The sequence below is a fragment of the Mycobacterium sp. ACS4331 genome (assembly GCF_001667265.1).
In the GTDB taxonomy this organism is placed as follows: Bacteria; Actinomycetota; Actinomycetes; order Mycobacteriales; family Mycobacteriaceae; genus Mycobacterium.
Window position 1 is genome coordinate 1 of sequence record NZ_LZHW01000015.1, and the last position, 57,671, is coordinate 57,671.

Annotated in this window: 50 protein-coding genes and 1 pseudogene (1 of these 51 running past the window's edge); 24 read left to right on the forward strand and 27 right to left on the reverse strand. The window is 68.5% G+C overall.

The genetic code is table 11. The features are described from left to right. Positions 1 to 133 precede the first annotated feature (133 nt). Entirely contained in the window at positions 134 to 625 is a 492-nt protein-coding gene (locus A5727_RS05105) for a beta-class carbonic anhydrase (protein WP_068245584.1), read from the reverse strand. Between the two features lie 153 nt (positions 626 to 778). On the opposite strand from A5727_RS05105, the gene A5727_RS05110 reads away from it, so the two are divergent. The 4 genes from A5727_RS05110 (at position 779) to A5727_RS05125 (ending at position 6,227) form a co-directional block, all read left to right on the forward strand. Beyond that, positions 779 to 1,756: an ABC transporter permease gene (locus tag A5727_RS05110; RefSeq protein WP_068245595.1), complete on the forward strand. Its 978-nt coding sequence runs from the start codon at positions 779 to 781 to the stop codon at positions 1,754 to 1,756. A 26-nt stretch (positions 1,757 to 1,782) separates the two neighbouring features. Beyond that, a complete protein-coding gene (locus tag A5727_RS05115) occupies positions 1,783 to 2,670 on the forward strand; it encodes an ABC transporter permease (protein ID WP_197507594.1) in 888 nt (295 codons plus the stop codon). After that, positions 2,667 to 4,502, forward strand: coding sequence for a dipeptide ABC transporter ATP-binding protein (locus tag A5727_RS05120; RefSeq protein ID WP_068245598.1), 1,836 nt, complete (start codon positions 2,667 to 2,669; stop codon positions 4,500 to 4,502). The genes A5727_RS05115 and A5727_RS05120 overlap by 4 nt, the downstream gene beginning before the upstream one ends. Before the next feature lie 63 nt (positions 4,503 to 4,565). Continuing rightward, positions 4,566 to 6,227 carry an ABC transporter family substrate-binding protein gene (locus A5727_RS05125; RefSeq protein WP_068245601.1) on the forward strand — a complete coding sequence of 554 codons (1,662 nt, stop codon included), beginning with the start codon at positions 4,566 to 4,568 and terminating at the stop codon, positions 6,225 to 6,227. On the opposite strand, the gene A5727_RS05130 is transcribed toward A5727_RS05125, so the two are convergent. Further along, positions 6,217 to 7,461, reverse strand: coding sequence for an alpha/beta hydrolase (locus A5727_RS05130; protein ID WP_068245605.1), 1,245 nt, complete (start codon positions 7,459 to 7,461; stop codon positions 6,217 to 6,219). The genes A5727_RS05125 and A5727_RS05130 overlap by 11 nt on opposite strands. A gap of 107 nt (positions 7,462 to 7,568) precedes the next feature. Here A5727_RS05130 and A5727_RS05135 point away from each other — a divergent pair, with 107 nt between their 5' ends. Next, complete coding sequence (locus A5727_RS05135; RefSeq protein WP_068245606.1) at positions 7,569 to 8,795, forward strand: acyl-CoA dehydrogenase family protein; 1,227 nt, start codon at positions 7,569 to 7,571, stop codon at positions 8,793 to 8,795. Positions 8,796 to 9,163: 368 nt separating this feature from the next. Here the strand turns inward: A5727_RS05135 and A5727_RS05140 are convergent, their stop codons facing one another. From A5727_RS05140 to A5727_RS05150, 3 genes are all read right to left on the reverse strand, one after another. Further along, the gene (locus tag A5727_RS05140; RefSeq protein WP_068245611.1) at positions 9,164 to 9,790 is read right to left on the reverse strand and encodes an LLM class flavin-dependent oxidoreductase; all 627 of its coding nucleotides are present in this window, start codon (positions 9,788 to 9,790) and stop codon (positions 9,164 to 9,166) included. A gap of 118 nt (positions 9,791 to 9,908) precedes the next feature. Further along, the gene (locus A5727_RS05145; protein WP_068245615.1) at positions 9,909 to 12,527 is read right to left on the reverse strand and encodes an AAA family ATPase; all 2,619 of its coding nucleotides are present in this window, start codon (positions 12,525 to 12,527) and stop codon (positions 9,909 to 9,911) included. Continuing rightward, positions 12,524 to 13,684: a metallophosphoesterase family protein gene (locus A5727_RS05150; RefSeq protein ID WP_068245629.1), complete on the reverse strand. Its 1,161-nt coding sequence runs from the start codon at positions 13,682 to 13,684 to the stop codon at positions 12,524 to 12,526. The genes A5727_RS05145 and A5727_RS05150 overlap by 4 nt, the downstream gene beginning before the upstream one ends. Before the next feature lie 95 nt (positions 13,685 to 13,779). Between A5727_RS05150 and A5727_RS05155 the strand changes: the two genes are divergently transcribed. After that, positions 13,780 to 14,307, forward strand: coding sequence for a SixA phosphatase family protein (locus A5727_RS05155; RefSeq protein WP_157521230.1), 528 nt, complete (start codon positions 13,780 to 13,782; stop codon positions 14,305 to 14,307). Positions 14,308 to 14,336: 29 nt separating this feature from the next. Here the strand turns inward: A5727_RS05155 and A5727_RS05160 are convergent, their stop codons facing one another. Next, entirely contained in the window at positions 14,337 to 14,879 is a 543-nt protein-coding gene (locus A5727_RS05160) for a DUF3558 domain-containing protein (protein WP_068245830.1), read from the reverse strand. A gap of 8 nt (positions 14,880 to 14,887) precedes the next feature. After that, positions 14,888 to 15,439, reverse strand: a complete 552-nt coding sequence (locus A5727_RS05165) for a DUF3558 domain-containing protein (protein ID WP_068245632.1) — start codon at positions 15,437 to 15,439, stop codon at positions 14,888 to 14,890. A 127-nt stretch (positions 15,440 to 15,566) separates the two neighbouring features. Between A5727_RS05165 and A5727_RS05170 the strand changes: the two genes are divergently transcribed. Beyond that, positions 15,567 to 17,312 carry an ABC transporter ATP-binding protein gene (locus A5727_RS05170; RefSeq protein ID WP_068245833.1) on the forward strand — a complete coding sequence of 582 codons (1,746 nt, stop codon included), beginning with the start codon at positions 15,567 to 15,569 and terminating at the stop codon, positions 17,310 to 17,312. 29 nt (positions 17,313 to 17,341) lie between these two features. Then, the gene (locus A5727_RS05175) at positions 17,342 to 19,210 is read left to right on the forward strand and encodes an ABC transporter ATP-binding protein (protein WP_197507595.1); all 1,869 of its coding nucleotides are present in this window, start codon (positions 17,342 to 17,344) and stop codon (positions 19,208 to 19,210) included. Between the two features lie 76 nt (positions 19,211 to 19,286). On the opposite strand, the gene abmR is transcribed toward A5727_RS05175, so the two are convergent. Both abmR and A5727_RS05185 read right to left on the reverse strand, forming a co-directional pair. Further along, positions 19,287 to 19,820: an ATP-binding transcription factor AbmR gene (gene abmR / locus A5727_RS05180; protein WP_068245637.1), complete on the reverse strand. Its 534-nt coding sequence runs from the start codon at positions 19,818 to 19,820 to the stop codon at positions 19,287 to 19,289. A gap of 70 nt (positions 19,821 to 19,890) precedes the next feature. Further along, positions 19,891 to 20,094, reverse strand: a complete 204-nt coding sequence (locus A5727_RS05185; RefSeq protein ID WP_068245640.1) for a hypothetical protein — start codon at positions 20,092 to 20,094, stop codon at positions 19,891 to 19,893. A 97-nt stretch (positions 20,095 to 20,191) separates the two neighbouring features. Between A5727_RS05185 and A5727_RS05190 the strand changes: the two genes are divergently transcribed. Continuing rightward, complete coding sequence (locus tag A5727_RS05190) at positions 20,192 to 21,037, forward strand: AIM24 family protein (protein ID WP_068245643.1); 846 nt, start codon at positions 20,192 to 20,194, stop codon at positions 21,035 to 21,037. 5 nt (positions 21,038 to 21,042) lie between these two features. On the opposite strand, the gene A5727_RS05195 is transcribed toward A5727_RS05190, so the two are convergent. Then, positions 21,043 to 22,116: an adenylate/guanylate cyclase domain-containing protein gene (locus tag A5727_RS05195; protein WP_231991959.1), complete on the reverse strand. Its 1,074-nt coding sequence runs from the start codon at positions 22,114 to 22,116 to the stop codon at positions 21,043 to 21,045. A 61-nt stretch (positions 22,117 to 22,177) separates the two neighbouring features. On the opposite strand from A5727_RS05195, the gene A5727_RS05200 reads away from it, so the two are divergent. Continuing rightward, a complete protein-coding gene (locus A5727_RS05200; protein WP_068245655.1) occupies positions 22,178 to 22,678 on the forward strand; it encodes a DNA-deoxyinosine glycosylase in 501 nt (166 codons plus the stop codon). Here A5727_RS05200 and A5727_RS28050 read toward each other — a convergent pair. The 4 genes from A5727_RS28050 to A5727_RS05220 all read right to left on the reverse strand — a co-directional run bounded on the left by A5727_RS28050 (position 22,675) and on the right by A5727_RS05220 (position 25,946). Continuing rightward, entirely contained in the window at positions 22,675 to 22,929 is a 255-nt protein-coding gene (locus A5727_RS28050) for a ribosomal protein L7/L12 (protein ID WP_231991960.1), read from the reverse strand. The genes A5727_RS05200 and A5727_RS28050 overlap by 4 nt on opposite strands. A gap of 106 nt (positions 22,930 to 23,035) precedes the next feature. Beyond that, on the reverse strand, positions 23,036 to 24,433 hold the full coding sequence (locus A5727_RS05210) for an amidase (protein WP_068245659.1): 1,398 nt from the start codon (positions 24,431 to 24,433) through the stop codon (positions 23,036 to 23,038). A gap of 34 nt (positions 24,434 to 24,467) precedes the next feature. Next, positions 24,468 to 25,070 (reverse strand): TetR family transcriptional regulator, encoded by a 603-nt coding sequence (locus A5727_RS05215; protein WP_068245662.1) that lies wholly within the window; start codon positions 25,068 to 25,070, stop codon positions 24,468 to 24,470. A 6-nt stretch (positions 25,071 to 25,076) separates the two neighbouring features. Beyond that, positions 25,077 to 25,946, reverse strand: a complete 870-nt coding sequence (locus A5727_RS05220) for a lysophospholipid acyltransferase family protein (RefSeq protein WP_068245838.1) — start codon at positions 25,944 to 25,946, stop codon at positions 25,077 to 25,079. A 129-nt stretch (positions 25,947 to 26,075) separates the two neighbouring features. Between A5727_RS05220 and A5727_RS05225 the strand changes: the two genes are divergently transcribed. Beyond that, positions 26,076 to 26,495 (forward strand): HIT family protein, encoded by a 420-nt coding sequence (locus A5727_RS05225; RefSeq protein ID WP_068245841.1) that lies wholly within the window; start codon positions 26,076 to 26,078, stop codon positions 26,493 to 26,495. Between the two features lie 27 nt (positions 26,496 to 26,522). Then, on the forward strand, positions 26,523 to 26,963 hold the full coding sequence (locus tag A5727_RS05230; RefSeq protein ID WP_068245668.1) for a nitroreductase family deazaflavin-dependent oxidoreductase: 441 nt from the start codon (positions 26,523 to 26,525) through the stop codon (positions 26,961 to 26,963). 10 nt (positions 26,964 to 26,973) lie between these two features. On the opposite strand, the gene A5727_RS05235 is transcribed toward A5727_RS05230, so the two are convergent. The 3 genes from A5727_RS05235 to A5727_RS05245 form a co-directional block, all read right to left on the reverse strand. Further along, on the reverse strand, positions 26,974 to 27,243 hold the full coding sequence (locus A5727_RS05235; RefSeq protein ID WP_068245671.1) for a metal-sensitive transcriptional regulator: 270 nt from the start codon (positions 27,241 to 27,243) through the stop codon (positions 26,974 to 26,976). 62 nt (positions 27,244 to 27,305) lie between these two features. Beyond that, positions 27,306 to 28,181, reverse strand: coding sequence for a sulfite exporter TauE/SafE family protein (locus A5727_RS05240; protein WP_068245674.1), 876 nt, complete (start codon positions 28,179 to 28,181; stop codon positions 27,306 to 27,308). After that, complete coding sequence (locus A5727_RS05245; protein WP_068245677.1) at positions 28,169 to 28,777, reverse strand: rhodanese-like domain-containing protein; 609 nt, start codon at positions 28,775 to 28,777, stop codon at positions 28,169 to 28,171. The genes A5727_RS05240 and A5727_RS05245 overlap by 13 nt, the downstream gene beginning before the upstream one ends. A gap of 185 nt (positions 28,778 to 28,962) precedes the next feature. On the opposite strand from A5727_RS05245, the gene A5727_RS05250 reads away from it, so the two are divergent. Next, positions 28,963 to 30,342, forward strand: a complete 1,380-nt coding sequence (locus tag A5727_RS05250) for an MBL fold metallo-hydrolase (protein WP_068245681.1) — start codon at positions 28,963 to 28,965, stop codon at positions 30,340 to 30,342. A 15-nt stretch (positions 30,343 to 30,357) separates the two neighbouring features. Next, positions 30,358 to 31,551: an NAD(P)/FAD-dependent oxidoreductase gene (locus A5727_RS05255; protein ID WP_068245682.1), complete on the forward strand. Its 1,194-nt coding sequence runs from the start codon at positions 30,358 to 30,360 to the stop codon at positions 31,549 to 31,551. Positions 31,552 to 31,577: 26 nt separating this feature from the next. On the opposite strand, the gene A5727_RS05260 is transcribed toward A5727_RS05255, so the two are convergent. Then, positions 31,578 to 32,627, reverse strand: coding sequence for an LLM class flavin-dependent oxidoreductase (locus A5727_RS05260; RefSeq protein WP_068245683.1), 1,050 nt, complete (start codon positions 32,625 to 32,627; stop codon positions 31,578 to 31,580). A gap of 88 nt (positions 32,628 to 32,715) precedes the next feature. Continuing rightward, entirely contained in the window at positions 32,716 to 33,528 is an 813-nt protein-coding gene (locus A5727_RS05265) for a uracil-DNA glycosylase (protein WP_068245685.1), read from the reverse strand. Between the two features lie 80 nt (positions 33,529 to 33,608). On the opposite strand from A5727_RS05265, the gene tap reads away from it, so the two are divergent. Then, positions 33,609 to 34,835, forward strand: coding sequence for a multidrug efflux MFS transporter Tap (gene tap, locus A5727_RS05270; RefSeq protein WP_068245688.1), 1,227 nt, complete (start codon positions 33,609 to 33,611; stop codon positions 34,833 to 34,835). Here tap and A5727_RS05275 read toward each other — a convergent pair. After that, positions 34,798 to 35,445, reverse strand: a complete 648-nt coding sequence (locus tag A5727_RS05275; protein WP_068245691.1) for a winged helix-turn-helix transcriptional regulator — start codon at positions 35,443 to 35,445, stop codon at positions 34,798 to 34,800. The genes tap and A5727_RS05275 overlap by 38 nt on opposite strands. Positions 35,446 to 35,520: 75 nt before the next feature. Between A5727_RS05275 and A5727_RS05280 the strand changes: the two genes are divergently transcribed. From A5727_RS05280 to A5727_RS05300, 5 genes are read left to right on the forward strand one after another with little or no spacing between them, the layout of a single operon-like run. Then, positions 35,521 to 36,282, forward strand: a complete 762-nt coding sequence (locus A5727_RS05280) for a maleylpyruvate isomerase family mycothiol-dependent enzyme (RefSeq protein ID WP_068245694.1) — start codon at positions 35,521 to 35,523, stop codon at positions 36,280 to 36,282. Positions 36,283 to 36,291: 9 nt separating this feature from the next. Continuing rightward, positions 36,292 to 36,753, forward strand: a complete 462-nt coding sequence (locus tag A5727_RS05285) for a DUF3237 domain-containing protein (protein WP_068245704.1) — start codon at positions 36,292 to 36,294, stop codon at positions 36,751 to 36,753. Between the two features lie 26 nt (positions 36,754 to 36,779). Next, positions 36,780 to 38,147, forward strand: a complete 1,368-nt coding sequence (locus A5727_RS05290) for an FAD-binding oxidoreductase (RefSeq protein WP_068245709.1) — start codon at positions 36,780 to 36,782, stop codon at positions 38,145 to 38,147. Between the two features lie 44 nt (positions 38,148 to 38,191). Next, complete coding sequence (locus A5727_RS05295) at positions 38,192 to 39,430, forward strand: cytochrome P450 (RefSeq protein ID WP_068245712.1); 1,239 nt, start codon at positions 38,192 to 38,194, stop codon at positions 39,428 to 39,430. Next, the gene (locus A5727_RS05300) at positions 39,430 to 40,038 is read left to right on the forward strand and encodes a TetR/AcrR family transcriptional regulator (RefSeq protein WP_068245715.1); all 609 of its coding nucleotides are present in this window, start codon (positions 39,430 to 39,432) and stop codon (positions 40,036 to 40,038) included. Before A5727_RS05295 ends, A5727_RS05300 begins: the two co-directional genes overlap by 1 nt. Before the next feature lie 10 nt (positions 40,039 to 40,048). On the opposite strand, the gene A5727_RS05305 is transcribed toward A5727_RS05300, so the two are convergent. The 3 genes from A5727_RS05305 to A5727_RS05315 all read right to left on the reverse strand — a co-directional run bounded on the left by A5727_RS05305 (position 40,049) and on the right by A5727_RS05315 (position 43,919). After that, positions 40,049 to 40,774: a siderophore-interacting protein gene (locus tag A5727_RS05305; protein WP_068245718.1), complete on the reverse strand. Its 726-nt coding sequence runs from the start codon at positions 40,772 to 40,774 to the stop codon at positions 40,049 to 40,051. 149 nt (positions 40,775 to 40,923) lie between these two features. Then, entirely contained in the window at positions 40,924 to 42,072 is a 1,149-nt protein-coding gene (locus A5727_RS05310; protein WP_068245723.1) for an acyltransferase family protein, read from the reverse strand. Further along, positions 42,069 to 43,919, reverse strand: coding sequence for a DEAD/DEAH box helicase (locus A5727_RS05315; protein ID WP_068245727.1), 1,851 nt, complete (start codon positions 43,917 to 43,919; stop codon positions 42,069 to 42,071). Before A5727_RS05315 ends, A5727_RS05310 begins: the two co-directional genes overlap by 4 nt. Positions 43,920 to 43,991: 72 nt before the next feature. Here A5727_RS05315 and A5727_RS05320 point away from each other — a divergent pair, with 72 nt between their 5' ends. Together A5727_RS05320 and A5727_RS05325 are read left to right on the forward strand one after the other, a co-directional pair. Then, the gene (locus A5727_RS05320; RefSeq protein WP_068245730.1) at positions 43,992 to 44,558 is read left to right on the forward strand and encodes an LppP/LprE family lipoprotein; all 567 of its coding nucleotides are present in this window, start codon (positions 43,992 to 43,994) and stop codon (positions 44,556 to 44,558) included. A gap of 30 nt (positions 44,559 to 44,588) precedes the next feature. After that, complete coding sequence (locus tag A5727_RS05325) at positions 44,589 to 48,086, forward strand: TM0106 family RecB-like putative nuclease (protein WP_068245733.1); 3,498 nt, start codon at positions 44,589 to 44,591, stop codon at positions 48,084 to 48,086. Positions 48,087 to 49,067: 981 nt separating this feature from the next. Here the strand turns inward: A5727_RS05325 and A5727_RS05330 are convergent. From A5727_RS05330 to A5727_RS05340, 3 genes and pseudogenes are all read right to left on the reverse strand, one after another. Then, a pseudogene (locus tag A5727_RS05330) lies at positions 49,068 to 50,480 on the reverse strand (DHA2 family efflux MFS transporter permease subunit); the annotation flags it as partial. 59 nt (positions 50,481 to 50,539) lie between these two features. Continuing rightward, positions 50,540 to 51,124 carry a PadR family transcriptional regulator gene (locus A5727_RS05335; protein ID WP_068245736.1) on the reverse strand — a complete coding sequence of 195 codons (585 nt, stop codon included), beginning with the start codon at positions 51,122 to 51,124 and terminating at the stop codon, positions 50,540 to 50,542. Between the two features lie 113 nt (positions 51,125 to 51,237). After that, positions 51,238 to 52,467 (reverse strand): multidrug effflux MFS transporter, encoded by a 1,230-nt coding sequence (locus A5727_RS05340; protein WP_231991961.1) that lies wholly within the window; start codon positions 52,465 to 52,467, stop codon positions 51,238 to 51,240. A 145-nt stretch (positions 52,468 to 52,612) separates the two neighbouring features. On the opposite strand from A5727_RS05340, the gene A5727_RS05345 reads away from it, so the two are divergent. Both A5727_RS05345 and A5727_RS05350 read left to right on the forward strand, forming a co-directional pair. Continuing rightward, complete coding sequence (locus A5727_RS05345; RefSeq protein ID WP_068245743.1) at positions 52,613 to 53,389, forward strand: hypothetical protein; 777 nt, start codon at positions 52,613 to 52,615, stop codon at positions 53,387 to 53,389. Between the two features lie 230 nt (positions 53,390 to 53,619). After that, on the forward strand, positions 53,620 to 57,387 hold the full coding sequence (locus tag A5727_RS05350; RefSeq protein ID WP_068245746.1) for a multifunctional oxoglutarate decarboxylase/oxoglutarate dehydrogenase thiamine pyrophosphate-binding subunit/dihydrolipoyllysine-residue succinyltransferase subunit: 3,768 nt from the start codon (positions 53,620 to 53,622) through the stop codon (positions 57,385 to 57,387). Between the two features lie 89 nt (positions 57,388 to 57,476). On the opposite strand, the gene A5727_RS05355 is transcribed toward A5727_RS05350, so the two are convergent. Further along, positions 57,477 to 57,671: the 3' portion of a DUF732 domain-containing protein gene (locus tag A5727_RS05355; protein WP_068245844.1), read on the reverse strand. Its footprint extends 174 nt past the window's final position; only the last 195 of its 369 coding nucleotides appear in the window; its start codon lies beyond the right edge, outside the window; it ends in the stop codon at positions 57,477 to 57,479.

Sequence of the window (57,671 nt, forward strand, 5' to 3'; positions counted from 1 at the left end):
CCCCCCCCCCCCCCCCCCCCCCCCCCCCCCCCCCCCCCCCCCCCCCCCCCCCCCCCCCCCCCCCCCCCCCCCCCCGGGGGGGGGGGGCCCCCCCCCCCCCCCCCCCCCCCCCCCCCGCCGAAGTCGCAGAAGGCTAGAGGGTGACCTCGTTGAGCTTGCCGGTGGCGACGTCGAAGACGAACCCGCGCAGCGACTCGTGCTTGGTGACGAACGGGCTGGCCTCGATCCGGCGCAGCGACTGCCGCACATCCTCCTCGACATCGGGGAAGGCCTCGGCGGCCCACTCGGGCTTCAGGCCGGTCTCGTCCTGGATCGCCCGTTTGAACTCGTCGTCGGTGAACGTGAGCATGCCGCAGTCGGTGTGGTGGATCAGGATGATCTCCCTGGTCCCCAGCAGTCGCTGGCTGATGGCCAGCGAGCGGATCTCGTCATCGGTGACCACGCCACCCGCATTGCGGATGACGTGCGCCTCACCGTCGGCGAGTCCGAGGATCCGGTACACGTCCAGACGCGCGTCCATGCACGCCACCACGGCGACGTGCCTGCTCGGCGGCAGCGGCAACGGGCCGGAGAACGTTTCGGCGTACTTCGCGTTGTTGGCCAGGTATTCATCGGTGACAGACATTGAGCCTCCTTAATCCGGGCGAAGGCTAGGCAAGTGCGAGGCGGAACACAAGATCTTCGATCACGCTGATCCAAGACCCGCCCACGCGGCGCAGGCGTGCAACCCGGGCCCGATCTCCTACGCTGTGCGAATGCAGCGAGGGCGGACCCACGGATGACGCGGTTCCTCCTGCGTCGCCTGCTCAAGTACGCGGTGCTGCTGGCCATCGCGTCGTTCCTGACGTACTGCCTGGCCTCGGTGTCGTTCAACCCCCTCGACAGCCTCATGCAGCGCAATCCCCGGCCGTCGGACGCCGTCATCGCGGCGAAGGCCGCTGAACTGGGCCTCGATCAGCCCATCCCCGTCCGCTACCTCAACTGGGTGACCGGCGCGGTGCAGGGCGACTTCGGTGTCACGGTCGGTGGTCAACCGGTGTCCGACGAACTGTGGCGGCGGATCGGGGTGAGCCTGCGCCTGGTGTTCATCGGCGTGGTGTTCGGCGCGGTGCTCGGTGTGGTGGCGGGCGCCTGGAGCGCGGTGCGGCAGTACCGGGTGTCGGACCGGGTCATCACGGTGCTGGCCCTGTTGGTGCTCAGCATGCCGACGTTCGTGATCGCGAGCCTGCTGATCCTGGTCGGGCTGTACGGAAACTCGGTCCTGGGCGCGCAGGTCTTCGAGTACACCGGTGAGACCTCGCCCGACGCCGTCGGCGGGGCGTGGAACCAGTTCGTCGACCGCCTGCAGCACCTGGTGCTGCCGACCGCGACGCTGGCGTTGGGGGCCTTCGCCGGCTACAGCCGCTACCAGCGCAACGCCATGCTCGACGTGCTGGGTCAGGACTTCATCCGCACCGCGCGGGCCAAGGGGTTGACCCGTCGCCAGGCGTTGTTCAAGCACGGCCTGCGCACCGCACTGATTCCGATGGCCACCCTGTTCGCCTACGGCGTCAGCGGCCTGGTCACCGGCGCGGTGTTCGTCGAGAAGATCTTCGGCTGGCACGGCATGGGCGAATGGGTCGTGCAGGGAATCTCCAACCAGGACACCAATGTGATCGCGGCGGTGACGGTCTTCTCCGGTGCGGTGGTGCTGCTGGCCGGGCTGCTCTCCGACGTCATCTACGCCGTCCTCGACCCCAGGGTGCGTGTGCAGTGACCGAACCCGTCAATGTCAAGGGCGAAATCTCGGCGGCCGCGTTCAGTTCTCGGCGCACACTGGTGCTGCGCCGGTTCCTGCGCAATCGCCCGGCCGTGATCTCACTGGTTGTGCTGATCCTGATGTTCGTCGCCTGCTGGGTCCTGCCGCCACTGCTCCCCTGGTCCTACACCGACCTGGACTACTACGCGCTGCAGCATCCACCGAGCCCGAGCCACTGGTTCGGCACCAACGCGCTGGGTCAGGACCTGTTCGCGATGACGCTGCGCGGCATGCAGAAGTCGATGCTGATCGGCGTGTGCGTGGCGCTGATCTCGACTGTGATCGCGGCCGCGGCGGGCGCGGTGGCGGGTTACTTCGGGGGCTGGCGCGACGGCGTCCTGATGTGGATCGTCGACCTGCTGCTCGTGGTGCCGAGCTTCATCCTGATCGCGATCATGACGCCCCGGGTCAAAGAGGCCGGCAGTGTCGTGGCCCTGATCGTGCTGCTGTCGGTGTTCAGCTGGATGATCAGTTCACGCATGGTGCGCGGCATGACCATGAGCCTGCGAGAACGCGAATTCGTCCGGGCGGCACGGTATATGGGCGTGCCCAGCAGGCGGATCATCACGCGGCACATCCTGCCCAACGTGGCCTCGATCCTGATCATCGACGCCACGCTCAACGTCGGCCTGGCGATCCTGGCCGAGACCGGACTGAGCTTCCTGGGCTTCGGCGTGCAGCCACCCGACGTCTCGCTGGGCACGCTCATCGCCGACGGCACCGCCTCGGTGCTGACCTTCCCGTGGGTGTTCCTGTTCCCCGCCGGTGTCCTGGTCACGATCGTGTTCTGCGCCAACCTGATCGGCGACGGGATGCGTGATGCCGTCGATCCCGGGTCCGGCGCCCTGCGGCGGGGACGAGGACGCCGATGACCGCACTGCTGGAGGTGAACGGCCTTTCGGTCACCTTCCCCACCGACGGCCCCGACGTCCATGCGGTGCGCGGCGTCGACCTGACCGTCGCACCCCGCGAGGTGGTGGCCGTCGTGGGCGAATCCGGATCGGGCAAATCCGCCACCGCGATGTCGATCATCGGTCTGCTGCCCGAGTACGCCGACGTCACCGGTTCGGTCCGGCTGCAGGGCCAGGAACTGCTGGGCCGCAGCGACGCCGCGCTGTCACAGGTGCGCGGGAAGGCCATCGGCACGGTGTTTCAGGACCCGATGTCGGCGTTGACGCCGGTCTTCCCCGTCTGCGATCAGATCGCTGAGGCCATCACCGTCCACAACCCCGGCACCACCAAGGCCGCCGCGCGCCGTCGCGCAGTCGAACTGCTGGACCTGGTCGGCATCGCCCAACCCGAACGCCGGGCCCGAGCGTTCCCCCACGAACTTTCCGGCGGTGAACGCCAACGCGTGGTCATCGCGATCGCGATCGCCAACGACCCGGACCTGCTGATCTGCGATGAACCCACCACCGCACTCGACGTCACGGTGCAGGCGCAGATCCTCGAGGTGCTCAAGACCGCACGCGACGTCACCGGCGCCGGGGTGCTGATCATCACCCATGACCTGGGTGTGGTCGCCGAGTTCGCCGACCGCGCGGTGGTGATGTACGCCGGGCGGGCGGTCGAGACCGCCCCGGTCGGTCCGCTGTATCAGGATCGCCGAATGCCCTACACCGCAGGCCTGTTGGGTTCAGTACCGCGTCTGGACGCCCCGCAGGGCACACGACTGGTGCCGATCCCCGGGACGCCGCCGTCGTTGGCCAATCTGCCCGGTGGCTGCCCTTTCGCGCCGCGCTGCCCACTGGTGATCGACGCCTGCCGCGACGCCGAACCACCGCTCGTCGAGGTCGGACCCGACCACCGCGCGGCCTGCATCCGCCCGGACGACGTCGCCGGCCGCAGTGCGGCCGAGATCTACGGCGTGGCCACCGCACCGGAGGCCGTGCGCGCGCCGTCGAGCGAGGACACCCCGGCCGTTCGGGTGCGCGATCTGGTGAAGACCTTCGCGCTGACCAAGGGGGTGGTGTTCCGCAGGCACATCGGTGAGGTCCGCGCCGTGGACGGCATCAGCTTCGAGGTGCCCCGCGGCCGGACGCTGGCGATCGTCGGCGAGTCGGGATCGGGTAAATCCACGACGCTGCACGAGATCCTCGAGCTGCGCGCGCCGCAGTCGGGCACGATCGAGGTGCTCGGGACCGATGTCGCCACGCTCGACAGGACCGGGCGGCGCGCGCTGCGACGTGACCTTCAGGTCGTCTTCCAGGATCCGGTCGCCTCACTGGACCCCCGGCTGCCGGTCTCGGAGGTGCTGGCAGAACCGCTGCAGGCCAACGGTTTCAACAGATCGGACACCCAGGACCGGGTCGCTGAACTGTTGACGCTGGTCGGGTTGAGCCGCTCCGACGCCAGCCGCTACCCCGCCGAGTTCTCGGGCGGGCAGAAGCAGAGGATCGGCATCGCCCGTGCGCTGGCCACCCAACCCAAGATCCTGGCGCTCGACGAACCGGTGTCGGCGCTCGACGTGTCGATTCAGGCCGGCATCCTCAACCTGCTGCTGGACCTGCAGGACCGGTTCGGGCTGTCCTACCTGTTCGTCTCGCATGACCTGTCGGTGGTCAAGCATCTGGCGCACGAGGTCGCGGTCATGTTCAAGGGCGGCATCGTCGAGGAGGGACCCGCCGACGCGGTGTTCGGCAACCCGCAGCACGACTACACCCGCAGGCTGCTGGCCGCCGTACCCCGGGCTGAAATGGCCTGAGAACCGCGCTGGCCTGGCGAGGGTCCCCACCGGTGACCGTCGCTGGCTATAGCATCGGTCGGCATGACGTTGCGACGCATCACCGCGGCCCTGCTGTGCGCTGGCCTGCTGCTTTCGGGCTGCTCCACCCCCGATGAGGACGTTCCCGCGGCCGGGGGCGACGCCGAGGTGGGCGCGACCGCCGACATCAACCCGCAGGACCCGGCGACCCTGCGCCAGGGCGGCAACCTGCGACTGGCGCTGTCGGGGTTCCCGTCGAACTTCAACAACCTGCACATCGACGGCAACCTCGGCGAGGTCAACTCGATGTACAAGCCGACCCTTCCGCGCGCGTTCTTCATCGCCCCCGACGGGGAGACGACGGTCAACACCGACTACTTCACCAACGTCGAATTGACCAAGACCGACCCGCAGGTGGTCACCTACACGATCAACCCGAAAGCGGTCTGGACCGATGGCACGCCCATCACCTGGGAGGACATCGCGGCGCAGATCCACGCCACCAGCGGCAAGGACCCGGCCTACCAGTTCGCCGCCCCCAACGGCAGCGAGCGTGTCGAGTCCGTGACCAAGGGCGTCGACGACCGGCAGGCCGTGGTGACCTTCGCCAAGCACTACGCCGACTGGAAGGGCATGTTCGCCGGCAACAGCATGCTCTACCCGAAGTCGATGACGAGCACCCCCGAGGCGTTCAACAAGGGCTTCCTCAACGGCCCGGGCCCCTCGGCGGGACCGTTCATGGTCACCAATGTGGACCGGACCCAGCAGCGGATCACGTTGAGCCGCAACCCGAAGTGGTGGGGCGAACAACCGGTGCTGGACTCCATCACCTACACCGTGCTCGACGACGCCGCCGTCGTCCCGGCTCTGCAGAACAACTCGCTCGACGCCGCCGGTATGGCGTCGCTGGACGAACTGACGATCGCACGCCGCACCCCCGATCTGTCCATCCGCCGTGCGCCCGCCAACAGCTGGTACCACATGACGTTCAACGGCGCGCCCGGGTCGCTGCTCAGTGATCCCAAGCTGCGGGCCGCGATCGCCAAGGGCATTGACCGCCAGGCCATCACGACGGTGTCGCAGCGCGGCCTGGTCAACAACCCGGTGCCACTCAACAACCACATCTTCGTGGCTGGGCAGGAGGGCTACCAGGACAACAGCACGCCGTTCGACGCCGAAGCGGCCAAGCGGGAACTCGACGAACTGGGCTGGCGGCAGAACGGTCAGTTCCGCGAGAAGGACGGTAAGCAGCTGAAGATCCGCGATGTGTTCTACGACGGAAAGAGCACGCGCCAGATCGCCCAGATCGCGCAGAACAACCTGGCCCAGATCGGCGTCAACCTGGAGTTGGTTCCCGCCGCGGGCGGCTCCCTGTTCAAGGACTTCGTCACGCCGGGCAACTTCGACATCGTCCAGTTCGCCTGGGGCGGCGACGCTTTCCCGCTCTCCGGACTGACCCAGATCTACGCCGCCGAAGGCGAGAGCAACTACGGCAGGATCGGCAGTCCGGAGATCGACGCGAAGATCGAACAGACACTGTCCGAACTGGACCCGGCCAAGGCGCGCGACCTGGCCAACGAGCTGGACAAGGCGATCTGGGACGTGACGTTCAGCCTGCCGCTGTTCCAGTCGGCCGGGAACGTCGCGGTCCGCAAGAACCTGGCGAACTACGGCCCGGCGGGCATCGGCGACCTGAAGTACACCGCGATCGGCTTCATGAAGTAGGGGCGCGCCCCGGCAGCCTGGACTCAAGGGCCGCCGCGATGCCGACGGCCCAGACCAGCAGGCGCACCGACTGATTGCCGGGCAGCGCGTCCAGTTCGTCGGCCAGCGCTCGCAGGCCTTCGGCCCGGCCGTGCACAAGGTCCTTGACGATCCGCAGGGCTGCGGCCTCCCGGCTGTCCAGGGCGCTGTGGGCGGCGGTTGCCAGCGGCACCAGCACCGCGCCGGGGATCAGGGTTGCCACGCGTTCGGCCACCGGTGGCGGGGTGGTGAGATCGCGCTGACCGGAGATCACGACCGTCGGCCAGTCGAACCTCGGCATCTCGGAGACCAGGTCGTACGGTTCACCCTCGAACTCCGGTGTGGGCCCGGGTATCTGGTCGGCCATCTCCAGCAGTGCGTCGGAGGGGTCGAGCGGGAGTCCGTCGGGCACGCCGGCGTAGTCGAGTTCGCGGAACGCGATGCGGCCCACCAGGTCGATCTCATTGTGGTACGGCACCTTCACCAACGAGAGCCTGCCGATCTGGGTCATCGCCCGCCACAGCAGCGTGTGCCCGGACAGCAGCAGGTCCAGCAGACGGCTGAGCAGCGGGGCCCCGCCGTGGGCGTAGACGGTGGCCGCGACCTCCCCGGACAGGGCGTCCATCGTGCCGTCGTCGACGAGGCGGCGCACCTTGGCCGCCAGCTCCTCGGCGCCCTCCACCTCACCTTCGAGCAGCAGGCCGCGGATCGCCTCGCGGATCGCCTCGATGTCCCGCGCGGAGAGCACGGGCGAGTCGAGGATCATCGCCTTGACCCGCTGTGGATGCCGCACCCCGACGCCGGCGGCGATGTAGCTGCCGTACGACGTCCCGTAGATCACGGCCTGCTCGACACCGAGGTCGTCGAGCACCGCGGCGACGTCGTCGACCACCTGCGTCACGGTGATCGCCTCGGGCGGCAGATCCTGGCCGGCGTCGTCGTGCCGGGACAGCCCGACTCCGCGGTGCTCGACCATGACGACATCGAGTCCCGCCGCAGCGGCGCGCCGCCGGGTGGCCTGGTACAGCTGAATCGAGGCGACACCGGGCCCACCGGGAATGATCACGATCGGATTCGCCGACAGCGGACCGGACCGCACGTAGTGCAGATCGAACTGCTCAGCGCCCTCCGGCGTGACCGGCCGACGCACTGCGCGCACCCCCGGCGCCGAGGCCAGTTTCTCGTGGACGCGTTTGCGAAGCGGATTCAAACTCATCGTCTGACATTGTGCCCGGCGTTGCTGAGCATCCCCCACAGGGACGGTTCAGTTCGCCCTGATCCAAAGCAGTGTCGTCGGTGACCGTGCTCGGTAGAACTCAAGACATGACCCAAGCACCCATCCGGCAGACCGTTCTGCCCGGCACCGAGGAATTCACCGCCCTGCTGGCCGACATCGCGGCAGGAGCCAAGGACCGCGACCTCAACGACGAGAACCCCTTCGACCAGGTCGCCGCGCTCAAGCGCGCCGGCTTCGGCACGCTTCGCCTGCCCGCCGAATACGGGGGGCCCGGATACTCTGTGCGCCAACTGTTCTCAACTCTGATCGATGTCGCCCAGGCGGACCCCATTGTGGCGCACATCTTCCGTACCCACTTCTGGTTCGTCGAGGAGCGACTGCGGGCGCTGCGGGCCGACCCCGGCGACGCGGTGTCGAAGCGCTGGCTGCAGGAGGTGGTCGACGGCAAGCTGTTCGCCAACGCGTTCAGCGAGAAGGGCAGCCTGGCCGTCGGCAGCCTGGTGTTCAACACCCGACTGCTGCCCGACGGCGACGGATTCCGGCTCAACGGGGAGAAGTTCTACAGCACCGGGACGCTGTTCTCGGACTACCTCACCGTGACCACCACCACCGACCACGATTCGGTGGCCTCGGTGATCGTTCCCGCCGACCGCGAGGGCGTGCGCCTGATCGACGACTGGGACGGCTTCGGCCAGCGCCGTACGGGCACCGGCACCACGGTGTTCGACAACGTCGCTGTGGCGGCCGACGAGGTCCTGGTCGACACCCCGTATGACGCCGAACCACAGCCGTCGGTGCAGTACGCATCGCTGCAGTTGTTCATCCATGCCGTGGTCGCGGGCGTGCTGGCGTCGGTGGTCGATGACGGTGCGGCGCTGCTGCGGTCCCGGACCCGCAGTTTCAGCCATGCGTTGACCGAGCGCCCGGTCGACGACCCGCTCTACCAGAAGCTGCTCGGTGAGCTGGCCGCCACGGCGTATGTGGCGCGGGCGGCCGTACTCGATGCCGCCGATGCGATCGGCGCGGCGACGGACTCCTACGACGACAACGGCCTGCCCGACGCCGACCTCGCGCAGGAGGCGCAGCTGAAGGTGGCCAAGGTCAAGGTGCACCTCGACGACGTCGCGCCCGAGGCTGCGACGCGCCTGCTCGAACTCGGCGGGGCGAGCGCGGCGAGTCGGCAGCGCAACCTCGATCGGCACTGGCGCAACATCCGCACCATCACGCTGCACAACCCGGTCGCCTACAAGGCTCGGGTGATCGGCGAGAACCTGCTGCACGGCGCGCCGATCCCGGCCAACGCCTACTTCTGACAACGGTGGGGTGTGGGCGGGGCCGGGGCCCCCCCCCACGGACCGCGGGGGGGCCCCCCGCGGGGGGGGGCGGGGGGCAAAAACCCCCCCCCCCCCCCCCCGGCGGGCCCCCCCGGGGGCGCCCCCCCCCCCCCCCCCCCCCCCCCCGCGGGCGGCCCCCCGCCCCCCCGGCCCCCCCGCCCCCCCCCCCCCCCCCCCCCCCCCCCCCCCCCCGGGGGGGGCGCCCCGGCCCCCGCCCCCCCCCCACAGGTCACGGCTGGGCTCGCCCAGGAGTCGCTCGCAGGTGGACAATCAGACGCCCACCCCGACCTGGGCGGCCAGCCAGTGGATTTCGCTGCGAACCAGCAGCTTCGGCGGGGCGCTGCGGGCTAGGCGACCGCGGGCAGGACGTCGGCGGCCAGCCGGCGCAGGAAGTCCAGGTACGCCTCGCAGTCGGGCAGTGGAGGCGGCAGCACAGAGGTCACGGTGACGCCCAACTCCTTGAGGTGGGAGCAGTTGTCGATGATCTGCTGAGCATCGCGTCCCGGCTTGGCCCGAGGGTCGTTGGTCGTGAACATGGCGGCCAGGTACTCGTCGGCCATCCGGCCGCGTATGTCGAACGGCACTCTGAGCAGGTCGAACTCGTCTTTGAGCCATCCCACTCCGACACCGACGATGGAGCGGCCGTTGCTGAACCAGTCCAGGGTGGCGATGGCCTTGGCGATCACCACCGGGTGATGCAGCGGCAGGATGGTCACCGAGGACAGCAGCTTGATCCGCGTGGTCGCACCCGCGAGAAAGGCCTGTGCGGTGGTCGCGTCGAAATAATGGTCGCCCGTACTCTCGATGTGGGCGGTGGGGACGAGGAAATGCTCCGGCACCACCCCGCAGTCGAAGCCGAGTCCCTCGGCCAGCCTCAGCACCCGGACGACGTCGGCCGCGGTGAGGTTCCATTCCCATGGCTGAGTCAGCACCGGGATGTGCATCATGTTTGGCAGATAGGCCCCGTACCGCATGGCATGTCCCCCCGAACTCGCCACATTCGCGCGTGGAGAAAACGCTAGGCCTGCCGTCGACAGGGTGTCAAACAGCCGAAAGCGCGCGAGGCACCTGCCACCGCAAATTCCCGGGGGCTCAGGCTGTGAGCTGCACGCGGTGGGCGCCAGCCACGCCGAAGTACCGCTCCGGTGAGCAGGTCAAGACGATGACCTGACCGTCCGCGCCCACCTGGTCGAACACCGCCCCCATCTTCGCCAGCCGATCCGGATCCGAGAAACCCAGCGCATCGTCGATGACCACGGGCACGGTGTCCTCATCGGAGACCAGGCCCGCGACCGCCAGACGCGCCACGATGCCCAGCTGTTCCTTGGCTCCGCCGGACAGCGATTCGAACGGCACGGTCCGCCCGTTGAGGGTGCGGTTGCGGATGGTCAGATCGCTGTCGACCTCGACCTCAAAGGTCTCACCGAACACCGTGCGGCCCAACCGCTCCACTTCCGCGCGGAACGGTTCGACGTACCGCAGCCTGGTGTCGTCACGGTGGCGCAGCATCACCGACCGCAGCAGCTGGACGGCCCGCGCTCGCTGGTGAACGCGCGTGTACGCCGCGACCGCGTGTTCGCGCTTGATCTGGGCGGCGTCGAGCTTGCCGGTGCGGCCCTCGGTGCCGAACACCGCAAGCTCGACCTCGATGTCACGCAGCGCCCGTGCGGCGTCATCACGCCTGCGGCACAACGCATCCGCCTCACCCCGGACCCGGGTGAACTCGGCCCGCACCTGCTCAGGACCCAGCGCGGCCAGTCGGGCTGAGACCTGCGCGACCGTCTGCTCCGCGGCCTCGGCGGACTGCGCGGCTTCGGCGGCCCGCGCCGCGGCCTCCTCGTCGGACATCTCCGCGCGCGCGGTGGCCAACCGGCCGGCGGTCGCGGCCAGCTCCTCGCGGGCCACGGCCAGCCGGTCACCGCACACCGCGGCCTGCTTGGTGCGTTCGGCCAGCTGCTTGGCCGCTGCCGTGGCCAGCCGACGCTGCAGTTCACACTCCGTGGTGGCCTCCCGCAGAGCCTCGTCGGCCGCGGTCAGTTCGGCCCGTGCAGCATCCGCATCGACATCGAGGTCCTCGGTGTCCTGCAGCGCAACACACCGGGACCGGAGGTCCTCGACGTCGTCGTGGCCGACGATTCCCGTCAGCGTCGCGGTCAACTGGTCACGGCGCGCGGTCAACTCACGGCGGCGCCGCAGCGTGCTGCGAGCCGACTCGACGTCGTCGACCGCGGCGGCCCGCAGCAGGTCGGACAGATGCCCCTGGGCCGCGGCCAGCGTCGCGTGCGTGTCGACCGCCGACGCTGCCGGGTTGACCCGCACGCGCAGGACGCCGGGCAGCGCGACCTCGGCCGCCTCGGCGGCGCTCAGCGACCACGACTGGCCGGCCGTCAGCGTGATGATTTCGGACCCCACGGCCAACTCGAGGTCCGAGTCGGCGGTGAACTCGATGGCGGCCGCGGTGTGCTCAGCGCGGACCTGGGCCCGCTCAACCGCCGCAGCAGCGGTCTCGATGTCCCGAAACATACTGTCGGTCAACATGATCTGTGCCAAACCAGCGCTGACCTGCTCACGCTCGGCGCGCACCGCGTCGTAACGGGTGAGCAGTTCCGCGAGCCGATCGGCCTCGGCGCGCTGCGCCAAGCGATCGACAACCAGCCGCGCCGCCTGCGCCCGCGACTGCACGGCCTGGACATGTTGCTCGGCAGCGGCGGCGGCCTGCTCGACCTCCTCGACCACCTCCCGACTGGTGGCCTCGGCCTCGGCGGCCTGCTCGGCCGCGGCCTCTGCGGTGTCGACTGCCTCCTGCCGTGCGATCAGCGCGGCGCACAACCGGTTCCGCTCCTCCAGGAGAGCGGAGGCGGCGGCCCGGGTGGCGCTCACAGCCGTGGCCTCGCTCTGCGCGGCCCGCAGTTCCGCGGTCAGCGCGTCGACCGCCTCGGCTGCCTCCTGGGCCTCGGCGACGCGCCGTGCGGCGTCCTGGGCCTGCTCGGTCAGGACGGCGAGATCCTCAGACAGTGTCGCGTGGGCGCGGACGCGTTCCTCGACCTCAGCAACCTCGGCGGTGCGCTGGGCCACCTCGGTCTCGGCCTCCTCCAACGCGGCGATCGCGGCGGCCCACTCCCCCTTCGGTCGTCCGGTGGGGGTGAAGTACCGCCCGTACTCACCGTCGATCTTGTCCAACAACAGGGGCTCGCCCCCGGACAACCCGGCCGATGTCGCGGACGCGTCGCTGGCGGCGACGTCGAGCGCACGCGACAGCGCGTCACACCCGGACAGGTCCACGGCCGAGGTCGATGAGGCCTGCAGCACCCGTTGCGCCTGCCACAGTCCGGTGTCGACGGTCTCGGCAAGCATGGTCCGCACCCGCTCGTGGGCCTCGTCGCCGGTCAACTGCTCGCGCACCGGGGCCAGGACGGTCAGCTCGGTCTCACACTTCTTGTGGAAGCGTTTGCGGTAGACGAACCGATACGGTCCGGTGCTCAGTTCGGCCGTGACCTCCGACCCCACATCGGCGTGGGTGGGCTTGACCTGCTTGACGTCCTTCTTGGTGGAGCGGTCCTTGGACTCCAGCAGCAGGTCGAGCGCCTCGATCATCGACGACTTGCCGATCTCGTTGGCACCGCACACCACAGTCACTCCGCGGTCGGCGAATTCGATGTCGCGGTGGGCGATCCCGCGATAGTTCGTCAGGGTGAGCCGGTGCAGTCTCATGCGGCACCGCTCTCCGCGGTCAGGCCTCCCGACAACCGAAGGAGCAGGCCCAGTGCGGCCTGCGCGTCCTGAGCGCTCACCGGGTCACCCGAGCGTGCGGTGGCCACCAACTCCTCGACGGCCGACGCCGCGAATCCGCCGATGCCGATGTCGGAGAACTCCGTGTCGGCGGGCACCACCACGAGATCGCTGTGCCGCTCCCACAGTCCGAGCCAGCCGAACAGCATGGAGTACCTGTCCAAGCAGTCGTCCAGTGCCGCACGGTCGGTCACCGACAGAGCGCCGGTCAGGATCAACCGCACCACGGTGCGGTCCTTGTCGGTCATCAGATCGAGGTTCATGTCGAGATCGGCGATGTCCCTGCGATTGTCGACCTGGAACTGCAGCGTGACGAACCGCCAGCGGCCCACGCGTCGCGCCTCGACCGTGACCGGACGGGCTGGGTCGGTCTCATCGATGTCGACCAGCAGGACATGACCCGGGTCCGGCTCGATGTCGTCATAATTGGTCACCTCAGGTGACCCCGAGTACCACACCCTCTCGGCGACCTCCGTCCGAGAGTGCTTGTCCCCCAGGGCCACATAGTGGACGGCGCCACGGGCGATCGCGTCCTGGACGCCGGCCAGCCGGATCAACGACGGGCGGGTGGGGTCCGGGTCGAGCACATCGACGCCGCCATGGGCGACCACGATGCGGGTCACGTCGTCGCACGGCAGGCCGGACAGCACTTCGGCGACCAGATCGGTGGTGGGGCGCTTGGACCGCCACGGCGCGGCCACGATCTCCACCCCCGGGCGCACCTGATGGACACCCGCGCGATCCAGCACCGTGACATTGTCCGGGCACTGCGTGGTGAACAGTGCGCTGGTGTACACCGACGAGGCGTCGAGCGGGTCGTGGTTGCCGGGAAGCAGGTAGACCGGAATGCCGATGGCCCGCATGGCTTCCAGCGATTGCGTGATCACGCGGGGATCGAGGTGATTGTCCTCGAAGACGTCACCCGCGACGACGACGAACTCCGCACCGGTGGACTGCGCGAGGTCTCGAAGGCCCGCGACGGCATCCCGGCGCGCCGCCGAGTACCGGGGCTGCGCCTCACCCTCCAGAAAGTGACGGGTCATGCCCAGCTGCCAGTCCGCCGTGTGTACGAACCGCATGACATGCCCCTTCCCGACCTGGCCGTTCAGACCTGCTCTGAACGGTCGTGGCGAGTGTAGGACCGCGGACCGACAAGTTGTCCTAACGTGGCCGTGTGAGCGACCCACGACGCACCCTGGTGCTGCTGCGACATGCGAAATCCGACTATCCGGACGGGGTCGCCGACCACGACCGTCCACTGGCGTCGCGCGGCGAGCGCGAGGCCGCCCTCGCCGGGGACTGGCTGCGCTCCGGCGCCGGCCTGGAGTCCGCAGTGGAGGCCGTGTTGTGCTCGTCGGCCACCCGCACGCAGCAGACGCTGGCCCGCACGCGGATCGAGGCGCCCACCCACGTCACCGAGCGCCTGTACGGCGCGACCCCCGGCGCGGTGATCGCCGAGATCAACGCCGCAACCACGACGTTCGGTTTCGACCCGCACACCCTGCTGGTCGTCGGCCACGAACCGACGATGTCACAGCTTGCGCTCGGGTTGTCCGACCCGCAGGAGTCGAACATCTCTGCGGTCGAGCACATCTCGATGAAGTACCCGACATCGGCGCTGGCCGTGCTGAGGTTCGGCGCACCCTGGGCCGAGCTTGAGCTGGGCACGGCCGCGCTGACGACGTTTTATGTGCCGCGCTGACGCGCGACAGGTTCGTCTGCGTGCCGCCGCTAGGAGTTGGTCGCGAGCGTGAGTTCCATGAGCTTGACGGCCTGCCCGCACGCGTCGATCCCCGGCGCCTGCGGATTGACCCACCAGCCCACGACGCCCGCGGCATCACTGGCCACACCACACGCGCCGTTGGGGTCGTTGGTGCGCATCACGATCGAGGGCACACCGGCGATGGCCCGGTTCTCCACCTTGTAATTCAGTTCGCCCGCGACCTTCTTCTCGTTGTCGAGGCTGCCCTGCTCGAACCAGAAGCGGGTGATGTCGATCAGACCCGCCGGATTGGCGGCCTGCCAGCGGCACACCGCGCCGACGAACGTGCTCTGAATGTCGGCGGGATCCGCGCCCACCGTCTTGGCCAGCACGTCGGTGGTCAAGACGTCGCATTCCTTGAGCAGGTTCGGGTAGGTCTCCTGCGAGTCGTTGTTGCGGGGGCCGGCGCCCGACCCCGACTTGACCGCGGTGCCGTCCACGGTGGACGCGCAGCCCGCCAGTACCGCGATCGCCACCCCACCGGCAAGGCCACCGGCCATCAGTCGCCGCATCGCGCTGCTCATTTCGCGTTCACAATCGATTGCCGGGTCAGTTCCTTGGCCACTTCGCACGGATCCGGGAAGGGTTGGGACGCAAAGCTCACCGACCACTCGATGAAGTCGTCGTCGAACTGGATGCCGATCTCGCACAGATTGTCGCCCATCATCGGATCCGTGCCGATGGCGATGAAGCCGTCGTGGCCCTCGATGTTGATGTCCTCGACACTCGTCCGCGACAGTTCCTCGGTCTTGCGCTCCCGGCCGATCGGGCTGCCCCGGAACGACGTGAAGGAGAAGTGCGGTCCGCTGATGCCACCGTTGGCCAGCCACTGGCAACCCACCGATGTCTTGGCGGTGTTGACCAGTCCGGGCACCTGAGTCAACTGGCCCACGGTCTCGTCGCTCACGCCGCCGCATTCGGGAAAGGTGGGGCCGTGCCGGACATCCGCGGCCGGCGCGGGCCCACCGGGCCCGGACTGCGGCTGACTCGGCTCGTCGCTCGAGCAGCCCGCCAACGCAGAGATCAACGCCGTGCCCAACGCCAGGGCTGTCGCCCATGCTCTCCTGCTCACAGGTTGCACTGTAGCGGCAGCATTCCGGACCAACCACCGACACGCCCGATGACCTGCTGTTTTGCGCTCCCGCGCGCCAACCGGGTCGGTGCGTGAGCCCGATGGCCCGGTGTGCAACAGTTACGAGATGCTCCGGGCGCTGCTGCGACAGTACGTGCAGCCCTACCGGCACCTGGTGGCCGCCGTGATGGCACTTCAGGTGGTCAGCAGTCTTGCCTCGTTGTATCTGCCGACGATCAACGCCGCGATCATCGATGACGGCGTCGCCGTCGGCGACACCGACAGAATCGTCCATCTCGGCGCGGTGATGCTGGCCGTCACGGCGGTGCAGGTGGTGTGCGCCGTCGGGGCGGTGTACTTCGGATCGCGGGCGGGCATGAGTTTCGGCCGTGACCTTCGGGCGGCGATGTTCACGCACGTGACCACGTTCTCCGAACATGAGCGGGCCCGGTTCGGTGCGCCGTCGCTGTTGACGCGCACCACCAACGACGTCCAGCAGATTCAACTGCTGGTGCAGATGACGTTCACGGTGCTGGTGAGCGCACCCATCATGTGCGTCGGCGGCGTGGCGATGGCGTTGCATCAGGATGCCGGGCTGGCGTGGCTGCTGGGCGTCAGCGTGCCGGTGCTGGCGCTCGGCAACTACTGGATCATCAGGCACCTGCTGCCGATCTTCCGCACCATGCAGCAGCGCATCGACGGCATCAACCGGGTCATGCGTGAGCAGCTGACCGGCATTCGGGTCATCCGGGCGTTCTCCCGCGAAACCGTCGAGATCCGCCGATTCGACACCGCCAATCAGGACCTGTCGCAGGCCGCCCTGGAGGCCGGCCAGTGGCAGGCGCTCATGCTTCCCGTCACCACGCTGACGATCAACATCTCGAGCGTGGCCCTCATCTGGTTCGGCGGCCTGCGCATCGACGCCGGACATGTGCAGGTCGGGTCGCTGATCGCGTTCCTGTCCTACTTCATGCAGATCCTGATGGCCGTGTTGATGGCCACCATCTTCCTGGCCATGCTGCCGCGCGCGACCGTGTGCGCGGAGCGGATCAGTGAGGTGCTCTCAACCCACCCCGCGGTCAGCGACCCCGATCACCCGGTGAGCCCGGTCGGCGACGCCCGCGGAACCGTCACGGTCGACCAGGTGACCTTCGCCTACCCCGGAGCCGAACAACCTGTCCTGCACGATGTCTCGTTCACCGCGACACCCGGGACCACGACCGCCGTCGTCGGCAGCACGGGATCGGGCAAGTCGACGCTGATCGCGCTGATCGCCCGGTTGTACGACGTGACGTCGGGAGCGGTCCGCCTCGACGACGTCGACGTGCGGGACTACCGCACCGAACACCTGTGGGCGCGCATCGGCCTGGTGCCGCAGCGCGGCCACCTGTTCACCGGAACCGTCGCCGACAACCTTCGGTACGGCCGGGCCGACGCCACCGACGAGCAGATGTGGGAGGCCCTGCGGGTCGCGGCCGCCGACGACTTCGTGGCCGCCGACCCCGCGGGCCTGGAGATGAAGGTGGCCCAAGGCGGCGCGAACTTCTCGGGCGGGCAACGGCAGCGGTTGGCCATCGCCCGCGCCGTCATCCGCCGCCCCGCGGTCTACCTGATCGACGACGCGCTGTCCGCACTGGACGTGCGCACCGACGCGCGGGTGCGCCGAAACCTGCGGGAGGTCGCCGGCGGGTCGACGATCATCGTGGTCTCGCAACGGATCTCCACCGTGATGACCGCCGATCAGATCGTCGTCGTCGACGACGGTCGCGTGGTGGGTGTGGGCAGCCACGACAGCCTTCTGGCCGCCTGCCCCGCCTACCGCGAGTTCGCCGACTCGCAGGCCGTCGGCGCGGATGCGGGTGAGCCGTCGTGAGCGGGCCGCTGCGCGGTGGACTGCGCGCAATGGAACAGGGCCCACCGCGGCGGTCCCGCGATTTCCGCGCCGCGGCCCTGCGGCTGATCAGACGGCTGATTCCGCAGCGCGTACTGACAGTCGCCGTCATCGTGTTGTCGGTGCTGGGCATCGGGATCGGCGTCATCGGCCCGCGAATCCTCGGGCACGCCACCGATCTGCTGTTCAACGGCGTGATCGGACGCGAGCTCCCCGCGGGCCTGACCAGGGAGCAGGCCGTCGAGGCGGCCCGCGCACGCGGTGAACAGACCTTTGCCGACCTGCTGTCCGGCATGAACGTCACACCCGGACAGGGTGTCGACTTCGGCGCGGTGGCCCGCACGCTGCTGCTGGCACTCGTGCTGTATCTCGTTGCGGCCCTGCTCGTCTGGATCCAGGCACGGCTGCTCAACGTCGCGGTCCAGCGCACCATGGTGACGCTGCGCGCCGACGTGGAACACAAGATCCACCGACTTCCGTTGTCGCATTTCGACTCCCGGCAACGCGGCGAACTGCTGTCGCGGGTCACCAATGACGTCGACAACGTACAGACCTCGCTGACGATCACGATCAATCAACTGCTGTCGGCGGTGCTGACGGTGGTGGCGGTGTTGGTGATGATGCTGACCATCTCACCCCTGCTCACGCTGATCACCGTGGCGGCGGTACCGCTGACGCTGTGGGTGACGCGCGTGATCACCCGTCGCTCACAGCGTCTGTTCGTCGCCCAGTGGCGCAACACCGGCAGGCTGAACGCCCACATCGAGGAGACCTACAGCGGTTTCACCGTCGTCAAGACCTTCGGCCACCGGGAGGCCGCGAGGGAGCGGTTCACCGCGCTCAACGGCGAGGTCTTCCACACCAGCTTCGGCGCACAGTTCTTCTCCGGCCTGGTCTCCCCCGCCACGATGTTCGTCGGCAACCTCAGTTACGTCGCGGTCGCGGTGCTCGGTGGCCTGCAGGTGGCCACCGGACAGATCACCCTGGGCAGCATCCAGGCGTTCATCCAGTACGTGCGCCAGTTCAACCAGCCGCTGACCCAGATCGCCGGCATGTACAACTCGCTGCAGTCCGGCATTGCGAGTGCCGAGCGCGTGTTCGACTTCCTCGACGAACCAGAGCACACCCCGGATCCGGCGGCGACGCTTCCGGTCTCGGCATCCCCGCCGCGGGTGGTGTTCGACCGGGTGAGCTTCAGCTACCGCGAGGGCCACCCGGTGATCGAGGACCTGTCCCTGGTGGCCGAACCCGGCAGCACCGTGGCGATCGTCGGGGAGACCGGCGCGGGCAAGACCACCCTGGTGAACCTGCTGATGAGGTTCTACGACGTGGACTCCGGGCGCATTCTCATCGACGGTGTCGACATCACCACGGTCACCCGCGAGTCGCTGCGCGCAGGCATCGGCATGGTGCTGCAGGACACCTGGCTGTTCGGCGGGACGATCGCCGACAACATCGCCTACGGGCGACCTGACGCCACCCGCGACGAAGTGATCGAAGCCGCTCGGGCGGCCTACGTCGACCGCTTCGTACACGCCCTGCCCGACGGTTACGACACCTGGGTCAGCGACGAGAGTGGCCGCATCAGCGCGGGCGAGAAGCAGTTGATCACGATCGCGCGGGCCGTGCTGGCCCAGCCGCGGCTGCTGGTGCTCGACGAGGCCACGTCATCGGTGGACACCAGGACCGAACTGCTGATCGCGCAGGCCATGGCCGAACTTCGCCGCGACCGCACGAGTTTCATCATCGCCCACCGGCTTTCGACGATCCGCGATGCCGACCTGATCCTGGTGGTCTCGCATGGCCGGATCGTCGAGCAGGGCACGCACAGCGAACTGCTGGCGCGCCGGGGCACCTACTGGGAGATGACGCAGGCCTGACGGGTTTCGTCGAGGGCCGGGTCATTGGCGACCCCACTCGCGAAACACGTACAACAATCCGGTCTTCGGCATCGGATCAGACGTCAGGGCCCTGCGCCCGCAGGTCATCGACCTCGGACATGGCCTCGCGCAGCTTGGTCAGCCACTCCTCGGCGTGCTGGCCGACGAGCTTGACCGACCACGCCAGAGCGTCGGAGCGCGAGCGTGCCACGCCGGCATCGACCAGGGTGTCGAGCACTTGACGCTCGGGCTGTTTGAGCCGGGTCATGACCGGAACGGCGATGTGCGTGAACAGAATCCGCTCGTCGCCGTCGCCGGTGCCGACGGTCACGCCCCAGGACACCTTGCGACCGAACCGGTCCTGGGCCTCGTCGGCGATCCGCATGCGCTCGGACCGAGTCTCCTCCCGGAACCGGGCCACCCGACCCGACGCGCGGGCCCTGCTCTCCTCGCCCTCGGGGTCCGGAAGACGCCCGATGACCGTGATCTCCTCGCGGTCGACGGTGACCTCGGGATCGCCGTCGAACCACGCTCCGGGCAGGCGACCGGCGAACCAGTCGGCGGCCTCGTCCGCATCCGGGACGGCGCGGTGGGAATGATGGTTCTTCATAATTACATGATTACACCGTTACAGCCCCGATGGCACGGCTTTCTCCTCCGGCGAACACTCGACGCTGGAATCAGCGCTTGAGCAGCAGAGCAGCCGCCCCCGCGGCCACCAGAGCGATCAGCAGCAGGACGGCCCATCCGGTGCCGGCCAGCCACCACACCACGCCGACGGCGATGATCGCCGGCGACACCACGAACAGCGCCATTCCCGGGTGCTGCCTGACGACGGCCAGTGCGCTCTGCGCCCGGGCCCGGTCGATCTCCTTACCAGCCATGTCCCCAAGAATGCGGGGCCGCGGTGCAATCGGCAATGCCTGCCTACTGTGGGCTCAGAACAACGCAGACAACGCACGCGTCGAGGGAGGGCGACACATGACAGGGCAATGGCATCCCGATCCCGAGGGCCGATTCGAGCATCGCTGGTGGGACGGGCAGAACTGGACGGACCAGGTGACGCATCAGGGGCAGGTGCTGCAGGTGCCGATGGGAGCCCCGCCGCCCCAACCGGCCCGCGCGCAGGCCCCTGCGGCGCCGGTCGGTGACGGCTTCAGCGGGATCACCGGCGACCTGGTCGACGGCCGGTACAGCGAGAAGGAGGCCAAACCGATCGGCAACCAGAACAACAAGCTCCTGCGAGTCCGACTCGGCGAACCGTTCATGGCCCGGCAGGGGTCGATGGTGGCCTATCAGGGCAACGTCGACTTCGCCTTCGAGGGTGGCGGCGCGTCGAAGTTCCTCAAGAAGGCGTTCACCGGCGAGGGCCTGCCGCTCATGCGCTGCCAGGGGCAGGGCGATGTGTTCCTGGCTGACCGCTCGTTCGACGTGCACCTGTTGAACCTCACCAACTCTGGACTGTCCATCAGCGGCAAGAACGTGCTGGCCTTCTCGTCGAGCCTCGACTGGAACATCGAACGGGTCAAGGGCGCCAGCATGGTCACCGGTGGGCTGTTCAACACCACGCTGCGCGGCACCGGTTGGGTCGCGTTGACCACCGACGGACCGCCCGTGGTCCTCAACGCCGCCGAGGCGCCGACGTTCGCCGACACCAACGCCGTGGTGGCCTGGTCGGCGAATCTTCAGACGCAGTTGAAGACCAGCTTCAAGGCCGGCGCGCTGATCGGCCGCGGGTCCGGCGAGGCCGTGCAGGTCGCCTTCCACGGCCAGGGTTTCGTCATCGTGCAACCCTCGGAGGGCATCACCGTGCCCACGCAGCAGTAGGGCGGCTAGTGCTGGGCTCGACGGGCCCGGAACAGCTTGGTCTCGCCCTTGAAACCCTTGAGATGCTTGGCGCCGACGAACGACCAGTCGAAACCCGGTGCATCGCCGATGATTTCGCGTGCCGATTCGGCGACCAGCACCGATCCGGGCCTCGCGGCACTTGTGACTCGGCTGGCCAGGTTGACCGGACTGCCGAACCAGTCGCCGGCCCGGCTGACGGCGTCGCCGAATGCCAGACCGATTCTCAGGCGCGGGAACTCGGCGTCAGCCTGCGCCGCGCCGGCAAGCTCGAGCAGCGCCTCCAGCAGCGGAACCGGATCGGGGCACACCAGCATCACCGCATCGCCGATGGTCTTGACGAACCGCACCGGCGGATGCGCGACGTCCCTGGCCATCTCACCGAGTCGGTTCGCCAGGCGCTCGAGTTCCTCGGGTGGCGTCTCCTCCCCCAGCCGGGTGAAACCCACGAGATCAGCGAAGGCGACGGCGATTCGGCGCGCGCCCGGCAGCGGCTCACCGGCGGCACGTTCGGAGGCGCTGATGGCCTCGGTCTCCATCGCGTGGCGCAACTGCAGCATCAGCATGTCGGAGATCATCGGGGCCAGCAGCGGTGCGACCTCGCCAACCACCTGTTCCGAGGCCTGCGCGATGTCCAGTTCGGTCGCGTTCGGCTTCAGCACCACCGCGAGCGCGGTGGAGCGCATGATCTCCGCCGCGTTGGACAGACCTTCGGCCAGGGTGCGCGTCGCGACCAGGATCTGGTCGGTGTCGAAGCCGAGCCCCAAGAACTTCGCGGTGTGGCCCACAACGTCGCCGTCGGCACGCAGATACACCTCGGCATCGGGGTCGTCGACGGTGGGCAGTCCGACCGCACGCTGCACGCGCTGAACCGTGTCCAGGTCCAGGCCGGTCTTCTCGGCGATCTGCCGGGTGGAGACATAGTTGCCGTCGTCGCCGATGAGTCGCCGCGCCGCCAGCAGCATGGGTGAAAACGAGTTCTCCGCCTGCTCCGGGTCGATTCCCCGCCCCTGCAGCCATTCGATGAGCTCGGCGCGCTCGCCGGGGTTATTGGCCTCCACATCGGTCAACGTACAGTGCGCACATGATGGACTTGCGGAGTCCCAGCGGCGGTGAGCGCCGGTGACGCTCCACACATCGCCGGAGGTGCGCGGTCTGCCGCCGATTGTCGGAGGCAGACCGCGCATTCTGATCCTCGGCAATGCCCCCAGCGTGCTGTCGCTGGCCAGGCAGCAGTACTACGGGAACCCGCAGAACGCATTCTGGCGCATCACAGGCGAACTGTTCGGCTTCGCCGCCGACGCACCCTATGCCGAACGCACCACCGCGCTGATCTCACGGGGTGTCGCGGTGTGGGACACGCTGGCGCTGTGCCACCGCGCCGGCAGCCTGGACTCCGCGGTGGAGCGCAACAGCATGGTGGCCAACGACTTTTCAGCCTTCTTCGTCGCCCATCCCAGCATTGAGCGGGTGTACTTCAACGGAGCGGCCGCCGAAGCCAACTTCCGCCGCCTGGTCACCGCAACGCCGCGCGTGCACTACGCCAGGCTGCCGTCGACCAGTCCCGCGCACACCGTCGGATTGGCCGCGAAGCTCGCAGCGTGGCGCGTGATCGCCGACTAGAGCCGGTCGACTAGATCCTTGGCCTCCTTGAGGCCCAGACCGGTCTCGTCACGCAGCAGTTTGATGGCCGCGATCTTGTTGCCCTGCAGCGCAAGCTGGCGCACCATCTCGCTGACCCCGGGCTCGTCGACGGATTGGGACCGGACAGGTTGGCCGGCCAGGAAGGCCGCGCGTTCAAGCTCGGCGACCCGCCGTTCCAGGTGCTGCACCCTGCGTTCGAGGTCGCTGTCGGAGCTGCCGAAGATCGCCACGAGCGTAAGTGTGGCTGATCCCGCCACCGAGCGTGCGGGTTTGCACACCGATGCGCGGCGGGTTGCGTACAGACACGCACGCTCGCGGAAAGAGGGCGGGTCAGCGTCAGGACACCGACGGCCGCCGCTGCGCCCACGGCCGGTCCGCCTCGATCTCCGCGGCCAACGAGAGCAGCGTGGCCTCATCAAAGGGCCTGCCCACCAACTGAATCGACAGCGGCAGCCCCGAACTGTCCAGACCCCACGGTACGACGGCCGCGGGTTGGCCGGTGGCGTTGAACGCGATCTGGAACGGCACCCGGGCGGCCACCAGCGACAGCGTCGAGACGGCACCGAGCCTGCGGTAGGCCCCGATCTTCGACGGCCCGGTGGCCGTTCCCGGCGTGATGACGACGTCGACGTCGTCGAAGATGGACAGCACGCGGGCGGAGAACTCCTGTTCTGCGGCACGGATTTTCGCGATGCGCGCGTCCGAGAACATCCGTCCGATGCGGGCCACACCGCGGGTCCGCGAGTCCAGCCGCTCCTGATGCGGCAGCACGCGGACATCGTCGTGGACGCCGCGGATGTAGCGCGGCAGCATCTGGGTGTACACCGATGTCGGCGGATAGTCGATGTCGCGCTCGACCACGTCGTGGCCGAGTTCGCGCAGCACCTGACCGGCCTGGTGCACCGCGGCACGGTGCCCAGCGTCCACACGTGCGGTCACCATGGGTGGCACCTTGGTGGTCAGCGCGACGCGCAGGCGGTTCGGCGGTCGCGATGCGGCGCGCACGAACCCGCCCTCGGGGCCGGGCATCGCCTTATCGCATGTGACGTCCAGGAACAGTGCGGCGTCCTCGACCGTGTGCGTCAGCGGACCGTTGACCACCATGCCGTTCCAGGCGTCGTCGTGCGGCGACAGCGGCACCCGGCCGCGCTGGGGTTTCAGACCGAACAGTCCGCACCAGGACGCGGGGATGCGGATGGATCCCGCACCATCGGAGCCCAGGGCGATGGGCGCCAGACCCGCGGCCACCGCGGCGGCGCTGCCGCCACTGCTGCCGCCGGGCGTACGGGAGATGTCCCAGGGGTTGTGCGTCGCACCATAGGAGATGGTCTCGGTGAACGGCCAGATCATCATCTCCGGCACGGCGGTCTTGCCGAGGACGATCGCGCCGGCTTCACGAAGCAGACGCACCACCTCGGCGTCTTTCGAGGGGGCCGGGCCGTGGGCGGTGCCGCCGAAGGTGGTCGGCGTGCCCGCGACGTCGGTGTCGTCCTTGATGGCGATCGGCACACCGAGCAGCGGCAGTCGCTCCCCTGCGTCCAACCGCTTCTGCGCCTCGTCGGCGGCCCTGCGGGCCTGATCGGCGAACACCACGCGATACGACCGCAGTTCCGGGTCCAGCCGGGCGATGCGTTCGAGGTACAGCTCGGTGAGCGCCGGCGCGGTGATCGCGCCCGAGACCAGCAGCCGGGCCTGCTCGGCGGCGCCGGCGAAGGCCAACTCGATGGAGTCCATGGCCGCAGCGTAGCCAGTCGAACTGTGCGATCCGTCAAGACTCGAAGATGTGCCGCACCGTGCGGGCGGCCTGCTGCACGAACGGCACTGGGCCGTCCTCGGGGGCGGGTTGCGCGCTGGCCCAGCGTGCCATCCCCGCACGAACCGTGGTCAGCACCAGTGCCGCCATCAGCGTGGGAATCTCGTCGTCGGCCTGCAGCCCGCAGCGCCGTGCCACCAGTCCGGCGATCTCGCGTTCGCCACGCTGGAATCCGGCGAGCATCGCTGCCTGCACCACGGGTGTGGTGGCGGCGATCTCGAGCACGGCGACCGCGTGGTGGCGTCCGGGGGCATCGGCGAGGTGGTCGGCCACCAGGGTGATCAGCTCGGTGAACACCGTCACGTACGGCGCGGCGCCCGCCGCGATGAACCCCTCGGTCAGATGCCCAGGCAGTTCGGGCGGTCCCGACGCGATCGCCGACTCCTTGTTGGGGAAGTAGTTGAAGAAGGTCCGCGGCGCGACTCCGGCCGCGGCGCAGATCTCCTCCACGGTGACCCCGTCGAACCCGCGGGTCCGCACCAGATCGATGGCCGCGTCGCGGATGTCCGCCGTGGTCTGGCGGCGTCGTCGCGCACGCAGATCGGGCTTACCGGCCACCGCCGGTCACCCGTCCTGCGGTTGGACCGCGCGGTGCCAGGCCAGTGGGTTCAGTTCGCGGTACGGGTCGTCGCCGCGGACGGTCAGCAGATCGTCGAGGAGCCGTTCAAGCGACGCCTTGGTCTCGTTCCGCACCGACGTCACCCACTTCGCGACGGCGGTGCGAGCCGGCCTGGTGGTCGAGATCGGTTCCCCGAACGCCAGGTACATCCGCTGCGGGCGCGGAATCAGCGTGGGACCGACTCCTCGGACCAGTGGCATCGCCATATCCGGGGGCCCACCCGGCAGGGCCCGATGGGCGGCCTGAATGAGTCTGCCCCACATACTGTCTCGGGTCGTCAGGCTCTGATAGACATCGTCACCGCCGACCAGGCCAACGGGCACGATGGGGTAGTCCCGGGCCACCGCCTCGCGAGCGAAGCCCTCGCGCTGCTTCCAGCGCAGCACGTACTCCTCGCCCTTGAACTTCGCGATCTCCTGGCCACCGCCGGGGAACACCAGGATGGTCTCGTCGTGGTCCATCAACTCCCGCACGCTCTCGGGCGACCCCACCACGCCGCCATAGGCCGCGATCAGATCAGCCGCGGGACCCCGGTGCATTCCGAATGCGCGGTCAGCGAGCATGCGCACCTCGCCGCCGATGGCCCTGCGCACGTAGTGCGGGATCAGGAACACCTCGGCGAAGGAGGCCGCGGTGTGGTTGCCCACCAACAGGAAACGTCCATCGGCCGGCAGATTGTCCAGACCTGTGACGTACGGACGAGCGATGTCGACGACAGGGCGCAGCGCGCCGTCGGCGGCCGCCCAGGCCTGGCGGAGGCGTCGCACGCGTGGCGACGGATCCAGCAGCGCAGCAGCGGCGGCTGAATCGCTCATCGACATTCCTCCCGGGGGATCACAGGCCCTGGCGGTCGGGCATTCACCATCAATTCTTGCACAGACTGCAAACAGTGCACATGTGGCATGCGCCACGGCCGATCGGCGAGGCCCGCTAACGTGGCCGACATGACTTGCGTGTTCTGCGACATCGTCTCCGGGGACGCACCGGCAATCCGCATCCACGAGGACGACGACTACCTGGCGATCCTCGACATCCGCCCGATCGTGCGCGGCCACACCCTGGTGATCCCGAAACGGCATCACACCGACCTGACCGACACCCCCGCCGAGACCATCGCGGGAATGACGATCCTGGGACAGCGCATCGCGCAGGCCGCGCGAGCCTCAGACCTGCGCGCCGACGGCAACAACATCGTCATCAACGACGGCAGGGCCGCGTTTCAGACGGTCTTCCACATCCACCTGCATGTGGCTCCTCGTCACGACGGCGACAAGCTGTCCTTCGCCAAAGGACTTGTGGTGCGCCGTGATCCGGACCGCGAGGAGACCGCCCGCATTCTGCGGGAGGCGTTGGCGCGGTTGTAACGCGCGCCGAGGGGGCACACTGGGTACATGCCCACACTCACGATCCCCTCCCCTCTGGTCGCCTTCGTGCGCGTACACGACACGCTGTACCAGCGCACACGGGGTTGGGTGGGCCACCGCATTCCGGGCATGCCCTCAAACCTGATGCTGCACACCGTGGGCGCCAAGACCGGCGCACCGCGCACCACGACGCTGACCTACGCCAATGACGGCAACGACTACCTGATCGTCGCCTCCAATGGCGGAGCCACGCGAAACCCGGCCTGGTACCACAACATCAAGGCCCACCCGGCGGTGGAGATCAACATCGGGCCACGACGGTTCCCGGTCACGGCGGAGATCGTCGGGCCCGATCATCCGGACTACGAACGCCTGTGGCGCGTCGTCAACGACAACAACAGCGACAGGTACCGCGCGTACCAGAAGAAGACCACGCGACCGATCTCGGTGATCAGGCTCAGACCCTGAGACCGTGGGGTCAGGCCAGCGTCAGGAACAGCTTCTCGAGTTCGTCCTCGGTCAACGGCGGTGATCCGTCCGAGGTCTCGCCGCTGATGCACTCCTTCAGCCCGTTGGCGACGATCTTGAATCCAGCGCGGTCCAGTGCGCGCGACACCGCTGCCAACTGGGTGACCACATCCTTGCAGTCGCGGCCCTGTTCGAGCATCGAGATCACGCCGGCAAGCTGCCCCTGCGCCCGTCGCAACCTGTTCAAGATCGCGACCACCGAATCGTCGTCACACTTCATGCCTGCGTCCCTCCGTCAGAACAGGGAACCCATGGTACCGGCGGGGGTATTCCCGGCAAGGCTCACGCTGGAGCATTCGGACCCGGCCATACGTGGGACAGCCACCGCAGCGGGCACAGTCCACGGCGCGCACATGTCCAGGCCATGACCGCGGCCAGGGCAGTCGCGCCGCCCGCCACGGCACCCACGACCGGATGGATCTCCTGGGCCAGGATGACTGACGCCATCACCAGCACGAACCAGCCGAAGGCACGGCGCAGCACGTCGGGGCTGATCAGCGCGGTCAACCGCGCGCCGACCAGTGCACCCGCCACGGCCGCGGCCGTCACGCCAAGTGCCACCGGCCAATCGACGGCCACGCTGAACAGATGCCCCGCCAGACCGGCGAAGGAGTTCATCGCGATGACGATCAGCGATGTCCCGACGGCGACGGGCATCGGCAGTCCGCCGAGCAGTGCGAGGGCGGGCACCACCAGGAAGCCACCCCCTGCGCCGATCATGCCGGTGACCAGGCCGACCGCCAGCCCCTGTGCGATGACCTTCAACACCGGCAGTCGACGCGCCGCCGCACCCGCCTGCACCTCCCGGCGACCACGCAGCATCGGGATCGCGGTGGCCACCATCACGACAGCGAAGGCGATCAGCAGCACCGTGCCCGGAATGAACGTCGACAGCACGCCGCCGCCGTAGGCGCCGACCATCCCGGCCAGCCCGAAGATCAGGCCGGTGCGCCACCGCACCCGGCCCGCCCTGGCATGCGAGATGGCGCCGACGGCACTCGTGACGCCGACCACCAGAAGCGAGGTGGCGATCGCCTCTTTGGGCTCCATGCCCGCGACATAGGCCAGCAGCGGGACGGTCAGGATCGATCCCCCTCCGCCGAGCAGTCCCAGCGTGATGCCGATGAAGACGGCGAGGATCAGGGTCAGCGCGAACATGGTTGCGCCATCACGTTTTCCGCCGGACAGTCGCCGATGAGCTGGGCGACGACCGACCGGGCATCGCAGCGCGCCCCGCGGTTGTAGGGCAGCTTGGCAAGGGCCATGCCCATGGCGCAGGTGTTGGTCACCGCCGCGAAGGTCAACCCACCGCCGACCGCCCCGGCCAGCCACTTGAGCTTGGGAGCGGCGATGCTGCCCAGAATGCTGGTCAGCACGATCGAACCCGCCACCAGCCGGACTTGGCGTTCCAGGTCCCAGCGCTGCGCCCCGCGGTTGACCGCGAATCCCTGGGCCTGCCAGGCCATGATGCCGCCGTCGAGGATGTGCACGTTGGACAGCCCCGCGTTGCGCAGCGTCTCCTCGGCCTGGGCGGCGCGCTGTCCTGATCGGCAGACCAGGATGACGTCCTCGGCGAGATGGCCGGCGATCTCGTCGCGATGCTCCCGCAGCAGGTCCAGCGGGACGTTGTACGCGCCGGCGATGTGGGCGGACTCGAACTCAGCGGGAGTTCGAACGTCGAGCACACGCGGCGGAGCCGGCGAGGCCAGCAGGTCGCTGAGGCGGTTCGAATCGACGACGGAGGGTGCGGTCATGTCTTGTCCTTTCGGCCCAGGGCCCGTGAGTCTCATACCCATGGGGGTATCGTTTGGCACCCATGATAGGCATACCCAGAGGGGTATCGGCAAGTGTGTTCCACAATACCCCCAGGGGTACTTGACATACCTAGGGGGGTATCTGCACAGTGGATGTCAACGGCTCTCTCGAAAGGACGCCAACGATGAAGTTCATCCAGTACTACTTGGACTGCCTGTCCCACGCGTCGTACCTGATCGGCGACGAGACCACCGGACGTGCCGTGGTCGTGGACCCACAGCGCGACGTGGCCGAATACCTCAGCGACGCTGAGAAGTTCGGGCTCACAATCGAATTGGTCATCGAGACCCACTTCCACGCCGACTTCCTGTCCGGCCACCTGGAACTGGCGAAGGCCACCGGAGCCAAGATCGTCTACTCCTCGGTCGCCGAGACCGAGTTCGAGTCGATGGGCGTGGCCGACGGGCAGCGGTACTCACTCGGTGAGGTGACGCTGGAGTTCCTCCACACCCCGGGCCACACCCCTGAGTCGATGAGCATCGTGGTCTACGAGCACGCGGGTGACGACGTGCCCTACGGCGTGCTGACCGGTGACGCCCTGTTCATCGGCGACGTGGGCCGGCCCGACCTGCTGGCCTCGATCGGGTTCACCCGCGAGGAGTTGGCCGACAAGTTGTATGACTCACTGCACAACAAGCTGATGCCGCTGCCCGACGCCACCCGGGTCTACCCGGCGCACGGCGCCGGTTCGGCCTGCGGCAAGAACCTGTCGACGGACCTGTGGTCGACGATCGGCGAGCAGAAGGCCACCAACTACGCGCTGCGCGCCCCGGACAAGGCCACGTTCATGGAGTTGGTCACCGAGGGACAGCCGCCGGCACCGAGTTACTTCGTCTACGACGCGATCCTCAACCGCAAGGATCGTGGGCTGTTGGATGAGAACCAGCTGCCGACCGCGATGAGCTATGAACAGGTCCGCGACGCGATGGCGGCCGGTGCGGTCCTGGTCGACGGACGTGGGCCCGAGGAGTTCGCGCTGGGGCATCTGCGCGGTGCGGTCAACATCGGGCTCGAGGGCCGCTACGCCGAATTCGCCGGGTCGGTGGTCCCCACGGACGTCGACATCGTGCTGTTCGTCGAGCCCGGTCAGGAGCTGGAGGCCAAAACCCGGCTGGCCCGCATCGGTTTCGACCGGGTGATCGGCTACCTGGAGCGGCCGTTCGAGGCGATGTTCGACCACCCCGACGACGTCCAGATCGCCTCCCGGCTGACGGCCACCGCGTTCGACCAGCGTGCCGCTGAGTTGGCGAACCTGCAGATCGTCGACGTCCGCAACCCGGGCGAGGTCGCCGCGGGCACCATCCCAGGTGCGATCCCCATCCCGGTCGGTCAACTGCCGAGCCGGCTGGGCGAGCTGGATCCCACCCGCCCGACCGTCGTGTACTGCGCCGGCGGCTACCGGTCCTCGGTCGCAGCAAGCCTGTTGCGGCACAACGGTTTCGCTGATGTCAGTGACATCCTGGGCGGCTTCGGCGCCTGGGACGACGCCCGCCAGAACGCCTGAGAGGAGCAGAGGATCATGACCACCGGAAAACATCGAATCCTGATCGTCGGCGGCGGAACGGCCGGCATCTCGGTTGCCGCCCGCCTGTTGCGCAGGGGCCACACCGACGTCGCCGTCATCGAACCGTCGGAGGTGCACTACTACCAACCGCTGTGGACGCTCGTCGGCGGCGGCCAGGCCAAGGCCTCGACCACCGCACGCCCCGAGGCCTCGGTCATGCCCAAGGGCGCGAGGTGGATCAAGAACGCCGCGGCCGCTGTCGACCCCGACAACAACACCGTCACCTGCACCGACGGGGCGACCTACGAGTACGACGTCCTGGTGGTCTGTCCCGGGATCCAGCTGGACTGGGACCGCACCGAGGGACTGTCCGATGCGCTCGGCAAGGACGGGGTGTCATCGAACTACCGATTCGACCTGGCACCGCGAACCTGGGACTTCATCCGCAACCTGCGTTCGGGCACCGCGGTGTTCGGCATGCCGTCCGGTCCCATCAAATGCGCCGGTGCGCCGCAGAAGATCGCCTACCTGGCCGCCGATTACTGGCGATCCCAGGGCGTGCTGAAGGACATCGACGTGCACCTGGTGGTGCCGACGCCGCGACTGTTCGGAATCCCGGCGATCGCCGACAGCCTCGATGCGATCGCCGCCGACTACGGCATCACGGTGCACACCGAATCCGAGGTGACCTCCGTCGACGCGGCCGCACACAAGGTGGGCGTCACCTCCGGCGGAGGCGGATCGTCGATGTTGCCCTATGACGTCCTCCATGTGGCGCCGCGCCAGTCCGCACCGGACTGGATCAAGGCCAGCCCGCTGTCCACCGGCGACGCAGGAGGCTACGTCGAGATCGACAAGCACACCATGCAGCATGTGCGCCATCCCAACGTGTTCGGCCTCGGTGACGCCGGGTCATCGCCGAACTCCAAGACCGGCGCGGCGATCCGCAAGCAGGCCCCCGTCGTGGTTGAGAACATCGAGGCACATCTGGCCGGGCGACCGCTGACCGCCAGGTACGACGGCTACGGATCGTGCCCGATCGTCACGTCCTCGCACGACATGCTCCTCGCGGAGTTCGACTACGACCTGAACCTGAAGCCGTCGTTCCCGGTGTTGAACCCGACGACGCCGCACCGGCCGTACTGGTACCTGAAGAAGTACGGGCTGCCGTTCATGTACTGGAACCTGATGCTCAAGGGCCTGGCCTAGAACAACGGCTCAAAACCACTCGGGGGCTAGAACAGTTCCTTGGCCAGCAGTTCCAACGTGGTGGTGCGGGCGGGTGCGGTGGCCGGGTCGGTGCCGCGGCGCGCCGACCCGACCGGGTTGACCATCACCTCGTCGACGCCGAACTTCTCGGCCAGCTGACGCAGCTGATCGGCGGCCTCGGCGGGCGCTCCGACGATGGCCTTGGCTCGGCCCACGTCGACGATCGCCTGCTCCTGCGGGGTCAGCGTGGTGACCTGCGCGTCCTCGACCAGGTCGAGTGCGGTCAGGGGCTGCCCGGTGCGCAGGCGCGCCATCATGAGCAGATTCGGCAGCAGCAGTTCCTCGGCCTCCTCGCGCGTCGCCGCCACCGACGCGTTGACCGTCAGGAACGTCACGGGTTCGCTCGCCAGATCGCTGGGCTGGAACTCCGCGCGGTAGATCTCGAGCGCCTCGTCGGTGCCGTGGCCGGCGAAGTGGTGGGCGAACACGTACGGCAGGCCCTTGGCGGCGGCCAGGTGCGCGGAGTACATCGAGGACCCGAGCAGCCAGATCCGCGGCTCGCTGACCGCTTCGGGGGTGGCCTTGAGGATGTAGTCGGGCCGGCCCAGGTGTGCGGGCAGGTCGACCCGGACGCCGCGGGCACTCATCATGGCCGCGATCTCGTCGAGGTACTGCGGGAACTTCTCGACATCGGAGTCGTCCCGGCCCGCGGCACCGCGCAGCAGCACTGACGTCACGGGATCACTGCCGGGGGCACGCCCCAGGCCCAGGTCGATACGGCCCGGCGCGGCGGCCTCGAGCAGCGCGAACTGCTCGGCGACGGCCAGCGGCGCATGGTTGGGCAGCATGACACCGCCCGATCCCAGCCTGATGTGTTCGGTCTGCGCGGCCAGGTAGCCGATCAGCACCGGCGGGCTGGTGGCCGCGACGGCCGGCATGTTGTGGTGCTCGGCGAGCCAATACCGGGTGTACCCGAGCTGGTCGGCGGTCTGGGCGAGCCGAACCGTGGCGGCCAGCGCATCGGATGTGGTCTGGTCGGTGCGCACCGGAACCAGATCGAGGACAGAAAGACGCATAACGCCTCCAACGCTACGCGTGGCCCATCGCTTCCGTGATTTCGGCGCGCTTGCATGCGCTGAGCGCCGGTGTGCGCGCCGAAATCGCTCAGATGCCGGCGCGGCGGCGGGCGTCGGCGAAGACCTCGTCGAGCATGGCCGGAGTCAGCCGCCCGGTGAACATGTTCTGCTGGCTGGGGTGGAAGCACCCGAGAAGCTGCTGTCCGGACGGCAGCGTCACGACGGCACCGTGCCCGAACTTCGGTCTGCGACCCGCGATCTGATCCGCGAGCAGGCCCAGCGCGACGTTCCAGGCGAACCCGCCGAGCGCAACGATCACTCGAACCTCGGGGGCGACCATCGCCCATTCCGCGCGCAGCCAGGGTGCACACGTGTCGCGTTCGGCCGGGGTCGGGGCGTTGTCCGGCGGCGCGCACCGCACCGGCGCACTGATTCGAATCCGGTTGGCCCGCAGCCCGTCTCCCGAGTCGACGGACGCCGCCTGGTTGACCAGTCCGGCACGGTGCAGGGCCGCGAACAGCTGGTCACCGGACCGGTCGCCGGTGAACATCCGGCCGGTCCGGTTGGCGCCGTTGGCCGCCGGGGCCAAACCGACGATGAACAGCCTCGGTCGCACCGAACCCCACCCGGGGACGGGTCGGCCCCAGTACGGCTGATCGGCGAACGCACGCCGTTTCACCACCGCCACCTCCTCACGCCAGGCGACCAGGCGCGGGCAGGCCCGGCACACACTGACCTCGGCGTCGAGATCTCTGAGGCGCTGCGCCTCGGCCGCCAGCCGGACGACGTCGTCCGCGTCACCGGCCACGGGCGTGGCGCCGGTGGCCGGGTCCCCGGGCCAACGAGTCCCGGGCGGCACGGGCGAAGCAAACCTGCGTCCGGTCCGGGGGTGAGGCAGCACCAGACCATGGTGCCCGACACGGGCGCTGCACTGGGCGAAACCGCCGGGCGACGGTCGGCCACGCTCTAAGATTGCCCGCCATGGTCGGCGGCAGACGTGTTCCCTTGGCGCTGATCCTGTTTGCCGCCCTGATGGCCGGGACCGGTAACGGCATCACCATCGTGGCGTTCCCCTGGCTGGTGCTGCAGCGCAGCGGATCGGCGTTCGAGGCGTCGCTGGTGGCGATGGCCGGGACCCTTCCACTGCTGGCGGCGACCCTGATCGCCGGTGCGGCCGTCGACTACATCGGCCGGCGCCGGGTGTCGATGCTGGCCGATCTGCTCTCCGGCCTGTCGGTGATGGCGGTTCCGGTGATCGCGTTGGTGTTCGGAGTCGACGCGGTCAACGTCGCGGTGCTCGCGGCGCTGGCCGCACTCGGCGCCTTCTTCGACCCGGCCGGGATGACCGCGCGCGAGTCGATGCTGCCCGAGGCCGCCGGCCGCGCCGGCTGGACGCTGGATCACGCGAACAGCGTCTATGAGGCGGTGTTCAACCTCGCCTACATCGTGGGCCCCGGCATCGGCGGCCTGCTGATCGCCACCATCGGTGGCATCAACACAATGTGGGTGACCGCGGCGGCGTTCTTCCTGGCCATCGTCGCCATCTCGGTCCTTCGCCTCGAAGGCGCGGGCCGGCCGGATCGCACCAAACTGCCCGAACGGGTGTGGCCGGGCATCGTCGAGGGCATCAGGTTCGTCTGGAACAACAAGGTGCTGCGCACCCTGGCGTTCATCGACCTGACCGTGACGGGCCTGTACATGCCGATGGAGTCGGTGCTGTTCCCGAAGTACTTCACCGACCGCGACGAACCCGCACAGTTGGGCTGGGTGCTGATGGCGCTGTCGATCGGCGGACTGATCGGCGCACTCAGCTACGCCGTGCTGTCGAGCCACCTCAAGCGGCGCACCACGATGCTGATCGCGGTGCTGACCCTCGGCGTGGCGATGACGGTCATCGCGTTCCTGCCGCCGCTGCCTCTGATCCTGGTGCTGTGCGCGATCGTCGGCTTCGTCTACGGCCCTATCGCACCGATCTACAACTACGTGATGCAGACCCGCGCTCCGGCGCATCTGCGCGGGCGGGTGGTCGGCGTGATGGGATCGCTGGCGTACGCGGCGGGACCGCTGGGGCTGATCATCGCCGGCCCCCTGGCCGACACCGCGGGACTGCAGACCACCTTCCTGGCGCTGGCGCTGCCGATGCTGTTGATCGGCCTGCTGGCCCTGGGGCTCAAGTCCCTGCGCGAGCTGGATCGAACACCCGACTGAGCTGGCGCAGTGCGGCGGGCTCGCCGTCGACGGACAGCGCACCCTGAGCCTGAAGCTGCACCGCGCGAACCGGATCCATTGCCGCCATCAGGGTTTCGGCATCGCCGGTGAGCGTGACATCGGCGGGAGCGTCGTCGTCGAGATCATCGATGCGGTGTTCACCGATGTGCAGCGTCCGCGTGCCCTCGGGCGTCACCAACCGCAGCGTCAGGTCCACTCCCCCTCGATCCGGTCGCACGAACGCGCGGACGGCACGGCCCAGCCACTGCGGTCGCACGACGTCGCCGGGTGCGCGCGACTCCAGCAGGCGCCGACCCCACCGCGCATAGGCGTGCACAACATCCTCGAGTTCGCGCCCGACGTCGGTGAGTTCGTAGACGCGTCCAGTGGCGGGCTTCGGCAGGTCGCGGCGCTGGATCAGCCCCTCGGATTCCAGGTCGCGCAGGCGGCCGGCCAGCATGTCCGTGGCGATGGGCGCGAGTGCGGCCAACAGGTCGTTGTAGCGCTGGGGTCCGTCGAGAAGTTCACGGATCACGAGCAGCGTCCACCGATCCCCCACGATGTCCAGGCTCTTGGCCACCGCGCAGTACTGGGCATAGGACCGCACCATGCCGCCATCGTAGCCCAACTTGGATTGTCCAAGTTTTTACTTGTTTTTTCCAAGTTGTGGATTTAGCGTCGACCCATGGACCCCTCCTCCGCCACCACCACCGCGATCGGGCTGATTCACCAGTTCGCCGACACCCTCGACACCCTGGGCCCAGGCCAGTTCCGCAGCCCCACCCCCTGCGCGGGGTGGACCGTCGAGGACCTCGCGGCCCACGTCGCGACCGGACTCTTCACGGCCGCCGAGGCCTTCCACCGGGCCCGCTTCGGCGCACTGAGCCCACCCTCGAAGATTTCCGGCCCGATCCCCTCCGACGCGCTGGCGGATCGGATTCGGTTGGGCGCCAGCCACCTTCGCGAAGCCCTGGACCGCGGGCCACGAACCTGGCCCGACATCGGACTGCGGTTCGGGCGTTATCCCTTCGCGGCGGCACTGCAGTGCCTGGTCATCGAGTACGGCGTGCACTGCAACGACCTGACCCGAGCGACCACGGACCCCGCAGCACCGTTCCCCCGCGCCGCCGTCGATGCACTGTTCGGGTTCGGTGCGCAGTACCTGCTGCTGCAGGCCGAGCCCCTCGAAGCCCCAGAAATCCCAGAAGCCCCAGGGACCCCACCCATGAAGTACACGCTGCGAGCGCCCTCGGCCACCATGACGATCGCCTGGGACGGCGCACGGTGGCGCGAGGGCACCGGTTCGGATGGACCCGGTTGCACGATCTCCGGGTCCGATGACGACATCGCCCGGTTGATGCTGCGCCGAATGGACGCCGACGAACTCGATCTCGACGACCCCCACGCGCTGGCGTCCGGGTTCGTCACCGCAATCCGACCGCTGTAGGGAGCCGAAATGCACTGCACAACACCACAACTCACACCGCTGGCGGACATCGCCCTGTCGATCTCGGCCGTCCACGTCGACACCTCACCGCTGGGCACCAGACTCACCTATGTGATCGGCAGCGGACGCTGCGACGGGCCCGCGCTCTCAGGCGAGTTCCTGGCCGGCGGCGGCGACTGGGTGCTGCTGGGCGCCGACGGCGTCTCCCGACTCGACGTGCGCGCGACGCTGCGCACCGACGACGGCGCCCTGGTCCACGTCACCAACATCGGCCGCGTTCGAATGGACGCGGGAGAGATCGACAGGTTCCGCGCCGGTGAACTGATCCGGCATGACCAGATGTACGGCCGCTCCAGCCCGCTGTTCGAGACCGGCGACGAGCGCTACGCCTGGGTCAACGGCACCTACACCGTGGCCGTCAACGAGGTGTCGCTGACCGAGGTGAACTACCGGGTGTTCGTGGTCGGGTGACCCACACCCGTACGTAGGATCAAGGCGTGTCTTCGTCGGCGATCACCCTCCTGAGCTCACAACTGCCCGATGGGGTCGTCGTCACCGACCCGGACATCCTGGCGTCCTACCGGCAGGACCGCGCGGCCGACCCCGACGCGGGCACGCCCCTGGCGGTCGTGCGCCCCACCCGCACCGAAGAGGTGCAGACCGTGCTGCGCTGGGCCTCCGAACACCGGATCGCCGTGGTGCCGCGCGGTATGGGCACCGGCCTGTCGGGCGGTGCGACAGCGGTCGACGGCGGGATCGTGCTGTCCACCGAGAAGATGCGTGACATCACGGTCGATCCGGTGACCCGTACCGCGGTGGTGCAGCCCGGCCTGCTCAACGCCGAGGTCAAGAAGGCCGTCGCCGAGTACGGCCTGTGGTATCCGCCGGACCCGTCGTCGTTCGAGATCTGCAGCATCGGCGGCAACATCGCAACCAACGCCGGCGGGCTGTGCTGTGTGAAGTACGGCGTCACCACCGACTACGTGCTGGGCCTTCAGGTCGTACTGGCCGACGGCACCGCGGTGCGACTCGGCGGCCCTCGCCTCAAGGACGTCGCCGGCCTGAGCCTGACCAAACTGTTCGTCGGCAGCGAAGGCACCCTGGGTGTGATCACCGAAGTCACCCTCCGCCTGCTGCCGCCGCAGCACCCGGCCCACACGGTCGTCGCGACGTTCCCCGACGTCCGCGGCGCCACCGATGCCGTTCTGTCGATCACGGCGAAGATCCGGCCCTCGATGCTGGAGTTCATGGACAACGTGGCGATCAACGCCGTCGAGGACAAACTGCGCATGGGCCTGGACCGCTCCGCGGGCGCGATCATGGTCGCGGCATCCGACGACCGCGGAGGGTCCGGCGCCGACGACGCCGAGTTCATGGCGCAGGCCTTCCGCGACAACGGCGCCGCCGAGGTGTTCTCCACCTCCGACCCCGAGGAGGGTGAGGCGTTCGTCGCGGCCCGGCGGTTCGCGATTCCCGCGGTCGAAGCCAAGGGATCGCTGCTGCTCGAGGACGTGGGGGTGCCACTGTCGGCATTGCCCGACCTGGTCACCGGAATCGAGAAGCTGGCCGCCGAACGCGATCTGATGATCTCGGTGATCGCCCACGCCGGCGACGGCAACACCCATCCGCTGATCGTGTTCGACCCCGCCGATGCGGACATGGCCGAACGGGCACAGCAGGCGTTCGGCGACATCATGGACCTGGCCGTGCGCCTCGGCGGCACCATCACGGGTGAACACGGCGTCGGCAGGCTCAAGAAGCCCTGGCTGGCGGGGTACCTGGGGCCCGACGCGCTGGACCTCAACCGCAGGATCAAGGACGCGCTGGATCCCGCGGGGATACTCAACCCGGGTGCGTTGATCTGACCGACATCGTTGACACCAATGCGGCCATGTCGTATTCATAAGACATGACAGCTTCGGTGTCTCATTCGGCACGAGCGCAGTTCCACCTGGCCACCGCCGAGACCTGGGCGGACCCATGGCCGATGTATCGGGCCCTTCGAGACGTCGACCCCGTCCATCATGTGACACCCGCGGATCGCCCGGATCATGACTACTACGTGATGTCCCGGCACGCCGACATCTGGGCCGCGGCCCGCGATCACGAGACCTTCTCCTCCGCCCAAGGCCTGACGGTCAATTACGGAGAGCTGGAAATGATTGGCCTGCAGGACAATCCGCCGATGGTGATGCAGGATCCGCCCGGGCACACCGAGTTCCGCAGGCTGGTGTCCCGAGGTTTCACTCCGCGCCAGGTGGAGGCCGTGGAGCCCAAGGTCCGCGAGTTCGTCGTCGAGCGGATCGAACGCCTGCGCGCCGACGGTGGCGGCGACATCGTCGCCGACCTGTTCAAACCGCTTCCCTCGATGGTGGTGGCGCACTATCTCGGTGTACCCGAACAGGATCAGGACAAGTTCGACGGCTGGACCGACGCCATCGTCGCGGCCAACACCACCGAGGGCGGAATCGGCGGCGCGTTGGAGACGCTCGGCGACGCCCTGGCCGAGATGATGGGCTACTTCACGGCGCTGATCGAACGACGGCGCACCCAACCGGAGGATGACACGGTCTCACACCTGGTGGCCGCGGGCATCGGAGCCGACGGCGACATCGCCGGTGTGCTGTCGATCCTGGCCTTCACGTTCACCATGGTCACCGGCGGAAACGACACCACGACGGGCATGCTGGGCGGGTCGGTGCAGTTGCTGCACCGACGCCCCGACCAGCGCCGCCTGCTGGCCGAAAACCCCAGCCTGATAACGGATTCCGTCGACGAGTTCCTGCGCCTGACCTCACCCGTGCAGGGGTTGGCGCGCACCACCACCCGCGACGTCACGGTCGCCGACACCACCATCCCGGAAGGACGGCGCGTGCTGCTGCTCTACGGGTCGGGCAACCGCGACGAACGCCAGTACGGTCCCGACGCGGGCGAACTCGACGTCACGCGCCGGCCACGCAACATCCTGACCTTCAGCCACGGCGCGCACCACTGCCTGGGCGCCGCGGCGGCCCGGATGCAGTCCCGCGTCGCCCTGAGTGAACTGCTCTCGCGCTGCCCGGATTTCGAGATCGATGAGGACGCCGTGGTCTGGGCCGGCGGCAGCTACGTCCGTCGTCCACTGTCCGTTCCGTTCACGGTGAAATGATGGCCGGCAACAACTGGCTGGCGTCGCGGCGCAGCGAAGTCGCCGTCGACCGCATCCTCGACGCCGCGGGTGAGCTGTTCGCCAAACGGCCCGCCGCATCCGTCGGCATGCATGAGATCGCCACTGCCGCAGGCTGTTCGCGCGCCACGCTGTACCGGTACTTCGAAAACCGTGAGGCGCTCTACACCGCCTACGTGCACCGCGAGGCGTACGGCGTGCACCACGAGATGCTCGAACGCATCCGAGACCTCGATGATCCGCGGGACAAGCTCATCGAAGGCTTCCTGGCCTCGCTGCACCTGGTGCGCAGCAGTCCCGCTCTGCAGTCGTGGTTCTCGGCCGGCGATGCGCCGATCGGCGCCGAGATCGCGGAGTCGTCCCATGTGATCAAGGCCATGAGCGCGGCCTTCGTCGAGTCACTCGGCCCGGGCGACGATCCGGCCACCGTCGACCGCAAGGCGCGGTGGCTGGTCCGGGTGCTCACCTCACTGTTGATCTTCCCGGGTCATGACGATGCCGACGAGCGCTCGATGGTCGAGGAGTTCCTGCTGCCGATCGTCACCCCGACGCGGCAGTCGGCCGAGGAGTCGACGCAGGCGACCCAGTAACCCTGTGCTGTCAGGCGACCCAGTAACCCTGCGCCTTGATCGACCGGCGCGGAATCGCGTAGTCCTCGCGGAACACTCGCGCGACGCCGCGGGTGGTGCGGTTGTCACACGCGACCCAGCCGAAGTGGTCGGAGGCGTCGAACGCCGACTCTCGGACGGCCTCGACGAGACCCCGTCCGGCATCGGTGCGGTCCACCCAGATGACGTCGACCTCCCCCGCGCCGGTGTTGACCGGGAGATCGCGATCGTCGTCATGGGCGGCCTCGAGGAACACCCACGCCGGGGTTTCGCCGATCGCGTCAAGCAGCGAGTTGATGGCGGGCAGAGATGCGGTGTCCCCGGCGATCAGGTAGCCGGCCGGCGCCGGCGTCGGCAGTTCGAAGCTGCTGCCGAGCACCGTGACCTCGAGGGTGTCGCCCGGTTCGGCGCCGCGGGCCCACCTGGTCGCGATGCCGTCGTGCAGCGCGAAATCGATGTCGACGGTGCCGGCCTCCGGATCGGGGTTGACCAGCGTGTAGCCGCGCTGATGGGATCTTTCGCCGTCCGGGAACCAGCCCCGGATCCACATCGTCGGATGGACCGCGCGCTCGGCCAACAGGTTGCCGGCATCGAAACGCAGGCGCAGGTAGTGCGGGCCGATCTCGGTCCGCCCGGTCACGGTGAACTCGTAGTCACCGCCTCGCCACAGCTTGATCAGCGTTCCCGTCAGGCCGCGGGAGGGTGTGGTGTCAGTCATGGGAACCCTTTCTGCAACTTAGGTAAGGGTACCCTCATTTCATGTCGGGTTGGCGCCGAGATTGCACCCAGGGCTGTGGTCCGAGCTTGCGCACGACCCTCCGTGCAATCTCGGCGTCAGCCGGCTGAGTCGCCGAACGCTTCCGGTCGTCAGTCGCCGCGGACCCGCGTGAACCGGTGCAGAAGCCAGGCCACCGGAATCGTCAGCGCCATCGTGGCGACGAACAGTCCCGCCATGGATCCGGTGTAGACGGGCTTGTGCAGAATCTCGACCATCGCGATCTCCATCAGCACCAGATGCACCAGGAAGATCTCGTAGGAGATCTCCCCCAGCCACACCATGGGCCGACTCGCGAGGAACCGGTTGTACCAGCCGCGCTGATCCCCCAGCCCGGGCGGAGCGATGACCAGCACCGCGATCACGCCGTAGAACACCGACTTCATGATCGCCTCCAGCGTTCCGGTGGGCGACGTCGTGGGCTCACCGGCGATCGGCGTCGAGGCGATCAGATAGCAGATCACGGCCAGGGGCACGGCGACGAACCCGTAGCAGCCGACACCCATCGACTGGAGCACCGCCAGCGCCATGCCGCCCACGAACCACAGCAGATACCCCGGCAGCCACAACCGGGCGCCGTCGGGCAGCCAGTCCACGGTGTGCACGAGCCAGAGCCAGGCCGGCGACACCAGCGCCAGCACGGTCAATGCCCCCAACAGCAGGCCCGGTCGCCACGCCCGCCGGCACAGCACCACGAGCAGCAGGTAGGCCAGGCCCGGGAGCACGACGTAGAAGGACACCTCCACGGCCAGGCTCCACATCTGCGTAAGCCCTTGGTGCAGATACGAATACACGTAGTTGTCGGTGTACAGCTGAGTCAGGGTGAGATTGCGGAACAACCCCATCCACGTGTGGCCGGGGTTGGGTCCCGCCGTCCGGAAGTGATAGATCAGGTAGGCCAGCAGCACCGTGACGACGTAGGCCGGCATGATGCGCCGCACGCGATGCCACGCGTACCGGCGCACCGACGGCGCCGGCCCGCCCCTGGCCGCCGCGCGCACCCAGGGCCGGAAAAGCAGAAAACCCGACAGCGCGAAGAAGATCGGCACGCCGATCTCCATGCGGGAGTAGATCAGACCCAGGTAATCCTCGGTGTATCGCCCCGTCGTGTAGGCGGCGTGGGTGAGGACCACCAGGATGGCGGCGACGGCCCGAACACCGGTCAGCGAGGCGGTCCGCCTGGTGGGGTGGGAGACGGACTCCAGGCCACCCTGCTCACCGCGATAGAGCGACTGGGTCATTGCTCTTTTCGAGGCTTATACGCCTTCTGATAGGGCTTCTTGCCGGACTTCTTGAAGTCACCGTCGCGCTTCTTGAAGTCGCCGTCACGCTTCCGGTACGAGCCGCCGTCGCGTGACCCAGTTCCGTCATCGGGCCGCAGATTGATGAGCATGCCCTGGATTCGGGTCTTCTCAAGCGCTTTGAGGGTCTCCCGGGGCAGCTGGGGGGGAAGCTCCACCAGGGAGTGATCCATCTTGATGCTGATGTGCCCGAAATCACTGCGGTGCAGGCCGCCCTCGTTGGCGAGCGCTCCGACGATGGCGCCGGGCATCACCTTGTGCCGCTTGCCCACGTCGATGCGGTACGTGGCGAACCCGCCGTCACGGCGCATGGGCCGGTCGGGCCGCGGCGGGCGGTCCGGCCGGTCCCGGTCGTCGCGGCGCCGCTTGTCCGGTGGCGGTTCCGACATCAGGAACTCTTCGCCGTTACGGGTCTGCAGAGCCAGCGCGGCCGCGATGTCGGCCATCGGCACGTTGTTCTCGCGCTCGTAGTCCTCGATGAGCCTGCGGAACAGCTCGAGGCCCGGTGCGCTGAGCGCGTCGGTGATCGAGTCGCGGAACTTCGCGACCCGCTGCTCGTTCACGTCGTCGACGCTGGGAAGTTCGATCTCGACGACCTTGGACCGGGTGTGCTTCTCGATCGCTTTGAGGAGATGGCGTTCCCGCGGGGTGACGAACAGCAGCGCCGAGCCGGACCGCCCGGCACGCCCGGTCCGTCCGATGCGGTGCACGTAGGACTCGGTGTCGTTGGGGATGTCGTAGTTCACCACATGGCTGATCCGCTCGACGTCCAGGCCGCGGGCCGCGACGTCGGTGGCGATCAGGATGTCGAGCGAGCCGTCCTTGAGCGACGCGATGGTCCGTTCCCGCGCTGCCTGCGGGATGTCACCGTTGATGGCCGCCGCGGCGAACCCGCGGGCCTTCAGTCGGTCGGCGACATCCTCGGTGGCCTGCTTGGTGCGGACGAACACGATCATCGCCTCGAACGGCGTCACCTCGAGGAAGCGGGTCAGCGCGTCCAGCTTGCGCGGCCCGGCCACCTGGATGTACTTCTGCGAGATGTTCTCCGCGGTCGCGGTCTTGGCCTTGACCGTCACCTCAACCGCGTCGTGCAGGTACTTGGTGGTGATCTTGCGGATCGCCGGCGGCATGGTGGCCGAGAACAGGGCCACCTGCTTGTACTCGGGGGTGTCGGCCAGGATGCGCTCGACGTCCTCGGCGAAGCCCATCTGCAGCATCTCGTCGGCCTCGTCGAGCACCAGGTAGTCCAGGTGCGAGAGGTCCAGCCGGCCCTTCTCGAGATGGTCGATGACGCGGCCCGGCGTGCCGACCACGATCTGGGCCCCGCGTTTCAGGCCGGCCAGCTGCGGGCCGTACGACGACCCGCCGTAGATCGGCAGCACGTTGATGCCGGGCAGGTGCGCGCCGTAGCGGCCGAAGGCCTCGGCGACCTGCAGCGCGAGCTCACGGGTCGGCGCCAGCACCAGGGCCTGGGTGGCCCTGCTGGCGGTGTCGATCTTGGACAGGATCGGGATGGCGAACGCGGCGGTCTTGCCGGTGCCCGTCTGTGCCAGGCCGACGACGTCGGAGCCCTCCAGCAGCGCGGGAATGGTCGCGGCCTGGATGGCCGACGGCGACTCGTAGCCGACGTCGGTCACCGCGCGCAGCACGGCCGGGTTGATGTTCAGGTCGGCGAAGGTGGGTGAATCGGGCGCGTCGGAGTCATCCGACGGCGCCGGAGACGGCTCGGAGATCGAGGCGGAGCCCTCGGTGGATACCCCGGTCTGGTCCGGGTCGGCGGTGGTCATCGCCCCTAAGTCTAAGGCCGCGCGATGTATGCGCCTGCCAGGTCGGCCGAAGCCAGCCGGTAGCCTGCCCGTGTGTTCGCCGTACCTCGATCGGCAGTCGGGTTCGCAGCGGGAGCCGCTGCGCTGTGTGCACTCACCGCGTGCGGATCCGGCGACTCGACGGTCGCCAAGACCCCTGAGCCGACGGCGCCCTCGCCGGTCAGCACGACCGCGGCCGCGCCACCGCCCCTGACCACCACTCCCGAGCCCGCTCCGGCCGACCCGTGCGCGGTCAATCTCGCGGCACCGGCGATCGCCAAGGCGGTGTCCGAACTGCCGCGCGACCCCCGCAGCGGGCAGCCGTGGAACACCGAGCCGATTGCGGGCAACTACAACGAGTGTGCCCCGCTGTCTGCGGTGATCATCGAGGCCAACACCAACGCCGAGAATCCGAGCACCCGTGCGGTGCTCTTCCACCTGGGGAAGTACATCCCGACCGGTGTGCCCGACACATTCGGTTTCAACGCCATCGACACCACCCAGAGCACCGGCGACACCGTCGCGCTGAGGTACGCGGGCAGCATCGAGGGTCTGGGCGGTGTGGTGAGGTTCCGGTGGAACGGAAACGGCGTCGAGTTGATCGGCAACACGCGCGGCTGAGATGTCACCGCCCTGACCTACAGTGGGCCTGTGTTCGTCGCCGACGACCCAGCAGGCCCTTCGGTCATCTACAGCGCCTCCGACCTCGCCGCGGCGGCCGGTTGTGAGTACGCGCTGCTGAGTCGCTTCGACGCGAAGCTCGGACGCGGTGAGCCGCACGAGTCCGTCGAGGACGAAATGCTGGCCCGCACGGCAGAACTCGGCACCGAGCATGAGCAGCGGGTGCTCGCCGACCTGATCGCCACCCATGGCAGCGGCGGTCGGGGCGTGGTGCAGATCCCGTCGGCCGCGTACTCGGTGGCCGCATTGCGACGCGCGGCCGAGGCCACCGAGCAGGCGTTCGCGGCCCGTCCCGCCGTCATCTACCAGGCCGCGGTCTTCCACGGCCGGTTCGCGGGGTTCGCCGACTTCCTGATCCGGGACGGCGAACCGGACGATGCCGTGGCCTACCGTGTGGTCGACACCAAACTCGCGCGGCGCGCCAAGGTCACCGCGCTGCTCCAGATCGCCGGGTACGCGGACGCCCTCGCGGCGGCCGGCATCGCGGTGGCGCCGCGGGCGCAGCTGATTCTGGGCAACCGCGACGTGGTGGAGTATCCCGTCGCCGATCTGATCCCGGTGTTCCGGCGGCAGCGCGACAAACTGCAGACCCTGCTCGACGATCACCTGGCCTCCGGCGCGCCGGTGTCGTGGCGGGATCCCTCCGTCGGGGCCTGCATGCGCTGCGAGTTCTGTCTGCCCCACGTGGTGGAGGACGACGATCTGCTCCTGGTGGCCGGTATGCGGGTGACGCAGCGCGCGGCTCTGATCGACGCCGGCATCGACACGGTCGCGGCGCTGGCCGCCTCGACTCAGCCGGTGCCCGATGTCGCAGCCTCGACGCTGTCCGGTCTGCGCACCCAGGCGCGTCTTCAGGTGGCCCAACGTGACGCCGGCACACCGCAGTTCGAGATCGCCGATCCCGAGGCGCTCGGGGCGCTGCCGGCGAAAAGCCGTGGCGATCTGTTCTTCGACTTCGAGGGCGACCCGCTGTGGACCGACGACGGCATCACCTGGGGCCTGGAATACATGTGGGGTGTGCTCGACGTCCGGGACAACTTCCGGCCGCTGTGGGCGCAGGACCGACCGTCGGAGCGCAAGGCGTTCCTGGACTTTCTGGCCATGGTGCGCACGCGCCGCGACCGCCACCCGGACATGCACATCTACCACTACGCGGCCTATGAACGGTCGACGCTGCTGCGCCTGGCCGCGCGCTACGGCGTGGGTGAGGACGAGGTGGACGACCTGCTGCGGTCCGATGTCCTGGTGGATCTGTTCCCCATCGTGCGCAACAGCCTGCGGGTGGGCGCACCGTCGTATTCACTCAAGGCGCTGGAACCGCTGTACATGGGCGCCGAACTGCGTACCGGCGAGGTCACCAACGCCGCATCGTCGATCACGCAGTACGCGCACTACCGCACACTTCTGGACGCGGGCCGCGCCGATGAGGCCGCCGCGGTCCTCAAGGAGATCACCGACTACAACCTGTACGACTGTCGGTCCACCCGTCGCCTGCGGGACTGGCTGCTGCTGCGGGCCTTCGAGTCGGGGGTCACGCATCTGACCCGCCCGGGCGAGGGCGGTGAACCCGTTCCGCCCCTCGATGACGTCGCCGAGGTTCTGCTGGGCTTCGCCGGTGACGGGTTCAGTGCCCCGCGCACGCCCGAGCAGAGCGCCGCGGCGCTGCTGGAATCCGCCCGCGGCTACTACCAACGTGAGCGAAAGCCCTACTGGTGGGCGCACTTCCACCGGCTCAGTCACCCGGTCGACGAATGGGACACCTCCGGTGTCTTCCTGATCGAGGAGGCCGAGGTGGTGCAGGACTGGCACCTGCCGCCCCGGGCGCGCAAACCCCGTCGCCACGTCCGCGTCAGGGGCGTCCTGGAGGGCGGCCAGCTCGACGGCCGACCGCAGATCCTGTACGACCGTCCCGCACCCGCCGGACTCGACGACGAGCACCCCGATCGGCGCGCGTCCTGGAACGCCGAAGTCCTCGACGTCACCGATGTCGAAGGCGTGCCGGTCGAGGTGCTGATCTGCGAACTGCAGCCGGAATCCGGTCCGCATGACCACCTGCCGATGGCGCTGACCCCGGCCAGGCCGATCCGGACCGCCAAGATCGAGGAGTCCATCGCGGCCCTGGCGACCGAGGCCGCGCAGACGCTGTCGGCGGACCCACCCGTGCTCCCGCGTTGCGCGGTCGTCGACCTGCTGTGCCGGCGGCCACCGACCACCCTGAGCGGGGCGGATCAGCTGCCGCGCCTCGACAACGACGTCGACTCGATCACGGCGGCGGTGCTGGACCTCGACCGGTCCTACCTGGCCGTGCACGGACCGCCCGGCACGGGTAAGACGTTCACGGCCGCGCGGGTGATCGCCACGCTGGTCAACACGCACCGCTGGAAGATCGGTGTCGTGGCGCAGTCACATGCCGTGGTGGCCCACCTGCTCGACGCGGTGGACGCCGCCGGCGTCGACGCGGCCCGGGTGGCCAAGAAGGCCGGCCGCGACGGTCTGGCGGGGCGGTTCACCACCATCCCCGACTCGGGCTACGCCGATTTTCTGGACACCGACGGCGGCTGCGTGTTGGGCGGGACCGCATGGGATTTCGCGAACGACACCCGCGTCCCCCCGGCTGCGCTGGACCTGCTGGCCATCGACGAGGCCGGCCAGTTCTCGCTGGGCAACACCATCGCGGTGGCCAGGGCCACCCGCAGTCTGCTGCTCCTCGGCGACCCGCAGCAGCTGGGTCAGGTGTCGACCGGCAGTCATCCCGAGCCGGTCGACGAGTCGGCGCTCGGTTGGCTGATGACCGGCCACGATGTGCTGCCCGCCGAGTTCGGCTACTTCCTCGCGCGCTCGCACCGCATGCATCCCGCGGTGTGCCGGGCGGTCTCGGCCCTGTCCTACGAGAATCGCCTGCTGCCGCACCCCAGTGCGGAACGCCGCGGCATCGAAGGCCACGCTCCCGGTGTGCACACCCTGGTCGTCGAACACCACGGCAACACCGCCTCCAGCGTCGAGGAGGCTGAGGCGATCACCGCGGCCGTCACGGATCTTCTCGGTGCACCGTGGACCACCGAGGCCGGCACCCGCCCGTTGGCGGCCGCCGACGTCCTGGTGGTCGCGCCGTACAACGCCCAGGTGCTGACACTGCAGGGACATCTGGAGTCCGCGGGGCTGGGCGAGGTGCTGGTGGGCACGGTCGACAAGCTGCAGGGCCGGCAGGCCCCCGTGGTGTTCGTCTCGATGACGGCCTCGGCGCTGGACGACGTGCCCCGAGGAATGCCGTTCCTGCTCAACAGGAATCGACTCAACGTCGCGATCAGCCGGGCTCAATGCCTGACGGTGATCGTGCGCTCACCGGCACTGACCGACCACCTGCCGACCACGCCGGACGGACTGGTGGACCTGGGTGCGTTCCTGGCACTGTCACCGGGACAGCACCCCAGCGTCGGGGGTCCGCATTCGGCGATCGCAGGCGGTTGACCGCCGCGCGGCTGTGCATCGCCGCTGATCCCGCGTAAGGCGTCAGTCTCCGAACGGCCGCGAATGTCTGCCGTAACCGGCCGAATCGTCGGGGTCCTCACGGTAGTGCCTGCCGCGTCTCCCGGTGTCCCCGTCTGCGTCGGAGTTCGGAGGCTCGCTGCCGAGATCGTGCGGCGACCGGTGCCTGGACCCGTCGCCGTTGCCGCCCGACGGTGGCGGAGGCACGTATTCGGGCAGATCGAACGAGAACTCACCGCTGCGGTCCTCCTGTGGACTCGGCAGACCCTCGGCGAGGCTGTCGATCCGGTCGGAGAGCTGCTGAAAGCTGGCCGCGAGGAAGTCCCGGCGGTCACGAGGCGGGGGCGGCGGCAACGGTTGCATGCGGTCTTCACCCTCGACATGGAAACCGTTGTGCGCGTGGCCTATCGGCTCAGCCGCGGCATCGTCGGCGGATTCCTGATCGCCGAGCAGGGAGTGCCACGACTCGACCGGGGCGCTGTGCCACGCCTCCGCCGGCGCGGGACGCGGATGCTCGACGCGGATCGACAACGGCGAGGTGTCAGTCTCGTCGCCGGCGATGTCACCGAAGTCGGCGTACTCCTGATACTCCTCGGCGTCGTCGAAGTCGTCGAAGCCGTCATCCTGACCGTACTGGTCGCGTGGGTCGTCCCGGTCGGTCTCGTACTGGTACGGGTCGGTCCCCAAGGACCGATCGGCGGCGGAGCGGTTCGCGATGCCCGCCACCGGCCCATGGCCGAGCGTGAACTCGACGTAGGCGTCGTCGTCCTCGTAATCCTCGTAGTCCTCGCCGAACTCGGACAGATCACCGTGGTCGACGGGCAGTGGGCGCTGCGCTCGCCAGAACTTCTCGGATTCGTCGTCGAAGTCGTAGAACGACTGGTCGGAGTATCGGTCGGCGAAGCCCTCCGCGGGGACGTCGACGACGGCGGGCAGGACCTCGGTGCGCTGATCGTCGGGACCGGGCTCCGGCGCCATGGCACGGGCGGACTTCACGGTGCCGACGAGGAACAGCGCGGCCACGACACCGAACAGCGCGACGAACGCGGGCAGCAGCATCGACTGCGACAGGGCCGCGGAGAACGGCTCGCGCAGGAACTGCGGAAGTTGCTGCACGTCACCACCGGGCGGACCGCCTGCCTGACCGCCCGGCATCTCGGCGCCGATGCGCGCCGTCATGAACGCCGCGATGCCGGCGCTGCCCAACACGGACCCGACCTGGCGCGTGGTGTTGTAGACCCCCGAACCCGCGCCGGCCAGTTCCGGTGGCAGGTGTCTGGTGGCCGTGGCCGCCAGTGGCGCCCAGATGAAGGCCATGCCGACGCCCATCACGACCAACGGCACCACCAGACGCCAGATCGGCGTCGTCGGCGTCATCTCCACCGACAGCCACGTCAGGGCGACGGCCAGCGCGGAGAAACCGAAACCGATCACGGGCATAGGGTGCGCGCGGTCGACGATGCGGCCCACCAGCGGGGCCAGCAGGCCGGAACTGATCGCCATCGGCGCCGTCAACAGCGCCGACCGCGTCGGCGACAGACCGCACACCATCTGCGCGTAGAACATGACCGGCACGATCATGGCTGTCACGGCGAACCCGATGACCGCCACACCGACGTTGGACAGCGTGAAGTCGCGATCGGCGAAGATGCGCAGCGGGATCAGCGGTTCGTTGCGGTTGACGGCCTGCCAGTACACAAACGCCGCCATCAACCCCAGACCGGCGACGATCATGGTCCAGATCCAGCCCGACCATCCGCGGCTCTCGCCCTCCTGCAGGCCGAACACCACCAGGAACATCGCGGCGCCGGACAGCACGACGCCCAGCACGTCGAACCGATGCGGGGTGGTCGGCAGCGCCGGAACCAGCCACGCGGCCAGCGCCAGGCCGACGATCCCGATCGGGACGTTGACGAAGAAGATCCACTGCCAGCCGAGGTGATCGACCAGTACACCGCCGGCCAGCGGGCCCACCAGTGTCGCGACGCCGGCGGTCGCACCCCACACGCTCATCGCCACGCCCCGGCGTTCGGCCGGGAAGATCTTGGTGATGGCCGACAGCGTCTGTGGCGTCAGCAGTGCCGCGCCAACGCCCTGCACCACGCGGGCCGCGATCAGGGTCTGGACCGACCCGGACAGCCCGCACCACAGCGACGCCGCGGTGAACACGAACAGGCCGATCAGGTACAGGTTCTTCGGACCGAACTGGTCGCCGAGCCGGCCCGCGACCAGCAGTGGCACCGCATAGGCCAGCAGATACGCGCTGGTGACCCAGATGACCGCGTCGTAGTCGGTCTGCAGTTCGGCCATGATGCTGGGGTTGGCGACGGCGACGATGGTCGAGTCGACCAGGATCATGAAGAACCCGATCATCATCGCCCACAGGGCGTTCCACGGGTTGACCGGAGCCGTGGCGGTGGCAGTGGGCCTCAGGCTCACAGCACCACCTCACTGGGGCGGACCGCCTCGTCGCGCCAGCCGACCCGGCCGGACTCCAGGCTGTCGGCGAACTCCCGCAGCCAGTCGAGCTTGGTCCTGGTGGTCGCCGTCAGGTAGTCCAGCGCCGACAGGTGCATCGCGGGTGTGTCGCCGGACGCACTCCCGGTCGCCAGATCCGCGAGGTCGGCCTCGAGCGCGGCCACCCGACTGCGCACGGCGGCCACCGCGGAGGCGCGATCGAGGTTGTCGAGTTCGGCCAAGCCGGCCACGAACCGCGGAAACTCGTTCACCGGTGTGGCCACCAGATCCCGCACACCGGAGGTCAGCGCGTCGACGCCGGCCTGGGTGATCTCGAAGATCGTGCGTTCGGGGCGGTTGCCGTCCCGGCCGGTGGCCGTGGACCGGATCAGGTCCTCCTCGGCCAGTCGGGCCACCACGTGGTACAGCGAGCCCGGACGCACCTTGACGATGCGGGCGTCGCGACGGTTCGTCAGCGTCTGGAACATCTCATACCCGTGCATGGGACGTTGGCGCAGCAGGGCCAGCACCGACACACCCAGCGGAGTGAGCAGGTAACTCACGCGGTTGATCCCCCTCGGCCGACCGACTCCACCCACACGGACTATTCCGTGCGGAGTAATCCGGGCGACGATACGGACTCCCCCACCCCGCCACAACCGCGGAACCGCCGCGCTCAGGCCGCTTCGGCCGCCACATCGAGCTCGACCTCGGCGGATCGCGACGGCGCCACCGCCATCAGCAGCGCCAGGGCGACGGCGGCACTGACGAGCATCACCACGGCCAGCGCGCGTTCGTCGTTGCCGAGCACACCGACCAACGGCGCCACGACGGCGCCGAGCCCGAACTGCGCGGCCCCCAGCAGCGCCGCGGCCGTGCCGGCCGCCTCGTGGTGGGGGGACAGCGCCAGCGCCGGCGCGTTGGGCAGCACGAACCCCATCGCGGCGAGCACCGTCCACGCCGGAATCAGGAAGCCGTACACACCGCCGGCGCGCGCGACCGTCAACGCCGTGAAGACGAGCGCCGCCGCGACCGCCACGAGCAGTGCGCCCGTGACGATGCGTTGCGGCGAGAACCTGTTGAGCAGCACCACGTTGAACTGCGTCGCGCCGATCAGCGCGATCGCGCCCGCACCGAACACCACCGCGAACATCTGCTGGTCCAGGCCGTAGTGCCCCTGCAGCACGAACGCCGCTCCCGCGATGTAGGCGAACAGGCCGGCCATGCTCAACGCGCCGACCAGCACCAGCGTCATGAATCGCAGATCACGCAGCAGAGCCCAATAGGTGGCGGCGATCCCCGTGACCCGCAGGGGCCTGCGATGCGCGACGGGCAGTGTCTCAGGCAGCGCGAGGGCCGCCGTCAGCAGAAGCCCACCCGCCATGACGACCAGGGCACCGAAGATCCAGTGCCACGACGCCTGCAGCAGCACCACGGCGCCCAGCGACGGTGCCAGCACGGGTGCCACCCCCAGCACGAGCATCAGCCGGGACATCACCTTGGCGGCTGCCGAATCGGTGTAGAGGTCTCCGACCACGGCCACCGCGACGACCGCGGCCGCGGCCGCACCCATCCCCTGCAGCCCGCGTGCGATGCCGAGGACACTGATGTTGGGGGCGAACAGGCAGATCAACGAGGCCACCATGTGCAGGACGATGCCGCCCATCAAGGGCCTGCGCCGGCCCAGGGAATCCGACAGCGGCCCGACGACCAGTTGCCCCAGCGCCAGACCGGCCAAGGTGCCGGTCAGCGTCAACTGCGCCACTGACGAGCCCACACCCAACTCGTCGGCGATGCTCGGCAGGGCCGGCAGGTACATGTCGATGGTGAGGGGCCCCAACGCGATCAGCGCTCCCAGCACCACGATGATCCGAAGTCGGCTGGGTGCCAGCTGCGCAGAAGCCATAGAAACCAACAGCATGCCCACCGACCCGTTTCTTCCCGATCCGCGCCATCGTGACGGGAGTCACCACCGGGCACCCGGATCGCCGCGTCGTTCGTTGAGTGTTCGCTAGCCTTGAACCAGGGTCGTATCGCAGAGAGGCAACCTCATGTTCGCCAAGAAGTCGAAGACCGAGCCGGACAACCTGCCCGCACGGGTGGAGGAGGACGACCCCAGCGCTGCCGCACGCGCGCTGTCCCACCTGATCGAGTCGGGTTCCCGGCTGCAGGCCCCAGCGATCAGGGCCTACGTCCAGAGGCTGCGTGACAAGTCCCCCGGCGCGACGCCCGCCGAGATCGTGACCCGGCTGGAGAAGCACTACCTGGCTGCCGTGATGGGCAGCGGTGCGGCCGTCGGCTCGGCCGCGCTGGTGCCCGGCGTCGGAACCATTCTGGCGCTGTCGCTGGTCGCCGGTGAGACCGCACTGTTCCTCGAGACCACCGCGGTGTTCGTCCTGGCGGTCGCCGAGGTGCACGGCATCCCGGTCGATGATCGCGAACGGCGGCGCACGCTGGTGCTGGGCGCGCTCACGGGTGACGACGCCAAGAACGCCGTCGGCCGCCTGCTGGGCCCGGGGCGCACCAACGGCGCGTGGCTCAGCGAGGGCGCGGCGACGGTGCCGCTGCCCGCGTTGTCCCAGCTGAACGGCAGGCTGATGAAGTTCTTCGTGAAGAAGTACACCGTCAAGCGCGGCGCGCTGGTGTTCGGCAAGGCGCTGCCCGTCGGCGTGGGCGCCCTCATCGGCGGCGTGGGAAACCGGGTGATGGGTAAGACGATCGTCAAGAACACCCGCGAGGCGTTCGGCCCCGCTCCGCAGAAGTGGCCGGGCGCACTGCATGTACTCCCGCCGGTCATCGAGGGTGAGATCGAATCGCGGCCCACGTGACGCCGCGGAGGGCACCGCTTGTCGCATCTGCCGGGCCGTTTGGCGCAGGGCTTGTGACTATTCACGGATTTGCCCTGCTACGTGGTCTGACCCACTGGGCACGCGATAGCCTTTAATGCGGTGGAAACGCCCCGGTTGGGATCGGGGTTGGACCCACTGCCCGTGGCAGGCACAGTGCCGCGCTTGCCCGGAACGCGACGCTACGAGATGAATTGAGGCGAGCAGCTGCTGTGAGCAGTACAAGTTCCCCATTCGGACAGAACGAATGGCTGGTCGAGGAGATGTACCGCAAGTTCCGCGACGACCCCTCCTCGGTCGATCCCAGCTGGCATGAGTTCCTGGTCGACTACAACCCCGAACCGGTGCAGGCCGACCGCGCGGAGACGGCCACCGCCGGCAACGGGCAGGTGGCCTCCAGCGCCCCGTCCGCACCGCCGACGCCCGCGCCCGCGCCGCCGGCCGCGAAGCCGTCGACCGCCAAGCCCGAGAAGACCGCCGACAACGGCGCCTCGGCCAAGGCTGCCGCACCCACCAAACCGACCCCGGCCAAGCCCGCCCCGAAGCCGGAGAAGGCCGAGAAGCCCGTTGCCGCCGCGCCCGCTGAGGCGTCCGGCGACGAGACCCAGGTGCTGCGCGGCGCCGCGGCGGCCGTCGTCAAGAACATGAACACCTCGCTGGAGGTGCCCACCGCGACCAGCGTGCGGGCCATCCCGGCGAAGCTGATGATCGACAACCGCATCGTCATCAACAACCACCTCAAGCGCACCCGCGGCGGCAAGATCAGCTTCACCCACCTGCTGGGCTACGCGATCGTGCAGGCGGTCAAGAGCTTCCCCAACATGAACCGCCACTTCGCGGTCATCGACGGCAAGCCCAACGCCGTCACCCCGGCGCACACCAATCTGGGCCTGGCGATCGACCTGCAGGGCAAGGACGGCAAGCGTTCCCTGGTGGTCGCGGCGATCAAGGCCTGCGAGACCATGGGCTTCGGCCAGTTCATCGCCGCCTATGAGGACATCGTGCGGCGCGCGCGCGACGGCAAGCTGACCGCCGAGGACTTCTCCGGTGTGACCATCTCGCTGACCAACCCCGGCACGCTGGGCACGGTGCACTCGGTGCCGCGGTTGATGGCCGGTCAGGGCGCGATCATCGGCGCTGGCGCCATGGAGTACCCCGCCGAGTTCCAGGGCGCCAGCGAGGAGCGCATCGCCGAACTGGGCATCGGCAAGCTGATCACGCTGACGTCGACCTATGACCACCGGATCATCCAGGGTGCGGAGTCCGGCGACTTCCTGCGCACGGTCCACCACCTGCTGCTCGACGACGAGTTCTACGACGAGATCTTCACCGAGCTCGGCATTCCGTACGAGCCGATCCGGTGGCGCACCGACAATCCGGACTCCGTCACGGACAAGAACGCCCGCGTCATCGAGCTGATCGCGGCCTACCGCAACCGCGGTCACCTGATGGCCGACATCGACCCGCTGCGCCTCGAGCGGGACAAGTGGCGCAGCCACCCCGACCTGGACGTGCTCACACACGGCCTGACGCTGTGGGACCTGGACCGCGAGTTCAAGGTCGACGGGTTCGCGGGCAAGGAGTACAAGAAGCTCCGCGACGTGCTCTCGGTGCTGCGGGACGCGTACTGCCGCCACATCGGCGTCGAGTACACGCACATCCTCGAACCCGAACAGCAGCAGTGGCTGCAGGAGCGGATTGAGGTCAGGCACGAGAAACCCACTGTCGCACAACAGAAGTACATCCTGAGCCGACTCAACGCCGCCGAGGCGTTCGAGACCTTCCTGCAGACCAAGTACGTCGGGCAGAAGCGGTTCTCGCTCGAGGGCGCCGAAACCATCATCCCGATGATGGACGCCGCGATCGACCAGTGCGCCGAGCACGGCCTCGACGAGGTCGTCATCGGCATGCCGCACCGCGGCCGGCTCAACGTGTTGGCCAACATCGTCGGCAAGCCCTACGCGCAGATCTTCAGCGAGTTCGAGGGCAACCTGAACCCGTCGCAGGCGCACGGTTCGGGTGACGTGAAGTACCACCTCGGCGCGACCGGCACCTACATCCAGATGTTCGGCGACAACGACATCGAGGTGTCGCTGACGGCCAACCCGAGCCACCTCGAGGCCGTGGACCCGGTCCTCGAGGGACTGGTGCGGGCCAAGCAGGACCTGTTGGACAAGGGCGACAGCGACAGCGGCTTCTCGGTTGTCCCTCTCATGCTGCACGGCGACGCCGCGTTCGCCGGGCAGGGTGTTGTGGCCGAGACGCTGAACCTCGCGCTGCTGCGCGGGTACCGCACCGGCGGCACGATCCACATGATCGTCAACAACCAGGTCGGGTTCACGACCTCGCCTGAGCACTCGCGGTCCTCGGAGTACTGCACCGACGTCGCCAAGATGATCGGCGCGCCGATCTTCCACGTCAACGGCGATGATCCCGAGGCCTGCGTCTGGGTGGCCAAGCTGGCGGTCGACTTCCGGCAGAAGTTCAAGAAGGACGTCGTCATCGACATGCTGTGCTACCGCCGCCGCGGACACAACGAGGGCGACGACCCGTCGATGACGCAGCCCGCGATGTACGACGTGATCGACCACAAGCGGGGCGTCCGCAAGACCTACACCGAAGCCCTGATCGGCCGCGGCGACATCTCGATGAAAGAGGCCGAGGACGCGCTGCGCGACTACCAGGGGCAGCTGGAGCGGGTCTTCAACGAAGTCCGTGAACTGGAGAAGCACGCCGTCGAGCCCAGCGAGTCGGTGGAATCCGACCAGGTGATCCCGCAGAAGCTGTCGACCGCCGTGGACAAGTCGGTGCTGCACCGGATCGGCGATGCGCACCTGGCGACCCCCGACGGGTTCACCGTGCATCCGCGCGTCAAGCCCGTGCTCGAGAAGCGCCGCGAGATGGCCTACGAGGGCAAGATCGACTGGGCCTTCGCCGAGCTGCTGGCGTTCGGTTCGCTGGTCGCCGAGGGCAAGATGGTGCGACTGTCGGGCCAGGACTCCCGTCGCGGAACATTCACGCAGCGGCATTCGGTCGTCATCGACCGCAAGACCGGCGAGGAGTTCACCCCGCTTTCGCTGCTGGCGACCAACGAGGACGGCACCCCCACCGGCGGCCGGTTCCTGGTGTACGACTCGGCGCTGTCGGAGTTCGCCGCGGTGGGCTTCGAGTACGGCTATTCGGTGGGCAACCCCGAGGCGCTCGTGCTCTGGGAGGCGCAGTTCGGTGACTTCGTCAACGGCGCACAGTCGGTGATCGACGAGTTCATCAGCTCGGGTGAGGCCAAGTGGGGCCAGACCTCGGATGTGGTGCTGCTGCTGCCGCACGGCCACGAGGGTCAGGGCCCCGACCACACCTCGGGCCGCATCGAGCGATTCCTTCAGCTGTGCGCCGAGGGTTCGATGACCGTCGCACAGCCGTCGACCCCGGCGAACTATTTCCACCTGCTGCGCAGGCACTCTCTCGACGGGATCCACCGCCCGCTGGTGGTGTTCACGCCGAAGTCGATGCTGCGCAACAAGGCCGCCGTCAGCGACGTCAAGGACTTCACCGAGTCGAAGTTCCATTCGGTGCTCGAGGAGCCCACCTATGAGGTCGGCGACGGCGACCGCTCGCAGGTCAGGCGCATCCTGATGTGCAGCGGCAAGCTGTACTACGACCTGGTGGCACGGAAGGCCAAGGACAAGCGCGACGACATCGCGATCATCCGGATCGAGCAGCTGTATCCGCTGCCGCCGCGCCGCCTGCGCAAGACGCTGGAGCTGTATCCCAACGTCGAGCAGTACTTCTGGGTGCAGGAGGAGCCGGCGAACCAGGGTGCCTGGCCGACGTTCGGCTTGGCGCTGCCGGAGTTCCTGCCCGACCTGCTGACCGGGATCAAGCGGATCTCGCGGCGCGCGATGTCGGCGCCGTCATCGGGTTCGTCGAAGGTGCATGCGGTCGAACACCAGGAGATTCTCGACGAGGCTTTCTCTAAGTAACCAAAAGAAATGTGCGGATCTGCAGCCTAAATCGCGAAAAAGGCTGCAGATCCGCACATTTTTGCGTTCGGGGGGGTGCGGGCCGGGAGTCAGAAGCCGAACAGGTCCAGCGGGATCGGCGAGTCGCCATTGGCGATCGAGGCCACCGCGCCGGGGCAGAACCATGTGATGGCCAGACCGGTGAACATGGTCGCGGGCCCGAGTGGCCTGCCGATCGACTCGGAGACCCGCCCCGCCACGTCGGCCATCTGCTGCCCGGGTTCGGCGAGCATGGGGCACACCTG

Coding starts and splice junctions, on each gene's coding strand:
- A5727_RS05105 (WP_068245584.1), bottom strand. CDS start 625: ATGTCTGTCACCGATGAATACCTGGCCAACAACGCGAAGTACGCCGAA.
- A5727_RS05110 (WP_068245595.1), top strand. CDS start 779: ATGACGCGGTTCCTCCTGCGTCGCCTGCTCAAGTACGCGGTGCTGCTG.
- A5727_RS05120 (WP_068245598.1), top strand. CDS start 2,667: ATGACCGCACTGCTGGAGGTGAACGGCCTTTCGGTCACCTTCCCCACC.
- A5727_RS05125 (WP_068245601.1), top strand. CDS start 4,566: ATGACGTTGCGACGCATCACCGCGGCCCTGCTGTGCGCTGGCCTGCTG.
- A5727_RS05130 (WP_068245605.1), bottom strand. CDS start 7,461: ATGAGTTTGAATCCGCTTCGCAAACGCGTCCACGAGAAACTGGCCTCG.
- A5727_RS05135 (WP_068245606.1), top strand. CDS start 7,569: ATGACCCAAGCACCCATCCGGCAGACCGTTCTGCCCGGCACCGAGGAA.
- A5727_RS05140 (WP_068245611.1), bottom strand. CDS start 9,790: ATGCGGTACGGGGCCTATCTGCCAAACATGATGCACATCCCGGTGCTG.
- A5727_RS05145 (WP_068245615.1), bottom strand. CDS start 12,527: ATGAGACTGCACCGGCTCACCCTGACGAACTATCGCGGGATCGCCCAC.
- A5727_RS05150 (WP_068245629.1), bottom strand. CDS start 13,684: ATGCGGTTCGTACACACGGCGGACTGGCAGCTGGGCATGACCCGTCAC.
- A5727_RS05160 (WP_068245830.1), bottom strand. CDS start 14,879: ATGCGGCGACTGATGGCCGGTGGCCTTGCCGGTGGGGTGGCGATCGCG.
- A5727_RS05170 (WP_068245833.1), top strand. CDS start 15,567: ATGCTCCGGGCGCTGCTGCGACAGTACGTGCAGCCCTACCGGCACCTG.
- A5727_RS05175 (WP_197507595.1), top strand. CDS start 17,342: ATGGAACAGGGCCCACCGCGGCGGTCCCGCGATTTCCGCGCCGCGGCC.
- abmR (WP_068245637.1), bottom strand. CDS start 19,820: ATGAAGAACCATCATTCCCACCGCGCCGTCCCGGATGCGGACGAGGCC.
- A5727_RS05185 (WP_068245640.1), bottom strand. CDS start 20,094: ATGGCTGGTAAGGAGATCGACCGGGCCCGGGCGCAGAGCGCACTGGCC.
- A5727_RS05190 (WP_068245643.1), top strand. CDS start 20,192: ATGACAGGGCAATGGCATCCCGATCCCGAGGGCCGATTCGAGCATCGC.
- A5727_RS05210 (WP_068245659.1), bottom strand. CDS start 24,433: ATGGACTCCATCGAGTTGGCCTTCGCCGGCGCCGCCGAGCAGGCCCGG.
- A5727_RS05220 (WP_068245838.1), bottom strand. CDS start 25,946: ATGAGCGATTCAGCCGCCGCTGCTGCGCTGCTGGATCCGTCGCCACGC.
- A5727_RS05225 (WP_068245841.1), top strand. CDS start 26,076: ATGACTTGCGTGTTCTGCGACATCGTCTCCGGGGACGCACCGGCAATC.
- A5727_RS05230 (WP_068245668.1), top strand. CDS start 26,523: ATGCCCACACTCACGATCCCCTCCCCTCTGGTCGCCTTCGTGCGCGTA.
- A5727_RS05235 (WP_068245671.1), bottom strand. CDS start 27,243: ATGAAGTGTGACGACGATTCGGTGGTCGCGATCTTGAACAGGTTGCGA.
- A5727_RS05240 (WP_068245674.1), bottom strand. CDS start 28,181: ATGTTCGCGCTGACCCTGATCCTCGCCGTCTTCATCGGCATCACGCTG.
- A5727_RS05245 (WP_068245677.1), bottom strand. CDS start 28,777: ATGACCGCACCCTCCGTCGTCGATTCGAACCGCCTCAGCGACCTGCTG.
- A5727_RS05250 (WP_068245681.1), top strand. CDS start 28,963: ATGAAGTTCATCCAGTACTACTTGGACTGCCTGTCCCACGCGTCGTAC.
- A5727_RS05255 (WP_068245682.1), top strand. CDS start 30,358: ATGACCACCGGAAAACATCGAATCCTGATCGTCGGCGGCGGAACGGCC.
- A5727_RS05260 (WP_068245683.1), bottom strand. CDS start 32,627: ATGCGTCTTTCTGTCCTCGATCTGGTTCCGGTGCGCACCGACCAGACC.
- tap (WP_068245688.1), top strand. CDS start 33,609: ATGGTCGGCGGCAGACGTGTTCCCTTGGCGCTGATCCTGTTTGCCGCC.
- A5727_RS05275 (WP_068245691.1), bottom strand. CDS start 35,445: ATGGTGCGGTCCTATGCCCAGTACTGCGCGGTGGCCAAGAGCCTGGAC.
- A5727_RS05280 (WP_068245694.1), top strand. CDS start 35,521: ATGGACCCCTCCTCCGCCACCACCACCGCGATCGGGCTGATTCACCAG.
- A5727_RS05285 (WP_068245704.1), top strand. CDS start 36,292: ATGCACTGCACAACACCACAACTCACACCGCTGGCGGACATCGCCCTG.
- A5727_RS05295 (WP_068245712.1), top strand. CDS start 38,192: ATGACAGCTTCGGTGTCTCATTCGGCACGAGCGCAGTTCCACCTGGCC.
- A5727_RS05300 (WP_068245715.1), top strand. CDS start 39,430: ATGGCCGGCAACAACTGGCTGGCGTCGCGGCGCAGCGAAGTCGCCGTC.
- A5727_RS05305 (WP_068245718.1), bottom strand. CDS start 40,774: ATGACTGACACCACACCCTCCCGCGGCCTGACGGGAACGCTGATCAAG.
- A5727_RS05310 (WP_068245723.1), bottom strand. CDS start 42,072: ATGACCCAGTCGCTCTATCGCGGTGAGCAGGGTGGCCTGGAGTCCGTC.
- A5727_RS05315 (WP_068245727.1), bottom strand. CDS start 43,919: ATGACCACCGCCGACCCGGACCAGACCGGGGTATCCACCGAGGGCTCC.
- A5727_RS05340 (WP_231991961.1), bottom strand. CDS start 52,467: ATGGCTTCTGCGCAGCTGGCACCCAGCCGACTTCGGATCATCGTGGTG.
- A5727_RS05345 (WP_068245743.1), top strand. CDS start 52,613: ATGTTCGCCAAGAAGTCGAAGACCGAGCCGGACAACCTGCCCGCACGG.